The sequence below is a fragment of the Chryseobacterium sp. genome (assembly GCF_008014695.1).
Taxonomy (GTDB): Bacteria; Bacteroidota; Bacteroidia; order Flavobacteriales; family Weeksellaceae; genus Kaistella.
The window spans coordinates 766,627-824,297 of sequence record NZ_VOXE01000001.1; the positions used below are offsets into that span (position 1 = coordinate 766,627).

Here is a 57,671-nt window from a genome sequence, read left to right on the forward strand (position 1 = left end):
TTTAAAGAAAATTACACGTTTACGGAACTCGTTAATGAAAGCATACGAAGAATAAAGGATAATATTTCTTTTTAATTTTAACCGCTTCAAACGAAGCGGTTCTTTTATTTTAAACAATAAAAAAAAGGTCTGGACTCTTCTTGGGGTCTTATTTCCTTTAAAACAGTAGAGTAATATTATACACGACACGATTTGTCGCATGATCGTTTTATATTTGGTTCACAAAGAAACCGCAGATGAAAAAAGATTTTTTCCTTACCCGTTATGCACTCATCATCAAGAAACTGGAGGCTGCCCCTGCAAATTACAGTCAGATATCGGATTACCTTCTGAATACCCATGAATTCCAGGATGCCGGTGTGACCAGTTATTCCGTGCGTACCCTGCAGCGCGACATCCTGGAGATTTCCCGCCTTTTCAATCTTTCTATTCACAATAAGAAGAAAGGCGACAACCGGTATTATATTGAAAGCCGTCCGGTAATGGAAGTGGACGAGTATAACCAAAAGCTGCTGGAATCTTTTCAGATCAGCAACGTCATGAATATGCATCCCGATTTTTCAGAATTCATATTTTTTGAGAGCCGCAAGCCCACCGGTCTTGAGTATTTCTACGACCTTTTTTTCGCGATCCGAAACAAAAGGATCATCACCTTCGATTATATTGTCTATAAAACCAAAGAGCGCACTTCCCGCAAAGTTCATCCGCTCGCGCTGAAGGAGTCTAAAAATCGCTGGTACCTTATTGCCGTTGATACGAACGACAAAAAACTGAAATCCTTCGGTCTGGACCGGATCCAGTATCTGGAGGTGTCAAAAGGCAGGTTTCGCGAGCGTTATCAGTATCAGTTTAAGGAACATTTCAGGCATTCCTTTGGAGTGATGAGCCCAACTGGAGTGAGTCCTGAAAAAGTGGTCCTGAAATGCACGAAACAGCAGGGGGAATACATCCGGTCCTTCCCGATTCACCAGTCGCAGAAGTCTGTAAAAGAAACCCCTGAAGAGTCCTTCTTTGAATTCTTTCTCCATCCAACCTATGATTTTGTACAGGAAATCCTGTCCTACGGCAAAGAGGTGACGGTATTGGAGCCCCGGTCTTTAGTGGATGAAATCTACAGAACGCTTACCGCATCAGTTGAGAATTACCGCGACTTAAACAACACTGGCCCCGGTTCGCATGAGGAGTGATTCCGATTTTCTATTCTATAGTTTAGCATGCTTTCATACCATCAAATATATTTTAACCTACTGGAAGTGAAAATAAATACTGTATGAATAAAAGATAAATATTTATTCGTTTTCTTTTTTAAGGATAAAATTCCATAACACCTTGCTGTTATTAATGCCGAAAACTGAAAATATTTTTGTGCTAACTGGCCTATTCTCATTTACCTTATTCTTAGTAACTATGATTTGGAGTTTACGAAAAAGACATTTATACGCAATTGAATTACTTTATTTTGCTATTTTTACGAAGACCTGTTATAGAAATCACCACCAACTGTAAAATCGGATCGTTAGTAGAACCCTTATTATAGAATGAAATGACAGATAAAAACTGCCTTAACTGCGGAAAAGAACTGACAGACAAATACTGTTCAGGTTGCGGACAAAAAGCCGCTACGCATCGAATTACATTCAAACACTTTATTTCCCACGATGTGCTGCACGGAACACTCCATCTTGAAAAAGGGATGTTTTTTACAGCCAAACAAGCTTTAATTCGCCCTGGTCAAGCTGCTTTGGATTACATTTCAGGAAAACGTGTAAACTACTACAATGTATTTTATTTCATATTGCTTTTAATAGGGTTCAATATTTTACTGACGCATTATTACAATGAAATTGCACTAAAAGTTGACCCGAGCAGGGCCCTAATCCCAACAACCAATGAAGCAGGTAAAACGATCGGCGAAATTTTGTTTAAATACGGCAAACTGTTTATATTTGCTTTAGTACCAGCAACCGCGTTAAACAGCTTTATGATATTCAAAAGAAAAAGCCTTAATTACACGGAGCATTTTATGATCAGTGGCTTATTGCTTTTGGGCATCTTCCTTATCACGACATTGGTTATTGTTTTTTCATTTTTAGAATTCGCAGGATTATCTCCTGACTTTTTCGACTTTATCCATCGCTACATCCCGCATCTGGTTATGATTTACATTATATTCGGTTATTACAATGCTTTTCGGGAAGATTATTCCTTACCAGGATTTGGTTACAGAATGTTACTTTTTATATTAATCTGTTCTGCCGAAATCATCCTGTTCCTCTGCATCATTGCAGGTATTGCGACGGGCTGGAAATCGGATGAAATAGATATTCAATTTGTGTTTTAAACAGTGGCCGGGATGTGCTCCTGATGTTTTCCGGTACAAAGAAAAGCCCCTTGTCATTGACTTCGAATTCTATTTATGAATGGCGCGAAACATCATTGAGTTGGACACGCAGTTTCTAACGAGGAGGATCAGGGTTGAATTGTGGGACGGAAAAGTGCATCAATTCTGTTTTCCGCCGCCGCGAATTACGGGAAAGCGTAAATAAAAAACGGGTTACCGTTTTCACAGTAACCCATTTGGAAGGAGTGGAGGATATCGGGATCGAACCGACCACCTTTAGACTGCCAGTCTAACGCTCTAGCCAGATGAGCTAATCCCCCATTTCTTATTTCGATGTGCAATAATAAGAATTTTTTTTGGGTGTTGGGCCTGATTCAAAAACTTTTTTGGAAATTCTGCTGAAAAAGTATGTTCTTCAGTAAAAAATGGGAAGGTTGCTATCTCCAGCCCCCGCCCAACGCCTGATACAATTCCACACCAGCCTTCATTTTCTCATATTGTGCATTCGAGATATTGAGTTCCGCATTCAGGGAATTGACACTTGCATTGATCACTTCCAGATAATTGGCCATGCCGTAGTTCACGAGTTCCTGAGAATAGGCCACCGATTTCTGATATGCCAGAAGTTCCTGTCTTTTGAAGGCGATAAACCGGTCCTGGGATTCATAGACCTTCAGCGCATCAGATACTTCTTTGCCCGCATTCAGAAGCGTTTTCCGGAAATCCAGATAGGCTTTCTCCTTGTTCGACAGGCTGACTTCGTACTCCGTTCTGATCTGCCGCTGGTTCAGCACCGGCTGCAGCAGTCCGCCCAAGACATTTGCGAAAAGGGAATTAATGCTGAAGAGGTGATCAATATCCAGACTCTGAAAGCCACCGCTACCGGTTATCCTTAAAGTCGGATAAAACTGTGCTTTTGCCGCATTTGTGAGTTCGAAAGCCGACATCAGGCTGTATTCGGAAGCCATGACATCGGCCCTGTTCGAAAGCAGATTCGCCGAGAAGCCGAGCTGGTACTGAGCCGGCATTTTCTGCACGGCCAAGGTGCTGCGTTCTATTTTCTGGGAAGGAATGCCCATCAGCAGACTCATGGAGTTTTCCAGAAGTTCGATCTGGGTATCGATATCAATTAAAAGCGCTTCGGCATTGAAGACGAGTGCCTCGCTCTGCTGAACGGCTACCTCCGTAAGGGTGCCAGCTTCTTTCAAGGCTCTGGTCGTCTCCAGGTTTTTATTACGGAGCGTGATGGTTTCGGTAATGATCCTTTTCTGCTCGTCAAACGTCAGCAACTGATAATATCCTGAAGCGATGGCGGCAACAAGATCGCTCTTCACCGCCTGATGGGCGGCTAAAGTGGCGTAATACTCTGCGAGCTGTGATTTCTCCTGTGCTTTGAGTTTGCCCCAGATATCGGCTTCCCAGGAGACATCAGCGCTCAGATCATAAATATTGTTGTACCTCCTGCCACCGGAAAGCTGACCCAACTGGGTATTCAGGGACTGGGTCTGGAACGTATACGACGGGCCTACAGAAAGCGTAGGGATGTAGGCGGCTTTGCGCTGCTTCAGATACGATTCTGCCGAGATAATATTCTGAAGGGCAATTCTGATATCAAGGTTGTTCTCCAGACCTTTCTGAATATGTTTCTGAAGAATGGGATCTGTAAAAATCTCCCGCCAGGACATGGTAGCAATGCTGGTGGAATCCTTCGGAAGCCTGTCGGTCCGGAAGAGGTTTTCATTTACCACTTCAGCAGGACGCTCATACTGCTGCCTCGTTTTACACGAAGACATGATTAGAAGGGCCGAGACCGACAGGAATACTATTTTTATGGGGAACTGTTTTTTCATTGGTTTGATTGTAGCGGTCATCATTATTCTGCTAAATGGATGTCTTTTGCTTTTATGGGCTTCACTTTCTCCTGCAGCCACTGGAAGATCACGTACAGTACCGGTATGGCGATCAGACCGAAAAATGTTCCGATAAGCAGTCCGGCTGCCGCACCGGTTCCGATGGAGCGGTTTCCGATGGATCCGATACCGGACGCAAATACAAGTGGCAGCATTCCAAAGATAAAGGCGAAAGAAGTCATCAGAATCGGTCTTAATCTTGCTTTGGCAGCGTTGATGGCCGACATGGCCAGACTTTCGCCGTGGTGCCTCCGCTGGATGGCAAATTCCACGATCAGGATGGCGTTCTTCGCCAAAAGTCCCACAAGCATGATCAGGGCAATCTGGAAATAAATATTGTTTTCGAGTCCGGCGATTCTCTGCCCAAAATACGCCCCTACCACTCCCAAAGGAAGCGAAATGATCACGGCCAGTGGCAGAAGGAAACTTTCATATTGCGCTGCAAGGATGAAGTATACGAATACGAGACTCAGCATGAAAATAATGGCGGTCTGGGAGCCGGAACTCAGTTCTTCTTTCGAAAGACCGGTAAATTCCACAATGTAGTCTGCAGGCAGCTTTTCGGCAGCCACTTCCTGAACGGCTTTCAGGGCATCACCTGTTGAATAACCATCGTTGTTGGATCCTGAAATTGAAATAGAGGAAAAGAGGTTGTAGCGCTCCACCGATTTCGGGCCGAAGGTTTTTTCCATCGTTACAAACTGCGATATCGGTGTCATTTGCCCGGAAGCGGTTTTCACGAAAATGCTGCTAAGATCATCAGCCTGGTTACGGGAGTCAGGGAATGCCTGAACGGTTACCCGGAACTGTTTTCCGTACTTCGTGAAATCTGCCGCATACACTCCACCGATATATCCCTGCATCGTGCTTAAAATATCGGAAACGGAAACTCCGGTTTCCTTCGCGCGCGGCACATCAATCACCATTTCGAACTGAGGATAATTGGTATTGAAAGAGGTTGATGCAAACTGAATCTCCGGTCTTTCCATCAAAGCACCCAGGTAATCTCTGGCCACGCCGTCCAGCTGCTTTAAACTACCGCCCGACTTGTCGAGCAACACTGCGGAAAATCCGTCGCTTGTTCCGAATCCGGGGATACTTGGCGGGGAGAAAAACACAATTTTTGCATCAGGAAATTTATTGGTGAGACCGAACAGCCTTTTGGTAATGGCTTCCACCGACTGTTCCGAATCTTTAGCCCTGTCTCCAAACGGTGCAAGCCTGATGAAAGCCTGCCCGGCATTGGAGCCGCTTCCGGACATAAATCCACGGCTGGCCGTAAATGTAACGTTTGCTACGCCGGGAACTTTCAGTACTTCTTTCTGCAAATCCTTCAGCACATTGTAGGTTCTTTCCAGGGAGGCTCCCGGTGGAAGTGCTACATCGGTAAAGATGATTCCACGGTCTTCTTTCGGAACAAATCCTGCAGGCATGGTGGAGTTTGACCACCAGAAAAACAGCACGCCTACTGCAAAAATAATGAGGGTAACCCATTTATGGCGCAGTAAAAAGATGAAGAGTCTTCCGTAACGGTGCGTCGTGGTTTTAAACGCGGCATTGAATTTATAAAAGAACTTCTGGAGGATGTTCATTTCGCGGTATTCCTTATGGTGTGCAGGATTCGGCTTTAAGAATAATGAACACAAAACCGGACTCAATGTTAAAGCGTTAACCGCAGAAATCAGAATCGCGACAATCAGCGTAATTCCGAACTGCTGGTAAAATACCCCCGTTGGCCCTGTAATAAATGTTACGGGAATAAATACCGCCGACATGACCAGTGTGATCGAGATAATCGCCCCAGTGATATCATCCATTGCACTTATCGTGGCTTTTTTGGCATCGCTGAAACCATGCTCCATTTTGGCGTGTACCGCTTCGACGACGACAATGGCATCATCCACCACAATTCCGATCGCGAGAACGAGGGCAAAAAGCGTGAGGAGATTCAGGGAATAGCCGAAAAGATTCAGGAAAAAGAAAGTTCCGACAATGGAAACCGGCACGGCAATCGCCGGAATCAGGGTCGACCGGAAATCCTGAAGGAAAAGATACACCACTAAAAACACGAGTATAAAAGCCTCGAGCAGCGTGGAAACCACTTTTCCGATGGACGCTTCGAGGAAGTCATTCGTGTCGAAATTGATGGTGTAGCCTACATTTTTAGGCAGTGTTTTTTCATTTTCCTTGAGGAAAACCTTGATGTCTTTGATGATCTGCTGCGCGTTAGAGCCGGGAGTCTGGAAAATCCCCATACTCACCGAACGGCGGCCGTTATTCTCACCGATAGAATTATACGACTGTGCATCCAGTTTGATCTCCGCTACATCTTTCAGTTTTAAAAACTGTCCGTTTCCAAGGGATTTCAGGATGATATCGCCGTAGTCATTTGCCTCGTTGAATTTTCCTTTGTAGGTGATGATGTATTCGAAAGCGCTTCCGCTGTTCTGACCGAGTTGCCCTGCAGCTGCTTCGCGCGACTGTTCGTTGATCGCTGCAGTAACATCAGCCGGAACGAGACCATAAGCCGCCATTTTGGAAGGATCGATCCATACCCGCATCGAAAAGTTCTTTCCGCCGAAAGCCTGGGCTTCCCCGACTCCGTTTACCCTTTTCAGTTCCGGAATCACATTGATATTCAGATAATTCTGAAGCCAAACCTCATCAAGATCCTTATTATCGGTATAAAACGAAAGGAACATTAACGCACTCGTCCGCTGTTTCTGTACCGTAACTCCGGATCGCGTCACATCAGCAGGCAAAAGCGGCACTGCACGCTGTACTTTGTTCTGTACTTCTACCGCGGCAATATCAGCATCTACACCCTGTTTGAAAAAGATCTGGATTCTTGCAGAACCGTCGTTGCCGGCGGAGGAAGAAATATAGTCCATCCCTTCTACTCCGTTCACCTGTTCCTCGATCGGAATAACCACACTGTTCATCACGGTTTCCGCACTTGCGCCGGTGTAATTTGCAGAAATACTTACGGTAGGCGGTGCAATGTCAGGATACTGTGTAACGGGAAGTGCCCGCAAACCCAGAACACCGAGAATGACAATCAATATGGAAACTACGCTGGAAAGGACCGGCCTGTTTATGAAATGTTTTACCATTAGAAAATCGGTTTTACAGCGTTAACAATCTCGTCGAAATCTGCAGGCTTGGTTTTTACCGGAGTTCCCGGCTTTAAAGTTCCTACACCCTCCGCCACAATTTTTTCGCCTTTCTTTACGCCGTCTTTGATGACCACCAGGTTGTTGACCCTGTCGGTCACGCCGATCAGTACATTCTGTGCGGAATCTTTTACTACTTTATACACGTATACCAACCCTTGTTGTTCGAAAGTCGCACTTTCAGGAACCACCAAAGCCTGATTGTAGATCTTCGGCACCCTGATGGTTCCGCTATTGCCGTTGCTCAGGAGTTTTTCGGCATTCGGAAATGAGACGCGGAACTGAATGGTTCCGGTCTGCGGATCGATCTGACCAGTAACCGCCTGAATCTTTCCTTTTTCAGGGTAGGTACTGCCGTTTGCGAGTTCCAGTTCCACCATCGGCATGTTTCTAAGTTTTTCAGGCACTGTTGCGCCGTAAGCTTCTTCGAGAAAGTTAAAATATTCTTTTTCGTTCATGGAAAAATAGGCGAAGACTTCGCTCGTATCTGACACCGTTGTTAAAGGTGACTGATCGCTTGGTCCCACCAAACTCCCTACTCTTAAGGGCAGTTTTCCGAGTACGCCGGAAATCGGCGCCCTGATCACGGAATAGTCAATATTGGCCTGAACCCCTTTAAAATTGGCAGAAGCCTGGGAAACACCCGCATTCGCCTGCTGCTGTGCTGCCCGTGCCTGGGAAAGCTGGGCCTGAGAACGGGCGAGATTGGCCTTCGCGGTCTCCAGCTGAACGTTGCTGATGATATTTTTCTGCACCAAAGGCAGTAATTTGTTCACTTCCACCTGAGCAGCATTGACGCTTGCCTGAGCCGCACTTACATTTGCTTTTGCAGCGGCGACTCCTGACTGCGCAGCTCCGATTCCGGCGCGGGCGGCATCTGCCGATTCGTTCAGGATATTGGTTTCCAGACGGAAGAGCGGCTGACCTTTTGTTACATACTGTCCTTCATCCACCAAAACCTGGGTAATATAGCCCTGAATTTTGGCACGCACCTCGTTGTTTACCCGTCCCTGAATGGCTGCAGGAAAACTTGTGTAACCCGTCACGTTTCTGACCTGAACCTCAACGACAGGAACCTCCTTTGGTCCTTCCTTTTTTACTTCTTCCTTTTTACACGACAAAACAGAGAGCGCGGAAAGTGAGATGATAACTATTTTATTCTTCATTTTTAAAGTTTAAGCAGGGTATCCTGAATATTGACAATATTGTTATTTAAGAGTGACTTGTAAATTTCGAAGCGCGGATTGGTGTCGGCACTTTTCGTTTTCCTGAAATCGTTCAGTTTATCCAGAATCTGAATCTCTCGTTTCATTTTTTCGATGATTTCCTCGAACCTCAGCACAATATAATTCTCGTTGATGAGAAAAAACCGTTTTCTTTCATCAATTTTATTAAAGTCGGTTATGAGATTGGCATTTAAAAGCAGGTTGAGGTTAGCGGAGACCGAACTTTTGCTTGCAGAAAGTATTTCTACAAATTCCTCAAAACAGATGCCTTTTTTATCAAAATCAAAAATCAGGTAGGCATAAATTTTCGCAGCAAGTGGCGGCAGATTAAAGGTTTCCCCATAAAATTTAACCAAATCCTGAAAAGTATCCTGATCTATTTCTACAGAACTATTCATTATTTACATTCAGCTGCAAAGATATGTATTAGTTCAGAACCAACCGAACCTTGCTATTGTATTTAACAATCGTTGTGATAGGGATTTTTAACAGTAAGTTTAACCCATGCCTATTTTCTCCTGTTGCAGATCCAAAAGCCTTAAGTGTTTGCGGATAATTTCTTCGTCGAGAAGCAGTTCCTGGCGGTTTTTATTGATGAGCCATTGCCGCTGGGCCTCAAGAATATCCTTATAGATTTTTTCATATTCGCCATAATTGAAGATGATTTCGGAACTGTTCAAACGGGTTTCCCAGGCCTGCAACTGATCTTTCAGCACCGGAAACTTTTCGAGTTTTTCCGGGTACTCTTTACGGATTTTATCAACGGCAATTTTCGCCAGTTCAATTTGGATTTCACTGTCGATCTGTTTCGCCGGTTTTGTAAAATCAGGATCCTGTATTTTAAACCGTTCAATCAGCAAAGGCAACGTGAGTCCCTGAACAACCAAAGTCAATAGGATGACTACAAAAGTGATGAACAAAATTAAATTCCGCTGCGGGAACGGGCTTCCGTCTTCCAAAGTCAGGGGAATTGAAAGTGCGGCAGCCAGGGAAACCACGCCGCGCATTCCGCTCCATCCCATAATCACCGGCGTTTTCCAACTCGGCATTTGCGGGTCGGCCACCGAAATGAAGTTTCTCATAACCACTGTGGTGATAACTGCCATATATGCGGCGAAGAAACGCACCACGATCAGCACGACCGTAACCAGCACTCCATATCCGAAAGCGGTATAAATGCTGGTCTCGCCCATTCCGCCTACAATTTGTGGCAAATTCAGGCCAATCAGCATAAATACGAGACCGTTGAGCAGGAAACAGAAACTTTCCCAGACATTTACGGTGCGGAGCCGCGCAGAACTGGAGAGGAAAGTATGGCTTCGGTTAGAAAGAAACAAGCCTCCGCTAACCACGGCGAGTATTCCGGATGCGTGCAGTTCTTCGGCGGTGATGTACATAATGAAAGGGGTCATCAACGTCAGGATGATATCCATATTCACATCGGTGGGCAAAAGCTTATGCAATTTCATAAAGATGAAAGCAATTAAAGTCCCGATCGCGACTCCACCCAGACACATCCAGACAAAACTTCCTGCAGCATCCTGCCAAATAAATTGTCCTGTTGCCGTTGCGACCATCGCAAAACGGAAGATGATCAGGGATGATGCATCATTCAGCAGACTTTCGCCTTCCAGAATTGAAGAGAAACGTTTCGGGATCTTCACAAATTTCAGAATGGCTCCAGCGCTTACCGCATCGGGAGGGGAAACAATTCCGCCGAGTAAAAAACCCAGAGCCAGAGAAAATCCGGGTATAAAATAATTGGCCACCAAACCTACAGATAAGGCCGTGAAAAATACCACGACAAAAGCAAAACTGAAAATGATCCGGCGCCAGCGCCAAAGTTCTTTCCAGGAGGTATTCCAGGCGGCTTCATACAGCAAAGGCGGCAGAAAAATCAAAAATATCAGTTCCGGCTCCACATGAACCACCGGAATTCCGGGAATAAAACTGATTCCGAGGCCGGCGAAAACCAATAATATGGGATATGCCACTTTAATTTTATTGGCCAGCATGATCAGAAGCACGATGATGCCTACAATCACCAGAAAAAAGATAAAGTTTTGAAGCATAAGTATGAATCTGGATTAAAGTTAAAAAAATCTTTGCTTCATTTGCTTTTTATCACAAACTCAACAAAGATTTTTAAATTATTTAAAAAGGTGAGCGTTTATCAGGCCAGAGACTTCATATCGATCACGAAACGGTATTTCACGTCGCTTTTCAGCATTCTTCCGTAAGCCTCGTTGATGTCCTGCATCTTGATGATTTCAATTTCAGAAGTGATTCCTTTTTCACCACAGAAATCAAGCATTTCCTGGGTTTCTTTGATGCCGCCAATTACAGAGCCGGCTACTGATTTACGTCCCAGAATCATCGGAACCGTATTCAGCATATCTTCCATTTTCCCAAGATAGCCCACCAAAACTAGCGTTCCGCTGATACCGAGTGTTGCAATGTATGGATTGATGTCGTGGTCGTAAGGAACCGTATCAATAATCAGATCGAATTTTCCTTTTACTGCGTTCATTTCGTTTTCGTAAGTGGAAATCACCACTGAATCGGCGCCTAAATCCATGGCATCCTGAATCTTATCAGGACTACGGGAAAATAAAGTCACTTCTGCTCCCATTCCTTTTGCGAGCTTTACAGCCATGTGTCCGAGACCGCCCAATCCAACTACAGCTACCTTGCTGCCTTCCGTAACATTCCAGTGCCTCAAAGGGGAATAGGTGGTAATACCGGCGCACAGAAGCGGCGCTGTTGCTGCCAAATCCAGGTTTTCAGGGATTTTCAAAACAAAATCCTCATCCACAACCACGGTTTGGGAATATCCGCCGTACGTTCTCTGGTTCGCCATATAGCGGTCGGGACTGTTATACGTTCCTGTGAATCCGTTCATGCAGTATTGCTCCAGATCTTTTTTACAGCTTTCGCATTCTCTGCATGAATCTACCATACATCCTACACCTGCCAGATCGCCGACTTTAAATTTGGTGACTTCCGGACCTACTTTCGTAATTTTTCCTATGATTTCATGGCCGGGAACTGCAGGATAAACCGATCCGCCCCAGTCGTTTCTGGCGGTGTGCAGGTCACTGTGACATACGCCACAATACAGAATATCAATTTCAACATCGTTGGGCTGAACTTCGCGACGCATAATCGTCATTTCCTGTAAATCTTTATCTTTAGCTTCGGTTCCGAAGGCTTTTACGTGTGTTAGACTCATACTGTTTCTCTAATTTTTAATGAATGTCAAATTTAAGATAAAGGAAATAGAACACGCCAGAAACTGTCTTTTATTTTGATAGACATTCTATATCCTTTTCATTCATGAAGTCATCACCGGCAGTTATTTTGTAAGAATTTTTTCAAAAGCCATTCTTTCTCCGCCACTTACGTACACTTTTCCGCAATAGGTATAATGAAGCTTTTCGAGAATGGCAAGCATGGGATTATTATCGAAATTGGTATCCACTTTAATGCTGAAGACCTCATTCTTTACAGCATAATCTTCAAATAGCCGGAACATTTCCTTGATCACTCCCTTTCCGCGGAAATCCTCGGACACTGCGACCCGGTGAATCACCAAAAAGTTTCCGTCTGAAAGCCATTTTCCGTCGATGCTGCTGTACGCAGGTTCATCATTAAAAATTAAGGCGGAATATGCAACAGTCTCCTCTCCGTTTTCAAGCACAAAGCCTGCTCCTTTTGCGATATCATTCTCTATCGTTTCCGGATTCGGGTAACCGTTCTGCCATTGAAGACTGCCGTCGATTCTGCGTTTTTCTATGGCCTGTTGCAGGATCTCCCAGATTTTTGGCGCATCAGTTGGGTTTGCTTTTCTTAATGTAAATTTCAGGTCTTGTGCCATTATTTCTGTATTTGATCAAAACTAATAATAAATAATAAAATGGGATTACGTACCGAAATAAGTTATTATTAAATCATCATTAAAAAAAGCCGGATCCAATTGAATTGGATCCGGCTTCTGTAAAACGAAAATTTAAATTATGCTCAATTATTTAAACTGTTGTGAAGATCTAAATCGGTTTCCTTTAAATAGGCATCAATCACTTCAAAAGCTTTCTGTTCGTCCGGCAAGTTTACCATCAGTTTCACCGTATTTGCGGTGGGCGTGGTGGTAAAAGACATGTACTTATCATTTAAAAAACTTACAATATTCTGGGCATCCAGTTTTGATTTGATCAATTGAATTTCTGACGGTTTGTCGCTTTCAAAAACAGCGACTCTAGTTTCTCTTTCCATATTCATTTCTATTTTGATTCCTAAATGTACAAAAAAAATACGAATTTCAATGTGAACTTTTCTTAAAACTGGTTCAGTTTGCAAGAAAAAACTTCCGTAAAAGCTGATTAATGCAGTGAATTTTAAATCTTTGCAATATTGGCAGTAATTTTATCGAGCGCCATCTGAATTTCTTCTTTCGTCACATTCAAATGCGGACGGAAACGGATCGCACGGTCGCCACACGCCAAAATAATCAATCCATCGTCATAGAGGATTTCCCGCAGTCGGTCGCGTTCTGCACCAGTTGGCAAATCGATCGCGCACATTAAGCCGCGCCCTCTCGCATTGGAAATTTTCTCCGGGAACTGCTGTTCCACATTTTTCAGACCTTCCAACAGATAATCACCAACGATTCTGGCGTTCTCTACCAGATCTTCCTTCTCAATCACCTCTAAAATCATCTGAAGGCGCAGCATATCCACAAAATTCCCGCCGAAAGTGGAATTGATCCTGGAACTTTCTCTGAATACATTATGTGGAACTTCGTCGAATTTTTCTTTATTGGCCAAAATTCCGCAGACCTGGGTTTTTTTACCGAATGAAATAACATCGGGAACTACACTGAAATGTTGGAAAGCCCACATTTTGCCTGTGAGGCCGATTCCGGTCTGTACTTCATCAAAGATGAGCAATACTTCATTCTCATCACAAATTTTTCTAAGACCAACGAAAAATTCATCGCGGAAGTGGTGATCCCCTCCTTCAGCCTGAATCGGTTCAATAATGATACAAGCAACCTGATCAGGATTCGTTAAAATCGCTTCCTGAATATGCAGAAGTGCAAGATTTTCATTTTTTATGGTTTCTTCCAGATTCTCCTCTGTCACCGGGAAATTCAGATGAGGATTGATGATTCTAGGCCAGTCGAATTTCGGGAAATACTGATATTTTCTCGGATCAGATGTATTGGTTAAACTTAAAGTATAACCGCTTCTGCCGTGGAAAGCCTGCTTGAAATGAATGCAGATTCCGGCTTCCAGATTGAGTCCTTTTTCAAAATTCTTACGTGTTTTCCAGTCGAAACATGCCTTCATCGCATTTTCTACGGCCATAGTTCCACCTTCAATAAAGAACGCATACTGCAGTTCTGCCGGAATCGCAACTCTAGCAAAAACGTCTGTAAAGTCGGCAAATTCCTGAGAATACACATCAGCCAAAGTCGGCTTGTTGACGGCCATTCTTCCAAGCCAGGCCGATTTTTCCATTAAATACGGATGATTATAGCCGATTGATGCGGAAGCAAACATCGAAAACATGTCGAGAAAATCCCGTCCGGAATTCCGGTCATGAATCCAGCTTCCATGGGATTTTTCGAAATCCATGACGAAATCGAATCCGTCGGCAAGAAGATGTTTTGAAAGGGTTTCTTTTACTTTATTGGTAGTTTGTGGGTGAGAAGCAATTGCGTCGTTCATATTGTGAAGGGTTAAGTGTTAGAATCAGATTTCAAACATGATAAAATCTGATTTATTTTATTTTTTTATGGATATTACAGATCGAATTTAATTCCCTGCGCCAATGGCAGACTCGTGGTGTAGTTGATTGTATTGGTCTGTCGGCGCATATAATATTTCCATACATCCGATCCCGATTCGCGGCCGCCGCCTGTTTCTTTTTCGCCGCCGAAAGCACCGCCGATTTCCGCACCGGAAGTTCCGATATTTACGTTCGCAATCCCGCAGTCTGATCCTGATTGGGAAAGAAAAAGTTCCGCCTCACGTAGATTCTGGGTCATAATTGCAGAACTCAATCCTTGCGGAACATCGTTCTGCAATGCGATGGCTTCGTCTAAAGTACTGTATTTAATCAGATATAAAATCGGGGCGAAAGTTTCGTGCTGAACGATTTCATAAGAATTTTCAACTTCGGCGATACACGGTTTCACATAACAACCTGATTCGTAGTTGGCGCCTTCTAAAAGTCCGCCTTCAACAGCGAATTTTCCGCCTTCTTTTTTGCATTTTTTAATGGAATCGAGATACTGTTTTACTGCATCCTGATCGATTAACGGTCCAACATGGTTGTTTTCATCCAGAGGATTTCCTATTTTCAGCTGTCCGTACGCTTTTACAAGACGGTTTTTCACTTCATCGTAAACAGAATCGTGAATGATCAGACGCCTTGTGGAAGTACATCTTTGTCCGGCTGTTCCCACTGCGCCGAAGACCGCACCGATAATGGACATGTCGAGATCTGCATTTTCGGTAATGATAATGGCGTTGTTCCCGCCCAACTCGAGAATTGATTTCCCGAACCGTTCTGCCACATTTTTCCCGACAATTCTGCCGACTCTGGTTGACCCTGTAAAGGAAATCAGTGCGACATTTTTATCATTCACGAGCAATTCCCCAATTCTATGGTCGCCCACGATCATTGTAGAAATTCCTTCGGGGAGATTATTTTCTTTTAAGACTTCATTAATGATGTTCTGGCAGGCAATAGCGCAAAGCGGTGTTTTCTCTGATGGTTTCCAAACCGTTACATTTCCGCAGATCCACGAAAGAGCAGTATTCCAGGCCCAAACTGCTACCGGAAAATTAAAGGCCGAAATAATCCCAACAATTCCAAGCGGATGGTACTGTTCGTACATCCGGTGACCCGGTCTTTCAGAATGCATGGTGTAACCGTGCAACTGGCGTGAAAGACCTACGGCATAATCACAGATATCGATCATTTCCTGAACTTCGCCCAGACCTTCCTGGAGCGATTTTCCCATTTCGTAGGACACCAGTTTTCCCAGATCATCTTTATATTCCCGAAGCTTCAGCCCGAACTGGCGAACCATTTCGCCGCGTTTTGGAGAAGGAATCATGCGGAATTCCTTAAATGCTGCTTTAGCAGTCTCAATGACTTTGCTGTAATCATCAGCATCAGCTGTTTTTATCTTTGCAATGAGTTTACCGTCGGTAGGCGAATAACTTTCCAGAAGGTCGCCTCCGGCAAAATATTTCCCTCCTGAAGAGACTCCTTTGTTTTCTTTTGAAATTCCTAAATTTTTAAGCGATTTTTCGATACCGTAATCGTTGTTTTTTTTGGACATACATCTAAATTTGAGTGTGCTTAAAGGTAAGAATTTCGTACAGATCTGACGGGCTGTTCAAGCACTTTTACCAAAAATTTAACATTTTATTATTGTCAGGACAGCAAAACCCATCCATTCACTGAGGATCTTATATTCTGCCAAAAGTATTTTCGAATTCAGGATATATAATTATATTTGAAAAAAGTTTAAAATGACCCCACAACATCCCGAAACCGACCGGAATTCGAAATTCAAGAAGTGGTTTAAACGTGTAGGAATCGGCGGACTGATTTTTTTTACGCTGAAAGGAATTGCCTGGCTATTTGTTTTTTATTTCGGCGCTGAAATGTTCAATGACTGCTCGGGACACCAATAAAAAAGGCAGAGATCACTCTTTGCCTTTGCTGTTTTTTTTAAGATCTGGTTTTTCCTCACTTTCGCCTTTCTTTTTCCTCCCGGAGTTTATCAGGCTTTCGTGAAGCAGGAATTCGATCTGACCATTCACGGAGCGGAATTCATCATTGGCCCATTTTTCCAGAAGTTTATACGTGGATTCCTCCATTCTTAGGACAAAACTTTTTTTACTCATTTACATTTTACTTTTTAGGAATTTCCTCTGCTGCATTTAGTTGTAAAGGGTTCCGGCATTTAAAATCGGCTGTGCTGCTTTTTCTCCGCACAATACCACCATCAGGTTGGAAACCATTGCGGCCTTTCTTTCATCATCCAGTTCCACAATATTTTCTGCAGAAAGTTTTTTCAGTGCCAAATCAACCATTCCCACGGCACCCTCCACAATCTTCGTCCTAGCTGCAACAATAGCCGTTGCCTGCTGTCTCTGCAGCATAGCGCCGGCAATTTCTGAGGCGTAAGCCAGATGCGAAATGCGGGCTTCCTGAATTACAATTCCCGCTTTCATGAGGCGTTCAGTTAGTTCCTGCTCCAGTATTGCGTTGATTTTTTCTCCTCCTTCCCGTAAAGTGATGGCAGCGTGTTCATCTTCCAGATTATCATACGGAAAACTCATGGCTAAATGCCTTACTGCGGCTTCACTCTGCATTTTTACAAAATCCATATACCTTTCTACATCAAAAGCTGCTTTGTAAGTATCGCCTACTTTCCACACAATCACTACTCCTATTTCAATGGGATTACCCATTTTATCGTTTACCTTCAGCGTTTGCCCCTGAAGGTTTTCGGAGCGCAGAGAGATTTTCTGCGACGAATACAAAGGGTTGATGAAAAACAGACCATTTTCCTTTACCGAACCTACATATTTTCCAAAAAAATTGAGGACGCGGGAATGATTCGGTTGAATGATCATCAGACCTTTTATGAAAAACGCAAAGGCGATGAAACAGATAATTCCCAGGATTACATAGGTCATATTTTCATCGATTCCGTTAATAAACAGGTACAAACCCGCTACAAACAACAGGAGACAAATTACCAGAGCAATATATCCGGACATTGGTTTCAGAATTTTTTCCATAGTATTGATTTTTAAAATTGATATTAATTTGATATCATAAAGTTATAAATTATTTTAATTATTCTAAAATAATTTTTGAAATAATTTCATCAATTTTTCAATACATAGGAACAACGAAACAGCCAAAAAAACACCCCGAAAGCAATTACTTTCGGGGTGTTTGGATATTTGAAAACCTACTAAGAAGGAATTTCGAGTGATTTCTTTAAAATCTTAAATTTGAAGAACGAAACAACAGATAAAGTCAGCATTGTTGCCAAACCGATGTATACCCAGGCCGGAACCGGAACCGGATCACCAGCTGCATAAGAGTGAAGTCCACTCAGATAATAGTTCACTCCAAAATAAGTCATGACCATGGAGCAGAAGGCAAACATTGCCGCTACGTGGAAAGACCATCTGCTGCGAAGACCGGGAACGAGACGCATGTGCAGCACGAATGCATACACCATGATTGAAATAAAGGCCCAGGTTTCCTTCGGATCCCAGCTCCAGTATCTTCCCCACGATTCATTCGCCCAGATTCCGCCGAGAAAATTTCCGACTGTTAAAGCAAAGAGTCCAATCGTTAATGACATTTCAGAAACAATCGTCAGTTCCTTGATCGTTGTATCATGATGAATTCTATACATTCTTTTACCTGAAATGATAAAGAACACCAGTGTAATAACTGCGATGATCATGGAGAGGGCAAAAAAGCCATAACTGGAAGTGATAATTGCTACGTGAATGATGAGCCAGTACGATTTCAGAACCGGAACAAGCGGCGTAATCTGCGGATCCAGAGCAGAACCGCCATGTGCAAAACCCATCATAATTACGGCTACCATAAAACCGGCGGCAGGGATCAATGCATTTGAATTCCTGTACAGGATTAATCCGGCCGTAATTCCGACCCAGGAAATGAAGATAATGGCTTCGTAGCCGTTACTCCACGGTGCGTGTCCGGAAATGTACCATCTTGCGACCAATCCGAGAAAATGGGCAAAATATCCCACCGCACCAATTGCGATAATGGCTTTAATAACGGTGTTTAAGATTCTGTGGGGTTTAAAAAGTTCTATAAAACCCAATACCAGAAGTAAACCTCCGATTAACGTATAAAAAATCAGCAGTTTGAAGTTCAGATTTACTTTGTTCATGAATACCTCCAGATTTACTTTTGATTCAGACGGAACTACATTTTTGCCCCATGTCTGCTGATAATCTGAAAGTTTTTTGAGTTCTTGATCGGCTGTACTCCAGTTTCCTGTCTGCTGCGCTTCCAGAACACTTGAGAAATACGGACCCATCACTTTTTGTGAAACCTCGTCCGGCTCAAAATTCTGGTCGAGCCAGGAGTGCCAGGTTTGGTTGGGGTCGTTCTGTACCGGAACGATCCGCATAAACTGTCCGCTGAAGAATTCATTGAAAACCTGGACCCTGTCATTTACTGCAATTACTTCTTTATCATAATTCGACTGGTCTGCCGGTTTTTTCCGGAATGCCGCCTGGTAATCCTGTTCAAGAACATAATGAAGCTGACCGTTGGCATCCGCAGGGAACATGGACATTAATGTTGTGTATCCCTCTTCGTTGGCCTTGGTTTTTTTCATGAGTTCGTCACCACCTTTTGTTCCTACTTTGATAATCGGAACCATCGTCCAGCTGGCGGTATCGGTATTCACGGAGAGGAACCACTGGTTGGCTGTAAGTGATTTGCCGTCAGAGCCTCTGAATGCGTCTTTTTTATACAGTTTTCTCAAGACATCCAGAGCCTGAGTGTTCATCGGAACAATACGTCCTTCGTAATTCTGGACGAGCAGATAGCCAAATTTATCGGCGTGTTCTTCTGAGATTTTATTTCTTGCAATAATCTCGTCGGCGGTGATGGGTTTAGGAGATTTTAATGCTAAAGAATTCTGCTGCGGTTTTGTCGGAGCCGGTTCTGCCATCATCACATCAGCATTTCCATGATTATGGCCGTCGCTTTCAGAATGAGATTGCTGCACCGAACCGTCCGTTCCATGAGTATCAATTGTCTGCGCGCTGAAATTCAAACTCAAAAGCAGCAATAAAACCATTACGGCTCTTTTCTGGTTCACCGATTTTAAATTTTTATTCAGTTTCCAGAAATGGGATCCTTTCCAGAAGAAGGTCACGAACATTCCTAAAAACAAAAAGAAGTATCCGATATAGGTCACTATAGTTCCCCAGAAATCGTGGTTGACGGAAAGCACCGTTCCTTTTCTGTCTGGATCAAAACTTGCCTGGAAAAAGCGGTAGCCGCCGTGATTGAGCACATGATTCATATAAATTTTATACGGGGTCTGTTTTCCCTGATCAATGATCTGAACGTGGCTTTCATAAGCACTTGGCGAAGAACTTCCGGGATAGGTTTCCATTACAAATTTTTCAAGTTTTAATGCAAAAGGCGTATTGTAAATTTTAGGTCCGAAACCGAGCATCAAATTCATACCGTCGAGCGAAATCTGTTTGTATGCATTCGGGTTCCCTTTTTCAACAGACAGGTCAACCAGCTGTTTTGTTTTCGGCCCCTGAACTTCTACCGTCAACTGGTCCGGCAGATCTTTGTCTTTTTTTCTGTCGCCTTCAAATGCGATGAGTTTTCCTTTTTTCAAACCTTCGGGAACCACCAGTTTCAGATCATTGATGGTGTATAAACTCCTCAAAACCAATGGCTGAATTTGGTCTTTTTTGGCAGTTCCGGTCGCCTGGGTGGCCATGGTCATGAAATTGGCGTCCACCGGTGTTTTGATCATAAGTTTTCCTCCTTCATTCCAGAATTCCACTGCACCTTCAATCGCCCGGTTAAAGGAAACCAGCGTTCCGTTGACGGATTTGGCTTCTCCCGGTTTAATGTAAATATTTTCTCTCCCGGTCTGCCCGGCAGAAACCACATGAAGGTATTCAGTACCCGAATTGCCCACGACCAGACTGTCTTTTTTGCGCTGAATATAATCGGTCGCTTTTACAGAAATCTGTTTGCCGTGATAGTCATAACCAGCTTTGAAATCTTTGTGAAGCGGAGACATCAGGTAAGGTACGTCCTGATAATTGAGAATGTCTCCCTTTTCTTCGATCTGGATTTTAAAGAAATTTTTATCCGTAATCACTTCATTCGATGTTTCGCCTTCGCGGATGTGCATGGTTCCTTCATAACTGATGTAACGCGTAATTGCTCCTCCGATAAAAATAAGGATAAAAGCCAGGTGGAAAACCAAAACCGGCCACTTTTCGCGTCTCCAGAGACGGTATCGGGAAATATTGCCGACGAAGTTGAAAATCAGCAGCAACATTACTGCCTCAAACCATTTCGCTTCATAAATCAAAGCTTTCGCCGTGGGAGTTCCGTAATCATTTTCCAGAAAAGTGGCATAGGCCATTGAAAATGCAAAAATAATCAGCAAAACAGCCATTGTTCGCGTAGAAATAAAAATACTCTGGATTTTCTTCATCAGAATTTAATTTTTTTAGTGATAAATTTTTACCACATTTTTATGACGTTTAGGGGCAGTTTCCTACCCGTAACTCAGGTTGGGCAAAAATACAACCTATAATTCTAAAAGACGAATTAAAAAACGATTTATTGCTTTTATTTGACTTTTTAAATATGATATTTTGCATAAAAAATATTAAATTTGCCCTCATTCACATTATGGAAAAGAACACCAAAATCCCAAAAGCTGCACAACCTGAAAACGGTAAAACCCTTTCGAAACCACGCATTTTTTTCGGCGTTTTATTCGTACTGACTTCAGTGGTCCTTACCTTCTCCTTCATTTCGTATCTCATGAACTGGAAAGGCGACCAGAGTCAGGCCGGAACCATGCTCGACAAAACGGTAAAATCTTCCAACTTTTTCGGTAAGATCGGAGACTGGCTCGGAAACATCTTTATTTTTGAAAGCATTGGGATCGCGGCATTTATAGTGGCATTTCTTTTTTTTGTGTTCGGAATGCTGATTCTGAAAAAAAACTACTTCAAAACCTGGAAAACTGTAGGTCATTCCCTGTTCTTCATTTGCTGGCTTCCTATTTTCATGGGTGCAGTGACTAACGGCGAAGGCGTTCTGAGCGGTGTTTACGGTTTTCAGATTTCAGATTTTTTGAATGCGGTGATCGGAACTGTGGGTCTTTGGCTGGTCCTTTTTGTAAGTATAGCCCTCTACTTTGTCCTTGAATTTAATCTGAATCCCAATAATGTAAAATCGAAACTAAATGATTTGAACGACAATACTTTGGGAAGAGTTAAGGCCATGATGCCGAGCTCTGAAAATTTTGAAGCAGATGAAGAACTGGAGGAAATGGCAAACGACGTTTCCGGAACAGAAACTGCGACTGTTCAGAAAACGGCCTCGATTCCCGCTGAAATTCCGGTCAAAGGCTTTCCGGAAGTTGAAATTTCCAATGATTTCGAAACCATTTCCACTCCCAATCAAACCTCTTTTGATGACGCTGAAGCAGCCAATTCAGTAACGTTAAATCCGGAATCCGTATCCCCGAATGTGATGGTTACCGATCATATTGATTTTAAAGTGGAAGTGGCGAAAACGGTGGATGTTTTGGATGCGTCTGACCAGAAATCACAGGAGCTGGTGGAAAAACACGGACTTTATGACCATAAACTGGATCTTGCAAAATTCCAAATGCCTACGATTGATCTTTTAAGGGATTATGGCAACGAAGAAATCTCCATCAACAAAGAAGAACTCGAAGAAAATAAGAATAAAATTGTCGGCCTGCTCAAAAATTTCAATGTCGGAATTGCAGAAATCAAAGCAACGATTGGGCCCACCGTAACTTTATATGAAATTGTACCGGAAGCCGGAATCCGTGTAGCTTCGATTAAAAAACTTCAGGATGATATTGCGCTGAATCTTTCTGCTTTGGGGATCCGGATCATCGCGCCAATGCCCGGAAAAGGAACCATCGGGATTGAAGTTCCACGCAAAAACCCTTCCATGGTTTCGATGCGGAGTGTGATTGCATCGCATAAATTTCAGAATACCGACATGGATCTGCCTGTGGTTTTCGGGAAAACCATTTCGAATGAAATCTTCATGGCCGATCTGGCGAAAATGCCCCACCTTTTAATGGCCGGAGCAACCGGGCAGGGAAAATCAGTTGGCATCAATGCCATCCTGACTTCTCTACTTTATAAAAAACATCCGAGCGAACTGAAATTCGTGATGGTGGATCCCAAAAAAGTGGAACTTTCGCTATATTCTAAAATTGAAAGACATTATCTCGCAAAACTGCCGGATGGTGAAGACGCGATCATTACCGATACGCATAAAGTGATCAACACGCTGAATTCACTCTGTATCGAGATGGATAACCGCTATGATCTGCTTAAAAATGCATTTTGTAAAAATATTAAAGAATACAACAAGAAATTTTCGGAAAGAAAACTGAATCCTGATAACGGCCACCGGTATCTGCCGTATATCGTTTTGGTCGTGGATGAATTTGCCGACCTTATTATGACGGCCGGTAAAGAAGTTGAACTGCCGATTGCCCGCCTCGCGCAGTTGGCAAGGGCAGTGGGAATTCATTTAATTGTAGCTACCCAAAGGCCTTCCGTAAACGTAATTACCGGAATGATTAAAGCGAATTTCCCTGCGAGAGCAGCTTTCCGTGTGATTTCGAGTGTGGATTCGCGAACGATTCTGGATTCCCCGGGAGCCGATCAGCTGATCGGAAAAGGAGATATGCTTTATTTCAACGGAAATGAAATCATGCGTCTGCAGTGTGCATTTGTGGATACCCCGGAAGTTGAAAAAATTGCGGAATTTATCGGCGAACAGAAAGGTTATGCGACGGCGTTCATGCTTCCGGAATATTCAAGTGAAGAAACGACTTCAACGGTTGGTGCCTTTGACCCGAATGAAAAAGACCAGCTTTTTGAAGATGCGGCGAGAATCATCGTTTCTACCCAACAGGGCTCTACTTCCATGCTTCAGCGGCAGCTGAAACTCGGTTACAACCGTGCGGGAAGGATTATGGATCAGCTGGAAGCGAGCGGAATTGTGGGTGGATTCAACGGGGCAAAAGCGAGAGAAGTCATGATCAGCGATTTAAATTCACTGGAAAACTTCCTGAATGATCTTAAAAAGCTTTAGATAGAGTTTTAACATCCTTTATCTTTTCTTGGAACGCTTTTTGAAATTACTGGTTCGGAAAACATTCAATTTTAAACAGAAGTTTAACTTTAAGTGTTAATCGAATCTAAAAACAAAAGAAAATGAAATTAATCAGCAAGAAATTTTTATCAAAAATTATATTAGGTAGTTTAATTACAGGAACCTTTGGATTTGCTTCAGCTCAAAAAATCGATGCAAAATCCAAAACAATTCTTGATGCGGTGACTTCCAATTACAATTCAAAAGACAATACGTATTTCAAGTTTACATTCGGTTCGGGAACGAACGGACAGGTCAGCAAAACCGAAACCGGTATTTTTTATGCGGCCGGCCCAAAATATAAGCTGAAGATCATGGAAACTGAACAGATCTTCGACGGAAATAAAATCTACAACATCAATGTTGAAGATCAGGAAGTGACGGTTGCAAAGCCTAATGGCACGGATGTAATGTTTTCACCTATCAATTATTTAACGACCTACCGAAAAGACTATAACGTAACTTACTACGGTAAAAAAACGGTGAACGGCGTGCAGACGGATTTCATCAAACTGACACCTGTAAAATCCAACGGACTGAAATACGTGTATCTTTTCGTGGATTCTGCAAAAAAACAAATGGTAAAACTCGAGCAGCATGGCAGCAATAAAGATGTGTCGGTAATCGCAATCAAAGAGTACAAGGAAAACCAACCGTTGAGTTCGGACATGTTCGTTTTCGATAAAAGCAAATACAAAAACTTTCTTGTCACTGAACTTTAATCAAATAATATTTAAATTGAAGCCACAAAGCACAACTTTGTGGCTTTTTCATTAATTTTGGCAGATGTTAAAAAAACTCGACCAGTATATTATCAAAACTTTTTTCGGTCCTTTTTTCTTCATATTCAGTGTGCTGTTCTTTATTTTTATTGTCAACATCATCTGGATTCAGCTCGGGCAGTTTATGGGAAAGGGTTTGAGTTACTGGGAAATCCTAAAACTTTTATTTTACCTCGGAGTCAGCGTTGTGAGTATGGTTCTGCCGCTTACGATCCTGCTTTCTTCAATTATGACCTTTGGCGAATTTGGAGAACGGTATGAACTGGCAGCCATGAAGGCCGCGGGAATATCGCTTACCCGTGTCATGATGCCACTTTTTGTAGTGGTGGCGATTCTTTCGGCTATGCTTTTCTTCTTTTCCAACAATATCATTCCCGATTTTCAGAAAAAAGCGAGAAATATGCTCTATAATATTGCGGCAACGAAACCCGCACTGAATTTCACACCCGGACAGTTTATTGATCAGATTCCGAATTACCTTGTGAAATTTGATAAAATATACGGAGAAAACGGAGAAAATATTGAAGGTGTTTTTGTCCACAAAAAAGCCAGTGCTTTCGAAAACCAACAGTCGATTGTGGCACAGAAAGGCAAATTTGTACAGGCCGACAACAAAAATTATCTGAAACTGGTTCTGTATAACGGCTATATTTTCGATGAAAATGTCGCTAATATGGATTACAACGCGCGGCTGAAACAACCGGATCAGGCCATTAAATTTGATACGCTTACCTCGCATTTCGACATCAGCGAAGTAATCAATAAAGCGATTGAAAAGGAACAGATTACGGATGATTATCGTTTTCAGACCTTCAATCAACTCAATAAAACCATCGTTAAAACGAAAAAAGAAAATACCCAAACATTCAGCAACATGAATGATGAAATGCTGATACAGGGTAACAGTTACATCGGTTATATTGACAAAGCAAAATTTATCGGCACACCCAAGGAGCAGTTTAAATTGGATACGCTGAAGAAAGACAAGAGAATGGATATCCTGTATTCTGCTTTCAGCAAACTGGAAACCCAGAGAAAGGTTGCTGAAAATAAGGAAACGGAGCTTACCCCCGTAATCAAAAATTACAGTAAAATCGTCATTTATCAGCAGAGAATTATTTCCTATTCGTTCACCTGTATGATCTTTTTCATGATTGGCGCCAGTTTGGGTTCTATTATCAGAAAAGGAGGAATGGGACTTCCGGTGGTGATTGCCATTGTAATTTTTATTATTTTCTATGTCATGAACCTTTCCATTGAAAATTTTGCATGGACCGGAAAAATAAATCCAAAACTTGCGGCCTGGCTTCCCAATCTCATCCTGCTTCCTTTCGGAGTCTGGATGACATACAAGGCGCTCACCGATTCACAGCTGTTTGATATTGAAAAATACAGGACGTTTTTTAAACCCCTGATTAATAGGTTTTCAAAAAAGAAAGAACATCAGCGGTATCAGTAAAATACTGAGCAAAAAAAAACTTCAGATATTTTCTGAAGTTTTTTATTTTTTATCCGATTTTCATGATGTCTGCTTCTTTCTGTTTAAAGTGTTCGTCGCAGATTTTTACGTATTTGTCGGTCATTTCCTGAATATCCGCTTCCACACCTTTGATCAGGTCTTCGGATACGCCTTCGAGCTTTCTCAGTTCCTTCATGCCGTCCTGACGGGCGTTTCTGATGGTTACTTTGGTTGCTTCACTTTCTGTTTTGGCCTGTTTTGCGAGGTCTCTTCTTCTTTCCTCGGTTAATGGGGGTACATTCAGGATGATGCTGTCTCCGTTATTCGACGGCGCAAATCCTAGATTTGAATTGATGATGGCTTTTTCGATGGCACCAATTGCCGTTCTGTCCCATGGTTGAATGGAAATCGTCATCGCATCGGGAACCATAACATTCGCTACCTGATTCAGCGGAGTCGGCGCACCGTAATACTCTACCATCACATCCTGAACCATTGATGTAGAGGCTCTACCGGCACGAATTTTCTGAAATGCATGCTCCAAATGTTTGATTGCAGCATCCATTTCCTGCTGCACCATATTTACAATCAGTTCTAATTCTTCCATTGTATATTTAAAATTTGATAGTTGACACATTATTTTAACGGAACAAACACCTTATCCATTAGATATTGACTAAAGTTCCGATGTTTTCACCTTCTACGATTTTGAGGAGGTTTCCTTCCTTATTCATATCGAAGACAATTATAGGAAGGCTGTTTTCGTGACTTAATGTAAATGCGGTCATGTCCATTACTTTCAGACCTTTTTCAAAAACCTCAGTAAAAGTCAGGGAATTGTATTTAACAGCATTTTCATTTTTTTCAGGGTCCATATCATAGATCCCGTCAACGCGTGTTCCCTTTAAGATCACATCGGCGCCGATCTCAATGGCTCTCAAGGTTGCAGCCGTATCGGTCGTGAAATAAGGATTCCCTGTTCCAGCTCCGAAAATTACGACTCTTCCTTTTTCAAGATGTCTTACTGCCCTTCTTTTAATGAAAGGTTCAGCGACTTTATCCATTTCTATGGCGGACTGTAGCCTTGTTTTAATGCCTGCATCTTCCAAAGCGCCCTGCAATGCCATCCCGTTGATCACCGTTGCAAGCATTCCCATGTAATCTCCCTGAACGCGGTCCATTCCTTTTGCAGCACCGGCCAATCCTCTGAAAATATTTCCTCCTCCAATGACGATGGCAATCTCGCAGCCTTTTTCGACCACCTTTTTTATTTCTGCGGCATACTCAACGAGTCTGTCATTGTCGATTCCATAGGATCTGTTACCCATCAATGCTTCGCCGCTCAGTTTCAGAAGGATTCTTTTATATTTCATTTTGAATTTTAGCTCTAATTTTATTTTTTGTGTACTATTTTAATCGATGCAAATATAATGATTCAGGCATAATTTCGTTAATGATTTATATTTATCTGCAAATAAATTAAGAAAAACTTTGATAAGTATTAAAAAGAATTATTTTTGCATTAACTATATATCTCACATTGAAGAAAGTTTTGTTTTTCTCCCTCCTTCTTTCAGAATTCGTTTGCTATGCGCAGAGCGGAACTAGGGTTTATCCTTTCCTGAATATTCCGGTTTCGGCAAGACAGGCTGCTTTGGGTGGCGATGCGATTTCGATACGGGATTATGACGTCAGTTTTTCTGCCGTAAACCCAGCCTTGATGAATGCAGAAATGCACCATAAAATAGCGCTGAATGCAGCATCTTACTTAGCAGGTTCTAATTACGGAACCATCAGTTATGCAAGGGATCTGGAAAACGGAAATCTTGTGTCTGCAAATATCCGGTATATGGATTACGGCAAAATGCCGCGAACCGATGAAGCCGGTTTTGAAAACGGAGAATTTGGAGCACTTGATGCTTCTGTGGGTGTAGGTTATGCGCTGCAGTTTGAAGATGAATGGACGATTGGTGCGAATGTAAATTATATCACCTCAAAAATAGACTCTTATTCTTCCATGGCCATTTCAGGAAATGCGGGGGTGAGTTATCATTTTTCAAAAACAAATGAGACGGTTTCGCTGGTCGCCAGAAATTTCGGCTATCAGATCAAGCCCTTCAACGGTGAAAGAGAAAAAATGCCTTTCCGGGTAGATCTCGGTTATACAAGAATCCTGAAGGAATTTCCTGTGGCAATTACTGTTACTGCGCATGATCTGCAGCAGATTAATATTTCTTCAGAATTTAACAACAATGGTCAGGAAGTGAAGCTGCCGAGAAAAGTTCTGGATCATCTCTCGTTGGGTGCAGAACTTTTCCCCGAAAGAAACTTCAATATCAGATTGGGTTATAATGTGAAACGCGGGAACGAACTTGCAGTCCTCGACCAAAGGAGTTTTGCAGGTTTATCTGCAGGATTTGGATTTAAAATCTCCACTTTCCGAATCGACTTTGCACATGTGAGGTATCATAATGCTTCAAACTCAAACCAAATCGGTATTTCTCTGGATCTCACCGGCAACCGCTATTAAAAATTCTGTTTTCAGTTTCAGAAATTGAAAAAATCCTTTAAATGAAAAAACCTGTTATTGCTGTCGATGGATACTCCTCTACCGGGAAAAGTTCCATTTCAAAACTTATCGCCAAAGAACTGGGGCTCATCCATATGGATACCGGTGCATTATATCGCGCTGTCACTTTTTATGCCATACAAAACTGCCTAAATGACAGAAATGAGATTGACCTCGCCAAACTTTTAAAAAATTTAGATCAGATTCATCTGGATTTCCGCTCAGAGAACGGAGAACTCGTACTTTATCTCAATAACGAGAATATTACTGATAAGATAAGAACTTCGGATATTTCAGAGAACGTGAGTTTTGTAGCAAAACAGCCTGAAATAAGAGATTTCCTTCTCCATATCCAACGATCCAGAGCTCAGCAAGGGGGAATTATTATGGATGGAAGAGATATAGGCACCGTAGTGTTACCGGACGCCGATTACAAATTCTTCTTAACTGCCAGTGCTGATGAAAGAACGAAAAGACGTTTTCTCGAAATGCAGTCATTGGGTTTGACCACAGATGAAAAATCGGTAAAAGAAAACCTCATCAAGAGAGATAAAATTGACAGCGAAAGAACTGTAGCACCATTAAAAAAAGCAGATGACGCAATCCTTATCGACAATACAAATCTAAATAAAAATGAGACTCTGGCTTTGATTTTGTCCTATATCACAAACATTTAACATATTTTTAAGAACAGTAAAACTTTTTTGGTATGCTTGTTGTTGAAATTGGGATATAAAAGATTCGTTCTTTTTCTCAAGAATCATTAACTATTAAAAATATATACGATGTCAAAAAAAGGTAATAACGCAGCAGGAGTTTTAGCAGGATTGTTAGCAGGTGCTGCAGCAGGAGTTATTTTAGGAATGCTTTATGCTCCTGAAGAAGGAAAAGAAACAAGAAAAAAAATCAAAACCAAAGCGAATGACCTGAAAGATCAGGCTGTAGATCAGTACGGTAAAGTAACTGAAATCGCAAAAGAAAAATTCGAAGATGTTTCAGGTAAGGTAAAAGATAAATATGGCAACATTTCATCTACTTTCAAAGAAACAGCTCAAAACCTGTCTTCTTCAGTAAAAGAAGGATACGACAAGTATAAAGACAGAGCGGTTGATACAGCTGCAAACGTTGCGAAAGACGTAGAGGAAAAATTAGACGGATTACAATCTTAATAGTTTCCGTTATTTGATATAAAAAAGGAACTTAAAAACATTTAAGTTCCTTTTTTTGTAACTTTATAAAAATTTAAGCCATGTTAGATATTCTTAAAGACTACGCCTACAAAAGAGCCGACCTGCTGAAAATGGAAGTCACTGAAAAATCCGTTACGATTATCGGAATGATTACTTTTCTGCTTCTGGCTTCGTTAACAGCCTTGTTTTTTATCATTCTGCTCTTGTTTGGATTAGGCTTTTTAATCGGAACCTACCTTAACAATTATGGCTACGGACTGCTGATTGTGGCAGGATTTTACCTATTGGTACTTATTGTACTTTTCGTAAAAAGAAACGCCATTAAGAATATGGTGGCCAATAAAATTCTTGAGTCATTAAACGACTGAAATTATGGGAAATAAATATGAAAGTTTAGAGGAACTTCGCAGAAAGAAAGCACTGTTAAAAGCCGATATTTCAGGTCTTGAAGACTTGCTTTCCTTTGAAAATACTAAAGAAAGCCTGAGTGCATTTACGAACGGATTTACTGATAAATATCTTAAACAAGTGCCTACTGAAGACGGCGGGACAAAAACCACGCTTAAGACAGATGCTATTTTCGACGAAGTGAAGAATGAAGTTAAAGAAAATATCGTTGGCAAAAGTGCGGTTCTCGGTTTTGCGAGCTCTGCTGTAAAAACCGGGCTTATTGAAGACGCGATCCGTCTTGGAGCTACTGCATTCGTCACCAATTTAGCCGTGAAACATGTGAATGGCACCAGCTGGAAGAAAAAAATCATCGGTTTGGCCTTAATTTATCTGGCTCCCATGCTCCTCAGAGTGATCCGCAAAAAACTGGAAAATTACCAGAAAAACAGAAGTGTTTCCAGTATGGAACAACTTATTTAAAATATCAAACCGCTTTTCAGCGGTTTTTTTATGATCTTTTAGAATAAATCTGACCCAGAATAATTCCTGCGGCCATTGAAACATTCAGGCTTTCAGTGGCCTTGCTATTTCCGAACCGGGGTATCGTGATTTTACGGTGAAGAAGCTCCTCTGTTTCCGGACGGATTCCGTTGCCCTCGTTTCCTAAAATAAGGTTGATTTTTTCGGGGAAATCAATATTATACAGATTCTCCCCTTCCATGTCGGTACCGATGTTGACATTCTCAGAATTTTCAAGAATATCATTCAGATTTCTATAAACAATATTTACCCTTGTAAAAGAACCCATGCTCGCCTGAATCACTTTCGGATTATAAAAATCGACAGTGTCTTCGCTGCAGATAATCTGCTCAATCCCAAACCAATCGGCCAGTCGGATCAGCGTTCCTAAATTGCCCGGATCCTGAATTCCGTCTAAGATCAGCTGAACCGGGCAGTTTTCCAGAAATATTTCTGAATTTATTTCGCAAACCGCGACTGAATCCTTCGGATGCTGTAAAAAACTGATCTTTTTTAATTCATTTTCGGAAATCGGAGTAATTTCACTCAATCCCGATGGCAAACTGTCAGGCTGACAGGAAAATATTTCCTGGATGATGTATGGAGAAGCCTGCAGTTCCGCTATATTTTTATTACCCTCAACCAAAAACAATTTGTATTTTTGTCTGAATTTCTTTTTATCCAAGGACTGTAATATCTTAATTTTATGAGTGGTAAGCATTTTAATAAATATCTTCAAAAATATCGATTATTCATTAGTTTCGCAATCATTTCTGTGTTTCTTTATGCGTGCAGCACCACCAAAAAAGTCCCTGACGGCGAATTTCTGCTTACAAAGAATAAATTCAAATACGAAGACGGTAAAATCTTCGATGATGAACTCCCTAATTACGTTAGCCAGAAACCCAATAAAAAACAGCTTTTTCTCCTGCCGGTCGGTTTATGGATGTATAATTTCGCAAATCCTAAATACGATTCCATCCTTAACGAATACATGACCTATCCAGGCGAAATGCGGAACCAGAACCTTAGAGATTCGCTTTTCATCAAATATGAACATCCTGAATATGTGGGGAAAGGTCTTTTCTGGGACCGTTTTTTTCATACCGTAGGCAAAGCACCGGTAATCCTGGAACAGGGACGCACAGAAACCAGCGCAAATTCCATCAGGAAAAGACTTGTATACCGTGGGTATTGGGATTCAGAAGTTAAATTCAATCATGATCTTGATTCTGCCGCAAAAAAAGCACAAGTAACTTATTTGATTACCCATAAAGACCCGACTTACATTCAGGATTATTATTACAATATTCCCGATCCCAATATCAAAAGAATTTATGAGGAAGATTTGCGTAAAAGTCTCGTGAAATCAAAAGAAATTCTGGATCAAACCAATTTGGAAAAAGAAATTAAGCGGTTGAGCGATCTGATGAAAGAAAGAGGTTATTACCGTTTCAATAATGCGGGTGATGAAATATTTTATACTGCAGATACGTTAACGAGTCGTAAGCAGGTTCCGTTGATCATGGACATTCACAAAGATTCTGCTGATACCCCCTATAAAGTTGCCACAATTGGTAATATTGATGTTGCCATCGTGGAAAACGCCAGTGATTTTCCAAAAAATACTGAAAAAGATTCCCTTCGCGGGATCCGTTTCCATAAAATTGACAATCAGTTTAAGACACGTGCCATGTGGAGGGCACTGACCATTACGCCCAAAGATGTATTTAACCAAAAAGATCTGGACCTTACGAAAAGGAATATTCTGGCCATGAATAATTTCAGTATTCTGAAATCCCGGGATTCCCTTAGACGGGACGGTTTAGGCTCACCCAACGACAGTATTGTTGACGTTCTCTACTTACTGAAACCGCTCCCGAAATTTGAACTGAAACTTGCCACAGACATTAATTATTCCCAAATCCTGAATTTTGGTATTTCACCTTCAGCCGATTTAACAACAAGAAATGTTTTTGGCGGAGCAGAAAATTTATCGACGAGCGTTTCCGGAATTTTCGGTTCAGTACGGGATCCAAAAAACACCGACAAAAGGCTTTTCGCCTACGAAATTTCAGCACAGGCCAATTTAAGTTTCCCGAGGTTGCTTCTGCCGTTTACTTATTACAAACTCATCCCGAAAAGGTATTCTCCTACTTCTTCCATTAGTTTGGGGGTTTCTAAACAGAATAATGTAGGAATGGACAGGATGAATTTCAACACCGGACTTAACTATTTTGCTAACGTAAATGATATTGTTTCGCACAAGCTTACGCTGTTCAACACGCAGTTGAGTTTAACAAAAAACAAGGACCGTTATTTCGAGTTTTTTCCGGCCGAAGGCGAAATTAAAGACAGGATGTTCAAACTCTATTTTGAAAATAATCCTGCTGTTGCAGCGCAATACAACAGTCAGCAGATCTCCTCGGATCAGGTTTCAGGCCTTATTCTAAATGACGTTGGTTTTCAGACCGCTTTAAATACTGTTGAAATGAATGATTTCAATGCTTTCAGTCAGTCGGTGATCAATAAAAACAGACAGACACAGGATGTCTTGATTTCATCAATCGTATACAATTTTATTTATAACGAAATCGGTAAAAAAAATTATCAAAACCCCTTTTATTTCAGTGGAAAAATAGAGAGCGCAGGAAATATTTTCAGCCTTTTCAATTCTAAAAACAGACAGGAAAACCTTCTTTCTGAACAGCAGAAAACCATTTTTAACATTCCCTATTCACAGTTTGTAAAATTTGATTTTGATGTGAGAAAGTATTATACGTTTGCAAACGGAAAACATACGCTCGCTTTAAGACAGTTTATCGGATTGGGAATTCCTTACGGAAATTCTTCGCAAATGCCGTTCGTACGATCTTATTTTAACGGAGGTTCGAATGACATCCGGGCATGGACTGCGTTTGGCGGTCTCGGTCCTGCAGATTCTCAGCTGGATGAAAGAGTCCGTTCTTATGTGATGGATAATGTAAAACTCACTACCAACATTGAATACAGGATTCCGTTTACCGACATGTACGAAGGAGCTGTTTTTACAGATATGGGAAATATCTGGAGTCTTAAAGATTCAGGGTTCGGCGATCAGTTTAAATTCAATAAATTCCTGAGCCAGATGGGAGTCGGAAGCGGTTTTGGACTGCGGATTAATGTTGCCTATATTACCTTACGACTCGATCTTGCCTATAAAATCTATGATCCTAACAAACCGGACGGTGAAAGATGGCGATTCAGCAAGATCCAGCCATTGAAACCCACGCTGAACTTTGCCTTTGGTTATCCGTTCTAATAGTAAAAATAAATTCTGCCTTGAAAAAGCAGAATTTTTTGTGTCCTCAATAATGATCTGAAAAATCATTAATCGCTGTCAATGCCCAAAAGATAATAAACTACCGCCATCACTCTGGCCAGAAACTCTCTGGATTGGTTTCGGTAATAACTCTGGTTGCTCAGTACATCGTGGGCATCAAAACCCAGTGCATTCATGTCATTATTTCGCGCATAAAAAAGTGCCCTGAGATTATGGAATCCCTGAGAAACAATAATGACATTGTTCTGCTCGAAAACTTTTTTACAGTTGCTGATGCTCGTCTGCGTTTTGAAACCTTTGGGATCTTCTATAATGATATTTTCCGGCACGCCTTCCTGATAAACCAGATAGTTTTTCATAGCCAAAGGCTCATCATAACCCGGGCTCTTCTCCCCGCTTACAATAATTTTTTTAATTTTTCCGTGATGATAAAGCAGTGCAGTGGCATCCATTCTTGAAGTAAAATAAGGGTTTGACAGTCCGGACCTCATTCTGGGAGAGGTTCCCAGGACCAAAGCGGTTTCTCTTGGCGGAATTTTTGAAATTTTGGTGTAAGTGCGTCCGTTGGTCAGTGCAAAAACCCAGATATTTGCCAAAATCATCAGCAAAATCCCGATTTCAACAAGGTTGAAAAATGATTTCAGAAAATCCAGTATTTTTTTCAAATGTTATTCATTTACATTTATCGGGCAATTAGATCAGATCAAAGTTAACCTTTATTTTTTTGCTTAAAACCACCGACATGCAGGCCAGGATATGGCCTTTCTTTTCTTCTTTTTCCGTTAAATATTCATTTTCCAGTAGTTCCACTTTACCTTCTTCCAGAATACATTCACAACTGCCGCAGATTCCGGATTTGCAGGAGTAAGGCACCGGAAATTTCTGTACCAGCAGCTGATGAAGAAGCCGTGACCTGTTATCTGGAAGTTCTGTAGCATAATTCCTTCCGAAAAGTTTAAAATCCACCTCAATGTCCTCTATCAGTGGAAACTCTTTTTCCTGAGGATAAATATCTTCATTATATTCTTCAAAAAGTTCGAAATGGATATTTCTTTTCGGAATTCCATTGCTATAACATGCATTGGCTAGCGATTTGATCATCTCCCCTTTTCCGCAGATCAGCACTTCATCCACCGCATCCCAAATGGTACTCTCTTCATCGGTGTCATCCAAATGAAGGATTTGGTTGATGATTAATTTCAGTTTTCTTTCATCAAGACGGCCGTGAAACAAATTATCCGATCCGGTTTCCTGTGAAAAAAAATAGAAAATCTGAAGGCGGTTTCCATATTTTTTAGCCAATGCATCAAGTTCATTTTTAAACGCAATTTCCTCCGATTTTCGGTTTCCGTAAAAAAGGAAAAGCCGCGTTCTCGGTTCATTGTACAAAATGTTTTTGAAATGACTGATCAACGGCGTAATGCCAATTCCGCCCGCGAAACCGATGATAGTCCTGAATTCATGCGGCTTCGATACCAAAGTAAAGCGGCCTTTCGGCTCAGAAATTTCCACTTCATCGCCGATTTCGAAATCATTGTATAAATCCTTTGTGGAACTGTTTTCGTCGTTGATCTTGATCCCCAAAGAAATTTTATGTTCAAATGGAGCTGAAGTCATGGAAAAATCATTCTGAAAAACCCTTCCTTTGGACGGATATTTTACGGTCACATACTGCCCGGCTTCAAACTTGAAATTCGGTTTCAGCACCTCGGGAATCTCAAATTCCATTTCAAAAGTGTTTTTGGTCAGTTGTCGCTTTTTCGTTAATTTTAGGCGGTGAAATTCTGCCTGCTTCGCTCTGGGTAAAAGATTTTCCATATCAATATTGTTCCAAAAATAATAAAAATAAAATGAAAAAAATACTCCTGAGTGTACTTCTAATAGCATCACTTTCTTCATGTAAAAAAGAAACCAAGGTTGCCGAAAGCTCCGAAAATTACCAAACGGATTCGGTTACAGTTCCTGAATCCAACGAACCTGCGGAAAGCATCGTTCCTTTCAAACAAACCGAATTGACGAGGGAACAGACTTCGAAAATGCTGGGAAAACAAAACAACGACACCCTTTATATCACGAACTTTTTTGCGACCTGGTGCGGACCGTGTATGAGGGAAATCCCTCATTTCAAAGAAAAAATGCAGGAACTGAAATCGCAACCGGTAAAATTTACTTTTGTAAGTCTTGATGCCAAAGAAGACTGGAAAACCAAAGTGAAAAAGTTTGCTGAAGACAATAATCTTTCAGAAAACATCGTTCTGGTGGACGGAGAAAAACTCTCGCCCGAATTTTTCCCTGCAAATTTCAAAAAGTGGGACGGCGGCTCGATTCCGTTTACCATGATGCGGAAAGGCGACAAAACCGATGAAACCGTTGGGATGATGAGCAAAGAAATGCTTTCTGAAAAAATAAACGCGTTTAAATAAATTAAAGCCCTCAAGGTTATAAAATCCTGAAGGTTTATTATTATGAGCAAAAACTTCAAAATCATTTGCCTGCTCATTATGATCGGGATTATTTTATCAGTCGCCGTCAATCTGAATATCGGATTTCTGAAACTCACTTTTTCTGATTATATCGCTTCCGATTCAGTAAACTCCCAAATCGCGCAATTGCGCATGAACCGCGTTTTGGCGATGCTTTTGGCCGGGATTTCGATTCCAACCTCGGGGTTTCTGCTGCAGGAATATTTCCAGAATCCTTTAGCAGGTCCGTCGGTTTTGGGAATTACTTCAGTGGCGAGTTTAAGTGTAGCCTTTTATATCTTTTTCGCTCAGGATTTTGTGCTTCCGGAATTTCTGCAGAACAGTTTCCTGAGCATTTCGGCCATTGCCGGAAGCTTGATGCTGATGTTTATTCTGCTTGCATTTTCCGGCAGATTTCAGGATAAATCTTTTCTGATCATTTTCGGGTTTCTGATTTCCGCACTGGCGGGAGCGGTGGTTTCTATCCTCCAGTTTTATGCGGAAAACCAGAGTCTGAAAAACTATATTTTATGGAGTTTCGGGGCGAATAACCAAGTATCAACCAATCAGATTTGGGTGTTAACGCTTATCGTGATCGTTGGTTTATTGATCAGTTTCAAAGCGATAAAACCGCTGATCGGAAATTCTTTGGGAACGTCTTATGCCCAAAGTCTCGGCGTGAATCTTAACCGGCTGAAACTTTTTGTAATTGTAGCATCATCACTTCTTTCGGCTTCTGTGACGGCATTCTTAGGGCCCATTCTGTTTATAGGAATTGTGGTTCCACATTTTTCAAGAATGATTTTCAATCCCGCAAAACTTTGGCAGCAGTGGATTCTGAATATGCTCCTCGGAATATTCATCATGGAGTTTTTCTCTATCGTTTCCGAGACAAGTCAGTTTCCTTTGAATGTCATTACATCGCTGTTCGGAATTCCGGTGATTTTAATGATGATGTTGCACAAAAGAACGGTATAGAATGTTTTTAGAACTAAAAAATACAACAATTGGTTACAAAACTCCTTTAATCGAAGGCGTCCAAACTTCTTTGGATCAAGGTGACATCGGTCTGCTGATCGGAAATAATGGAGTCGGAAAAACGACGTTAATCAAAAGTATTCTGCATCAGCTTCAGGTTTTGGACGGTGAAGTTTTGATGAATCGAAAAAATGTTAAAAACCTCTCCAATAAAGAGATTGCAGAACAGGTTGCTGTGGTTTTTTCGAAATCCCATATTCCGGCCAATTATACGCTGACTGATCTAGTCTGTTTGGGCAAATATATTCATTATCCGTACTATTTCGAACTCACAAAATCAGACAAACTGGAAATTGAGGAAATTATTGAAAGTCTTAATTTAAGTCAGTACCGTGATTTTCCGCTGCAGAAACTCTCCGACGGAAACCTTCAGAAAGCATTTATAGGAAGAGCTTTAGCACAGAATTCCCCGATGATCATCCTGGATGAGCCCACCACTCATCTGGATGAGGAAAATAAAATCATCATTCTGAAATTACTTCGGGAACTGGCAAAAAATCAAAACAAAATCATTCTTTTTTCTTCCCACGACTGGAGACTTTCAAAGGAGTTCGCAGATAAAATCTGGTTAATCAACGACAAAAAACTGGATGCGGGAATTACAGAAGATATTCTGCTGCGGCATGATGAATTGCTGAATCCAAAAATCTTTCATTTCAGCGATGAATTTGTTCCGCCACAGATTTTTGCACCGGATTTAGAGAAAGAAATGCTCTACTCTTTTCTCCAGAAAAACTGCAGGAAAAACCTCTCTGATCTTAAATTTGTGTTTAAAACACCTTTTTGGGAGATTTCAGATGAAAATTTTCATGAAAAATGCACATCTTTTAAAGAAATGTTAAGTTTAATTGATAACTTTCATTAAATCGCTACTCACGTATTCTGTTTAATTTTTTTAAGGCGGTTTTATTATGCTTCTCATATGAGTTAGCACCCACACAATCAACACTTTATAATTTACAAGAAAAATACTATGCATGCATAGTATTTTTTGCTATATTTGTGATACACCCAATGGAAAAATATGGAAAAGAAAAAAATTGAGAAGGTTGAAAATATTGATTTGCTGCTGAAATCCACTTGGTTGTCGGTTTCTAAAATGTACTCCGACCTTGCGCACGACCACGATGCAACTGCAGTACAGGCATTGACACTTTTGAAAATTGATCCTAAAGAAGGGACGAGAAGTACGAACCTGGGACCTAAAATGGCGATCGAACCTACTTCTCTCACCAGAATCATTAAACTTCTTGAAGACAACGGATATATCTACAAAGAGAAAACCACAAGCGACAAACGCGAAGTCATTATAAAATTAACGGATAAAGGTTTGAACAGCAGAAATTTATCGAAAGAAGTGGTGGTAAATTTCAATAAAACAGTGGTGGACAGTATTTCTCAGGAAAAAATGGACGTTTTCAAGGAAGTAATGTCTGAAATTATGAAAATTGCCAACAATCTGAACAACAAAAAATAAAAAATATGAAAAGAAGAATCAAACACGTTACGGTTCTCGGTTCGGGGATTATGGGTTCCGGAATTGCGGCGCACTTCGCCAATATCGGTGTTGAAGTGCTTCTGCTCGACATTGTCCCGTTTGAACTGTCCGAAACCGAACAGAAAAAAGGACTGACAAAAGACGATAAATCAGTGCGGAACAGAATCGCTTCTGAAAATTTTGAAAAACTTAAAAAGGCAAGTCCGGCTCTTTTATATACTCCAAAATTTGCGGAAAGAATTAAGGTTGGAAACTTTGATGATGACCTTCCGAAAATAAAAAACACCGACTGGATCATTGAAGTGGTAGTTGAAAGACTCGACATCAAGAAATCGGTATATGAAAAGATCGAGCAGTTCAGAAAGCCCGGAACGTTGGTTTCCTCAAATACCTCCGGAATTCCGATCCACTTCCTGATTGAAGGACGGAGTGATGATTTCAAGAAACATTTCGCCGGCACACACTTCTTTAATCCGGTAAGGTATTTACCGCTGCTCGAAGTCATTCCGACTCCGGAAACCGATCCTGAAATCGCCAGATTTTATATGGAATACGGCGCGAAGTTTTTAGGGAAAACTACGGTTCTTGCAAAAGATACTCCTGCATTTATCGCCAACCGGATCGGCGTGTTCTCCATGATGAACCTGCTGCATGAAGTAAAAGATTTGGGACTGAATGTAACGGATATTGATAAACTGACCGGCCCGGTGATCGGCCGGCCCAAATCGGCCACATTCAGAACAGCTGACGTAGTTGGGTTGGATACGTTGGTCATGGTTGCCAATGGCGTTAACCAAAGCGGTGTTGAAGCCAATGATTTCAACAATGTCTTCTCGCTTCCGGATTACATCCAGAAAATGGTCGATAACAAATGGCTCGGTTCTAAAACTGAGCAGGGTTTCTACAAAAAAATCAAAAACGCGGAAGGCAAATCGGAGATTCACGGACTTAACCTGGACACGATGGAGTATGAACTCCAGGGAAAATCAAACTTCCCTACTCTGGAACTTACAAAGAATATCGACAAACCGATTGACCGTTTCAAAGTGCTCATCGGCGGAAAAGATAAAGCCGGAGAACTCTACCGGAAATCTTTGGGTGCCCTCTTCGCTTACGTTTCGCATAAAGTTCCTGAAATTTCGGATGAAGTGTATAAAATAGATGATGCGATGCGTGCCGGTTTCGGCTGGGAGAACGGGCCTTTTGAAATCTGGGACGCTGTTGGCGTTCAGAAAGGAATTGAACTCGCAAAAGAAGCCGGCTACGAAGTATCGGACTGGGTGAAGAATGTGGAAACTTTTTATAAAGTGAATGACGAAGGTCAGAGCATCTTCTACGATAAAAATTCAGGAAACTACAGTAATATTCCTGGAAAGGAATCTTTCATCATTCTCGATAATATCCGGAAAAACAAAACGCTTTGGAGGAATTCAGGTTCTGCGATTCAGGATCTGGGCGATGGAATCATCAATTTCGAGATCCGCTCCAAAATGAATTCTCTGGGCGGCGAAGTTCTGGATGGCCTGAACAGAGCCATCGACCTCGCAGAAAAAGAGTACGACGGGTTGGTTATTGGAAATCAGGGTTCAAATTTCTCTGTTGGAGCCAATTTGGCAATGATTCTCATGATGGCGATCGAACAGGACTGGGATGATCTGAATATGGCGATTGCCTATTTCCAGAAATCCATGATGAGAGTCCGTTATTCATCAATTCCTGTCGTAGTTGCTCCTCACGGAATGACTTTGGGCGGCGGCTGCGAAATGACCATGCACGCCGACCGCGTTGTTGCGGCGGCAGAAACGTATATCGGACTTGTTGAAACAGGAGTTGGCGTAATTCCTGGCGGCGGTGGAACAAAAGAACTGGCCATCAGAACTTCGCGTGAATTCCACAGCGATGATGTGAAAAACAACCGTCTCCGTGATGCATTTATGAATATCGCGATGGGAAAAGTGGCTACTTCAGCGTATGAAGCATACGATATGGGAATTCTGGAAGAACATAAAGACATTGTTGTTATTGACAAAAACCGTCAGATCATGACTGCTAAAATGCTGGCAAAAAGCTTGGCTGAACACGGTTATACGCAGCCAATCGAACAGAAAGTCAAAGTTTTAGGTAAAGACGCGCTTGGAATGTTTTATGTTGGAACAGACCAGATGCTGACCGGAAAATACATTTCGGCACACGACAAACTCATTGCGGATAAACTTGCCAACGTTTTGGTCGGCGGAAATCTTTCGGAACCTACGATTGTAACAGAACAGTATCTGCTGAACCTTGAAAGAGAAACCTTCCTTCAGCTTTGCGGCGAAAGAAAAACCCTGGAAAGAATTCAGTACATGCTGCAGAACGGGAAACCGCTGAGAAACTAATTTTCTCTGTAAAATGTAAAAAGTATTCATGTATTTACGATGCATAATTTTAGAGATTTAGAAGTTTGGAGCAAATCAATGAAGCTTTGTAAAATATTTTACTTGGCATCCTTAAATTTTCCAAAAGATGAATTGTTCGGACTTACCTCTCAGGCCAGGAGAAGTCTTTATTCGATTCCTTCAAATATTGCTGAAGGTGCAGGCAGAGATACAAATGCTCAGTTCTCCCATTTTTTGAACATCGCTTTGGGTTCCTCATTTGAATTTGAAACTCAGATTTTAATTGCTAGGGACTTGAACTTTTTCACAAATGATAATTTTGAGACCATTTATTCTGAAATCAAACATATTCAGAATATGCTGGTAAAGCTGAAGCAAAAATTTAATACTTAAACATTTAAAATCATTAATACATTTTACTTTAATACTTTAATACAACAAAATGAGACAAGCATATATAATAAAGGGATACAGAACTGCGGTGGGTAAAGCTCCGAAAGGATCACTCCGTTTTACACGTCCCGACGTGTTAGCAGCAACCGTCATCGAAAAATTAATGGCTGCCGTTCCTCAACTCGACAAAAACCGGGTTGACGATCTGATCGTTGGTAACGCAATGCCTGAAGCAGAACAGGGCTTGAATGTCGCGCGTTTAATTTCATTGATGGGACTGAACACCGACAAAGTTCCCGGCGTAACAGTAAACAGATACTGTGCGTCAGGTTCTGAGGCCATCGCGATTGCTTCGGCAAAAATTCAGGCAGGCATGGCCGACTGCATTATTGCCGGTGGAACGGAATCCATGAGTTACATTCCGATGGGCGGTTACAAGCCGGTTCCGGAAACAGAAATCGCAAAGACCAATCCCGATTATTACTGGGGAATGGGTTATACTGCAGAAGAAGTCGCGAATCAGTACAAAATTACCCGCGAAGAGCAGGATCTGTTTTCATTTGAGTCGCACATGAAAGCTCTGAAAGCGAATGAAGAAGGCCGGTTTGCAAACCAGATTGTTTCCATTCCGGTAGAATACAATTTCCTGGATGAAAACCAGAAGATGCAGACCAAGAAATTCGATTTCTCGGTTGATGAAGGTCCAAGAAAGGATACGAGCCTGGAAGGATTGGCGAAACTCCGTCCCGTTTTTGCAAACGGTGGAAGCGTAACGGCTGGAAACTCCTCACAGATGAGCGACGGTGCTGCTTTCGTTATCGTCATGTCCGAAGAAATGGTAAAAGAATTGGGACTGGAACCAGAAGCCAGACTGGTGGCATACGCTGCAGCAGGTTTAGAGCCGAGAATCATGGGAATGGGACCTATTTATGCCATTCCAAAGGCTTTGGAGCAGGCAGGTCTCGAACTCAAAGACATTGAACTGATTGAATTGAACGAAGCTTTCGCTTCCCAATCGGTTGCAATTAAAAAAGAACTGGATCTGAATCCCGAAATCCTGAACGTAAACGGGGGCGCGATCGCGCTCGGGCATCCGCTTGGCTGTACCGGAACGAAGCTGACGGTTCAGCTTCTGGACGAGATGCGGAAACGTGGCAACAAATACGGAATGGTGACCATGTGCGTAGGAACCGGACAGGGAGCTGCTTCTATATTTGAACTTCTTTAATTGATTGTGGATTCTGAATTATAAATGTTGAATTATGCAAAAAAATAATTTAATAAAAGACAAGACCTTCAGTTTTGCGCTGATGATTATTGAGTTATATAAAACATGCAGACTTCAGAATGAATATGTTCTATCAAAACAGTTGTTACGAAGCGGTACCTCAATCGGCGCTAATGTTCAGGAAGCTATTGCGGGTTTTTCTCAAAAGGACTTCCTGTACAAAATGTCGGTTGCCAGCAAAGAAGCAAGAGAAACACAGTACTGGGTCGAACTTTTATCAAGATCCGGAATTGTGAAATTCGATGAGCAGCAGTACAAAAACGAAATTGACAGCATTGTAAAGATCTTAACCTCAATTGTCAAAACTCTTCAGGAAAAACAGAATACAGCAATTCAAAATCCATCATCTAAAATCTAAAATTAAAAAAATACGACCCATGAGCGATACAAAAACAACCCTGATAGGCGGCGATTTCCTGATTACAGAAACGCCGGCCAAAGACATCTTCACGCTTGAAGACCTGTCTGATGAACAAAAAATGATGCGCGACTCTGCGAAAGAATTTATTGAAAGAGAAGTCATTCCGCACCGCGAAAGATTTGAGCAGAAAGACTATGCCTTAACCGAAGAAAAAATGCGTCAGCTCGGGGAAATGGGCTTTCTGGGTGTAACCGTACCGGAAGAATATGGCGGTCTCGGAATGGGATTCGTAACTACCATGCTGACCTGCGATTATATTTCAGGAGCCAACGGTTCGCTGGCAACAGCATACGGCGCGCACACGGGAATTGGCACTCTTCCAATCCTTCTTTACGGAACGGAAGAGCAAAAGAAAAAATATTTGCCGGATTTAGCTACAGGAAAAAAATTCGGAGCGTACTGTCTGACGGAACCGGATGCCGGATCAGATGCCAATTCCGGGAAAACGAGAGCCAAACTCTCGGAAGACGGAGAACATTATATCATCAACGGACAGAAAATGTGGATCTCGAATGCAGGTTTTGCTGAGATTTTCATTGTCTTTGCGAAAATTGATGACGACAAGAACATCACCGCCTTTATTGTCGAAAGGACTGGGACTGAAGGGCTTTCTTTTGGCGCTGAAGAGCACAAACTCGGCATCCGCTCCTCTTCTACCCGTCAGGTTTTCTTCAATGACATGAAGGTTCCAGTGGAAAATCTTCTGGGCGAAAGAAATAACGGTTTCAAAATCGCTTTAAATTCCCTGAATGTGGGAAGAATTAAACTCGCAGCCGCGAATCTGGACGGACAGAGAAGGATTCTGGGTCTTGCTACCAAATATGCCAACGAAAGAAAACAGTTTGGCGTGGCAATTTCCACTTTCGGTGCGGTTCGGAAGAAAATCGCAGAGATGGCGACAGGCATTTTCGTTGCTGAAGCCGGATCTTACCGCGCAGCAAAAGATGTACAGGATAAAATCGATGAACTCATTGCAGGAGGCATGAACCATCAGCAAGCCGAACTGAAAGGTGTAGAAGAATTTGCTGTTGAAGCTTCTATTTTAAAAGTTTTTGTATCTGATTTAACGCAGCATACTGCCGACGAAGGAATCCAGATTTATGGAGGAATGGGCTTCTCTGAAGACGCACCGATGGAATCAGCGTGGAGGGATTCGCGTATTTCCAGGATTTATGAAGGAACCAACGAAATCAACCGTTTGTTGGCCGTAGGAATGCTGATCAAACGAGCCATGAAAGGCGAAATCGATTTAATGAGTCCTGCCATGGCCATCGGGAAAGAACTGATGGGCATCCCGTCCTTCGAAGTTCCCGATTATTCAGAACTCTTAAGCGAGGAAAAAGCGGTGATCGTAAACCTGAAAAAAGTCTTTTTAATGGTTTCCGGCGCGGCGCTTCAGAAATACATGATGGAAATGGAGAAGCAGCAACACCTGTTGCTGAACGCTTCCGAAATCCTGAACCAGATTTATATGGCTGAATCGGGAATTTTAAGAGCCGAAAAACATTTCAGTGCAGATTCTGTAGAAGTGGCGATGGCCCAGCTGAACCTGTACAAGGCGGTTGAAAAGATCATTGCTGCGGCTAAAGAAGGAATTGTTTCTTTTGCAGAAGGAGACGAGCAGAGAATGATGCTTTCAGGCTTAAGAAGATTCACGAAATACACCAACCAACCCAATGTGATTGCGCTTACTGAGAAGGTAGCTGCACATTTTGTGGAGAAAGGATCGTACTGATACTATTAAGGGGAACGGAGCAATCCATCTCCTAAAAAGCAAAACGCCTCAGTTTCCTGAGGCGTTTTTTTACGTCCTGCGGCATCCGGCGAAACGCCCTTCAGCACACCATTTCACCACAGCAAGGCTGATGGCAAAAAATGACAGGCTTGTCGTGACCCCATGACAGGCTTGTCGTGACCTCGTGACAGGCCTGTCATCACTCCGTCCCAAGCCTGTGATCGTTTGACGACAGGCCTGTCGTATAGCAATTATAAGTCTTGCCCTCCTATTTAGGAACGTATCAATTTATTGAAAGAAATCCTTTGCACAGTTCCTGCATTTCCCTATTTTTGAGACAGGCATCGCACCGAAAGGCTAAGAACACGGATGCCGCTGAAAAACATCGAGATACCGAAATCAAATGACCAAAGAAGAACTGCTGAACAAAGCCATTAAAATCGCGAATAAGGCCCACCGGGGGCAGACAGATAAATTCGGTGCGCCTTATATCGGCCACGTGATCCGGGTCATGAATTCCGGCAACACTTACGATGAAAAGATGGTAGGCGTACTGCATGATACGGTGGAAGACTGCCCTGAAATTACGTACGAATACCTTTTGGCAGAGGGATTCCCGAATGATGTCGTCTTCGCCATCGAATGTCTCACCAAGGATCCGCCGGATCAGGACTACACTGAATTCATCAGACAGACCGAGCGGTCTGCACTGGCAGTTGCCGTGAAGATGAATGACCTGCAGGACAATATGGACCTGACCCGCTTTACGAAACCACTTACCGAAAAGGATATGAAAAGGCTCAACAAATATCTGACGGCCTATCTGTACCTGAAAGAAAAGTATTAATCTGCCCCCGGAAACTCGTAATGTTTCTCTTCGGCACCGTCAATGGTGATGTTCAGGGCCAGATAAAGAAAGTGCAGGTTTTTGTTCCCCGACTGTGCAAACTCTCTCTGCCAAAGGTAGCCTGAGGCGATCCCAAAGGTGTGGTCGATTTGATAGCCGAATCCGCCATACACCCTGTTTCTGGCAAACAGTGGGTTTTCAGTCGTTATAAAAAATACTTCATCATATGCATTCGCGAAAAGAGTTCCCGGCTTTACCGATTCGGCATTCAGCGGAACAGAGATGTTCATGCGGTATCTTAAGCGGATCCTGTCGGAATGGCGGTCCTTTTGCGGTTCGTAGAACCAGCTTTTCTCGGCCCGGAAACGGTTTTCGAATTTGAATTTTCCCGCTTTCACATCAATCACATCCTGCAGCCAAACGCGGAATTCTTCCTTGTCCATAAGCTGGTTTTTGTAATTGCCATAGCGCCCGAGTCCGATGAAAGGCTTGTGGTTTTTGGTCAGGTTATAACCGATTCCGCCTTTAATCTCGTAGTAATCCGGATACGAATAGTCTTCGATCCCCCGAAGCTGGCCTTCACCGTACAGAAAGAATTTCGGGTGAAACTTATACGTAACGGTAAGCGTACTGAAACTGGAAATGTGATTTTCCTGAGCTGAAACCTTAAAAAAGAAAAAAAGAATGAGGACAAAGGCGACGCGTTTTTTCATGCCGCGAAAATAATGCTTTTTACGAATATGAACAGAATTTAATATACATGATATTATATTTTATACTTTTACAGAGGGATCTCATAGGTAAAACCTACATGAAACCAACGTTTCGGCATCGGAACACCGTAGGTTTCTGTGTACCCGGCATTCGTGATGTTGTTGATGAGCACATACAGATTCAGCTTACGGAAGTCGTAACTTAATTTCTCGTCCAGGATCTGGTAGCTTCCGGTAGAGACCCTTTCCTGATAGCGGTAAATCAGCTGGTTGGTTAGCTTCCCGAAGAGCTGGTTCTCCAGTTTCGCCACGAACTGATGCTTAAGGTTTTCCATCACATAGCGCGAAAGCAGATTGGCGGGCTGCTGAGAATGGTTCTCTAAAAAGGTATATCCCACCGAATAGGACTTTACAAACGAATTGAAATGCTGCCCCAGCTCAACTTCGATCCCTTTCGTATCAAGATTACCGATGTTTCCGGCACGCCAGATGTCGGCTTGGTTCTGCTTCACCCAGTCGATGGAACTCTCCGAATTGCGTAGGAATCCGCTTACTTTCAGAAGCATATTGTTTTTCTGATAACGGTAACCCACCTCCGCTGAAATGGCATGTTCCGGTTTTAAGCCTGGGTTTCCGGCTTCAGTGTTACTCACGTAATACAGATCAGTAAAGGTTGGAATTCTGCTGACTTTGGAGACATTCCCGTAGATTTTATGGTTGTTATTGAAGTCATAGCCGGCTTCGAGACCGGGATAGAAAAAATTCCCTTCTTCGCTGTAATTGGCCCATGAAACTCCGGGAACGATATTCAGTTTATTCTGGAAAAACGAAAAGTGGTGTATAAAAAACACCTGAGTGACGAATCTTTCGCGGTGTCCCAGGTTGTTGCTGGCCAGAAACTCCTTGCGCAGTTCCACACCAAGTCCCGTTGTTCCCCATGTTGAGGAGTAACTCCCGTTGATCTCTCCGCCGATGTTATTGCCGATGTGCATGTTCCGGTAGACTTCCGGCTTGTTGCGAATGTACTCGTACATATCCTGCCCTCTCCGCCAGTATACATTCGAATTGAGGCTCCATCTTCCTGTTCTTTTGTCGATTCCGAGACTCACTACGGAAGCCTGTGTTTCCTCGTACTGGTCTTTGGCTGCAGGCGTTGCGTAAAACCCATTTGCTCCGAACTTTTTCTCCTGAATCCCCGCCTGAAACCGGATATTTCCGTTCTCCAGCCGGTATTGGTTCTGATAATAAATATTGTTGATTTTGTAATCGGTATTGTAGCGGTAACCTTCCGAACCGGAAGAACTGATCTGCATGAAATTCGACAGTCTTTCATTTCCGAAATTCAGGCCCAGACCTAAGGAGTACGTATCAAAATCTCCACCGCTCGCGGAAACGGTCGCCTTCTCATCGGCACTGGGTTTGGTAATGATGTTGATGACGCCTGCAAAGGCATTGTTCCCGTAACGTCTTGCAGCCGGTCCTTTGATGATTTCAATTTTCTCGACAGAAACCAGATCAAACGGAATGCTCATGGAATTGTGTCCGGTTTGCGAATCACTCATCCGGATTCCGTTGACGAGGATCAGAACCTGCTCGAAACTGCTTCCGCGGAGCGTAATATCTGCCTGAACACCGTTTCCGCCCCTCCTTCTGATATCGAGACCGGTAAACTGCGCCAGAACTTCCTCGATGCTTTTTGCAGGAGAATTTTCGATTTCTTTTCTGGAAATAACGGTGATGTTTTCATTCACGCTTTCGAGCGGGAGCGTAACAAATTTCCCCTGAATGGTAATTTCCGGGATTTTACTTTCGTTTTCCTGTGCCGAAATCCCGGCTGCACTTCCTAAACAAAACAAAGAGAGAAGAATATTTTTCATTGCAAAAAGATATCATGAACCGCCATCTTTTCAGCGGTAAAGTTTTCATTAAAAAGAAGCGGCAAATATAAATAAGAAATCTGCAGAAGAAAAGTTATTATGAAGAAGAGTAAAAGAAATATTAAAATTCCCGGTCTGCATTTTCGGTTAAAAACCGTAATTTTGTAGGTCTTAATTTACCCATGGCTACTATGACCGATATAGATATCAAGAAACAGATTTTCGTAAAAAATGCACACCTCAATAACCTCAAACATATTGATGTATTGCTCCCGAAGAATAAACTGATCGTTATTACCGGAGTTTCCGGCAGCGGCAAATCTTCTCTGGCTTTCGACACCATTTATGCTGAAGGACAGCGCAGGTATGTGGAAAGTTTAAGTTCCTATGCGCGGCAGTTTCTTGGAAAACTGGAAAAACCCAAAGTCGATGACATCAAAGGTCTGGCGCCATCTATCGCGATTCAGCAGAAGGTGATTTCCTCCAATCCGCGTTCTACAGTCGGGACTTCTACTGAAGTTTACGATTATCTGAAACTGTTTTTTGCACGGGTCGGAAGAACTTATTCGCCTGTATCCGGAAATGAGGTGAGAAAAGATTCGGTAACAGATGTCATCAATTTCATCAAAGCTTCCGAAAAGGAGACTTTCCTGTTGAGAAGTCCGCTGAATTTTGAAGTTTCGCATTTTTCGGAAATGATCAAAACCTTGAAGGTTTCAGGTTTTACACGTCTGGAAGTCAACGGAAATGTAGCCGGGATTGAAGATCTCGAAAGTTTTGGTTTCGTTCCGGAAAAAGATATGGAAATTCATCTGGTCATCGACCGTTTCAGTTATGAAGAGGATGAAAGTTTCCTTCAGCGGCTTGCCGATTCCATTCAGATGGCGTTTTATGAAGGACACGGTTACTGCTCGCTGAAGAATATTGAAAGCGGAAAAATCACCGATTTCTCGAATAAATTTGAACTCGACGGCATGGAGTTCATGGAACCGAATGTACACTTTTTCAGTTTCAACAATCCGTATGGCGCCTGTCCGGAATGTGAAGGTTACGGAAAAGTTATCGGGATCGATGAAGATCTCGTGATTCCGAATAAAAATCTTTCCGTTTTCGAGGAAGCCGTTGCGAGCTGGAAAGGCGAAAGCATGAGTGCCTGGAGAAAAGATTTTATTAAAAAAGCAAATGACTTCCCTATTCACAAACCTTATCATCAGCTTACAAAAGAGCAGAAGAATTTTTTATGGAAAGGTGATAATACCCGGAACTTCCCTTCCATCAGCAGTTTTTTCAAGATGCTGGAAGAAAATTTATATAAAATCCAGTACCGTGTGATGCTTTCACGATACCGCGGAAAAACTACGTGTTCCACTTGTGAAGGCCTTCGTTTGCGTGAGGAGACCAAATGGGTGAAAATCGGCGGACATAACATTCAGTCGATGATCGAACTGCCGCTGGACGAACTTCTGCCCCTTATCAAATCGCTCAAACTCAATAAACACGACGCCGAAATTGCGAAAAGGCTGCTCTACGAAATCACGACGCGTCTGGAGTTCCTGGAGAAAGTCGGTTTGGGATATCTAACGATCAACAGAACTTCCAACACCCTTTCCGGAGGCGAATCGCAGCGGATCAACCTGGCGACCAGTCTTGGAAGTTCACTCGTCGGTTCCATTTATATTCTGGACGAACCGTCTATTGGTTTGCACTCCCGCGATACCGAAAATCTGATTGAGGTCTTAAAAAACCTCCGTGACTTGGGAAATACCGTAATTGTGGTGGAGCATGATGAAGATGTCATGAAAGCCGCAGATTATATCATCGATATTGGCCCGGAAGCCGGCTATTTGGGAGGCGAACTGGTGTTTGCGGGCGATTTCAAAGCTCTGAAACATTCCGAATCCCTGACTGCGAAATACCTGACCGGCAAACTGGAGATAAAAGTCCCTTCATCCAGAAGAAAAGCAAAAGAATGGATCAAGATCAAAGGCGCGCGGCAAAATAACCTGAAAAATATCGATGTGGATATTCCTTTGGAAAGCCTTGTCGTAATTTCCGGCGTTTCCGGAAGCGGAAAATCAACTTTGATGAAGGAAATCCTGACCAATGAACTCCAGATTCAGTTAGGAATGGGCGGCAAGAAGGGCGATTACGATTCAGTGGAATTCCCGAAAAAACTCATTAAAAACATTGAACTCATCGACCAGAATCCGATCGGGAAATCGTCGCGTTCCAATCCGGTTACCTATCTAAAAGCGTATGACGACATCCGTGACCTGTTTTCAAAACAGAAAATGGCGACCGTTCAGGGCCTGAAACCGAAACATTTTTCATTTAACGTGGATGGCGGGAGATGCGATGATTGTAAAGGCGAAGGGGTGATCAACGTCTCCATGCAGTTTATGGCCGACATTGAACTGGAATGTGAAACGTGTAAAGGAACCCGTTTTAAAAACGAAATTCTCGAGATTAAATTTGACGAAAAAAACATCTCCGACATCCTTCACATGACCGTGGATGAAGCGCTGGACTTTTTTAAGGAAAATCTTCAGGAAAAAATTGTGACCAAACTGAAACCGCTGCAGGAAGTTGGTTTGGGTTATCTGCAACTTGGGCAAAGTTCCTCAACGCTCTCCGGCGGTGAGGCGCAGCGCGTAAAATTGGCTTCGTTTCTGGTGAAAGGAGCCACAACCGACAAAACGCTGTTTATTTTTGACGAACCTTCCACAGGACTGCATTTTCACGACATCAACAAGCTGCTGACTTCTTTGCAGGCGCTTATTGAACTGGGGCATTCCGTGATTGTGATTGAACATCAGCCCGACATTATCAAATCCGCGGATTACATCATTGATATTGGTCCTGAAGCCGGAAAACACGGTGGTGAGGTGGTTTTTGCCGGAACGCCGGAAGATCTGATTAAGAATAAAAAAAGCCATACGGCGAAATTTCTGAAGGAAAAATTATAAATTAAGTCTATGAAAATTTTCTTTCAAATCTTGCTCATGACTTTAATAATTACTTCTTGTAAAGGAGATGATAAGAAAAGTAGTGAAAAGAAAGTATTCATCGTTTCTAAATTTAATAATGATCTTGAAAAACATTCTCAGGACACAAAATATAAAAATCCAGATTTATCTTCTGTAAAAGAAGTAAAACAATTTGATTATCCAAAAGGAGCTATAAATTTTATAATTTTGAAAGACAACTCGGTTTATTATTACAATGAAAAATTAATATCGAATTGGTGCGGTTGGGGCTCAAATAAAATTCAACCTATGAAAAGATTATTGCAGAAGGACAGTTTACATCTAATAAGTTTTAACCAAATCTATCCTTTATTACAATCGAAATCTTTAGATAAAAACATGAGGGATTATTCGGATAGATTATATCATGTGTCCTTCTCTTTTGATAATGATACTATTAAAAATTCCAATATCTACAAATTATTGCATGACATTGAAAGTTTGGGTTACCATTCTTACAACGTAAGACGAATAGCGCAATTCGAAATTGAAGCTTTGAAATAAAAAATAAGTAAATCACTTATCCACAAAAAAATGTGGATAAAGTGTGAATTTTAACATTTGGTTTACATTTCGTATTGAAATATTATTTACATTTACAGTGAAATAAGACTGAAGTGAAGATCAAACTCTTTTCTGAAACCTATAGAATTACTTTTAAATTTAGTATAAAAATTTAAGCACAGCACCGTCGGCTGTGCTTTTTTAGTGGTGTTTAACTAAAAAATGAGATGTATTTATCTACTGGATCCGCTGCTAAACAGCGGATTCTTTTTATTGAGTATTGGTCCGGCGATAAATTACAAACACCTCCTCTTTCGTTAAGGATTTCTTCTTATTTTTGTAATGCATTTCAGCTTCATAGTTCAACGGATAGAATGGGAGTTTCCTAAACTTTTGATCCGGGTTCGATTCCCGGTGAAGCTACTGTTCCACAAAAAAGCCGGGCAAATTTTGCCCGGCTTTCATATTTATGAAATTCTTTATTTTTTATCGACCATAATTCGGTCTTTTCTGTTGGCCAGTTCCCAGGCTGTAGCGAAGACCAGCTGCGCACGTTTCTGAAGCGCTGCATAATCAATCTTATTGGGATCATCGGTTGGTTTGTGATAGTCTTCATGAATTCCGTCGAAGAAAAAAACAACCGGCACGCCGTTTTTGGCAAAATTATAATGATCCGAGCGGTAATACAGTCTTTGCGGATCGCTTGGATCGTCGTATTTGTAATTAAGTTCAAGTTTTGCGGTTTTGTTGTTGGCTTCCACATTGATCTTTTTCAGATCTGAACTCAGCATTTCCGACCCGATGACATACACATAATCTTTTCCACAGTTTCCGGCATCACATCTCCCGATCATGTCGATATTTAAATCCACAACCGTATTTGCCAAAGGGAAAACGGGATTTTCAGCATAATATTCCGACCCAAAAAGCCCATGCTCCTCGCCTGTTACATGTAAAAACAAAACCGAACGTTTCGGGCCATGACCGGCTTTTTTGGCTTTCTGGAATGCTTCTGCAATTTCCATCACCGCCACCGTTCCGCTTCCGTCATCGTCGGCACCGTTGTACACCACGCCGTTTTTGGTTCCCACATGATCATAATGTGCGGATATGACGATAATTTCATTCGGCTTTTCGCTTCCGGGAATATAGGCCATGATATTTTCAGAATCCGGCAGGGTCTCGCCTCTGCTTTTTGCGTTCATAAAAGATGCAGGCACTTTCTGGTAGTAGGAATTCATGGGTGTTGGATAAGAAACTCCCATATTCTGGTACTGTTTCACCATGTATGCTCCGGCTCTTTTCTGTCCTGCACTTCCGGTGTCGCGGCCCTCCATATCATCGGCAGCGATTACAAAAAGGTTCCTCTTCAGGTCATCCTGCGAAATGGAATTGTAGGATTCTTTGAAGGCGTTTCCTTCGTAGGAATAGTTTACAGATGCACAGCTTGTAAGGATTACAGCAGAAAACAGCGGTATAAGGATTTTTTTCATAGATCTAATTTTGGAATTTTAAAAGTACAATTATTTTTCAAAATCTGCCCATCATTTTGTTGCAGCCATATTATAACCGTACAATGGTTCTAACATCTTGCGAAGCCATCGGAGAAACCTCCAATGTCCCAAACATTCTGCGGGAGCCATCGGAGAAACCTCCAACGCCTCAAACATTTTGCGGGAGCCATCGGAGAAACCTCCAATGTCCCAAACATTCTGCGGGAGCCATCGGAGAGACCTCCAACGCCTCAAACATTTTGCGGGAGCCATCGGAGAAACCTCCAATGTCCCAAACATTCTGCGGGAGCCATCGGAGAAACCTCCAATGCCTCGAACAACTTGCGTGAGCCATCGGATAAATGCCCAACGCCTCAAACATCCTGCGGGAGCAATCGGGTAAATGCCCAACGCCTCAAACATCTTGCGGGACGGAGTGACCCGCATGAAAAAAGCCGGAGAACATCTCCGGCTTTAATTCTAATTTTTGGCTGACTTCTTAAAAGTTCAGAACTCGAACATCAATCCTTCTGTTCTGAGCCATACACTCATCGGTATCATTCGCGGCACAAACCGGGAACTGCGATCCGTAACCTTCGGCCTCAATCCGGTCGCCGGCGATTCCGAGTTCCAGGAGTTTCAGTTTGGCCGTCTGTGCCCTTAAGCTTGAAAGTTTCAGGTTGGTGTCCTCATTTCCGGTATTGTCGGTATAACCTCCGAGTTTTATTCTCATTGTCGGATAAGCAGTCATCATTTCTGCAAGATTGTTCAGCGGCGTCTCGGAACCCATTTTCAGGTCGCTGCTTCCGCTTCTGAAATAAAGATTTTCAAGCGTGTACCACGAATTTGTATCCAATACTGTTTTATCCTGAAGTTGAACTCCCTGATAAAGATGATAAAGTTGGCTTCCTTTGCCCAGTGCAATCGATTTGTTGTTGAGTTTCACTTCCTGCATTTCTCCGGTTTCGTAAACAAAATCACCATCTTCATTCAGATGTCCTTTTACTGCAGTGTTTGCAATGGAATCTGAAGTTCCGAGGTTCATTCCTGTTACAGCATTTACATCAGTTCCATAACCCGCAGCTGAGGAGGAGTGTTTCAACAGACTTTCGATTTTAGCCGCTCTGTTGGCTTCAATCTGATCTTTATGCATGATGGCCAAAGTTGGTGCAATCACCAAAGAAACAATGGACATCAGTTTGATGAGGATATTCATCGACGGTCCGGAAGTATCCTTGAAAGGATCTCCCACCGTATCTCCTGTTACTGAAGCTTTGTGAGGTTCGGAACCTTTGTAATAGGTTTCTCCGTTGATTTCGGCGCCTTTTTCGAAGGATTTTTTAGCGTTATCCCACGCACCGCCGGCATTGTTCTGAAACATTCCCATCAGAACACCACAAACCGTAGCTCCAGCCAGGAATCCTCCCAATACTTCAGGTCCGAAAATAAATCCTACCAAAAGCGGTGAAACAATAGCGATGGCTCCCGGCAAAAGCATTTTTTTAATGGAAGCATCCGTGGAGATGGCTACACATTTTTCATATTCAGGAACGGCTTTTCCTTCCAGAATTCCAGGGATTTCGCGGAACTGACGTCTCACTTCTTCCACCATGGCCATAGCAGCCTGTCCCACTGCGGTAATCGCCAGCGATGAGAAGATGAAAGGAATCATTCCTCCCACAAAAAGTCCGGCCAGAACATCGGCGCGGTAAATATCAATTCCGTCGATTCCTGCGATTCCTACGAAAGCCGCAAACAACGCCAATGCAGTTAAAGCTGCGGAAGCGATGGCAAAACCTTTTCCGGAAGCAGCAGTAGTATTTCCAACAGCATCCAGAATATCCGTTCTTTCGCGCACTTCTTTCGGAAGTTCGCTCATTTCAGCAATTCCGCCTGCATTATCTGCAATCGGGCCAAAAGCATCAATCGCCAACTGCATGGCAGTAGTGGCCATCATTCCGGCAGCTGCAATCGCAACTCCGTAAAGACCGGCGCAGAGATACGATCCGTAAATCCCGCCTGCTAAAACCAAAATCGGGAGTAAAGTGGATTCCATACCTACTGCAAGTCCGCCGATGATATTGGTGGCGTGACCGGTAGAAGACTGTTTGATGATACTTTTTACGGGTCTCTTACCCATTGCGGTATAATATTCTGTAATGATACTCATGAGTGTTCCCACGACAAGACCCACCATGATCGCACCGAATACACCCATTTTGGTGAATTCAAAATCCCGCAGAACCATTGTGTCCGGCAAAAGATAATTTACCAAGAAGTAAGAAGAAATAGCAGTAAGGACAATACTTCCCCAGTTTCCTAAATTCAAGGCATTCTGTACTCTAGAAGTATCCAGATCTGAATCTTCACTGATTTTCACGAAAAATGTGGCGATGATCGAGTAAATAATTCCAGTTCCAGCAATAAGCATCGGGAGTAGAATCGGTGCAAAACCACCGAAAGCATCGTTTGAAAAAGTTTCTCGTCCCAAAACCATTGTGGCGAGAACCGTTGCGACATAAGAACCGAATAAATCCGCTCCCATTCCGGCAACATCACCCACATTGTCTCCTACGTTGTCAGCAATCGTGGCTGGATTTCTTGGATCGTCTTCCGGAATTCCGGCTTCCACTTTTCCAACGAGATCAGCGCCTACGTCGGCAGCTTTGGTATAAATTCCGCCGCCTACTCTTGCAAAAAGGGCAATGGATTCGGCACCCAGTGAAAATCCGGTAAGGATTTCGATGGCTTTTTCCATTTCATGGGTATCCACCCCTGAATGCGGTGCAAAAACCTGTTTGATGATGAGATACACCGATCCCAAACCGAGGACCGCCAGACCTGCAACACCCATTCCCATTACGGAACCTCCGGTAAAAGAGACTTTAAGGGCTTTTGATAGCGATGTTTTGGCGGCTTCTGCGGTTCTGACATTGGATTTTGTAGCGATTTTCATCCCGATAAATCCGGCTAAAGCGGAGAGGAAAGCTCCCACAACAAATGACAAACCGATTGACCAGTGGGAATTGGCGTTTGAGGCGCCCATAATACCCAGCAACACAGCAACAATTACCACGAAATACATCATGATTTTGTATTCCGCCTTCAGGAATGCCATTGCGCCGTCAGCAATATGTCCGCTGATTTCTTTCATCCGGTCACTGCCTGCATTCTGCTTGCTCACCCACGCGCTTTGCACGAAAGTATAGATCAATGCAATAACCCCAAAAACCGGCACTAAATAAAATAAGTCCATAGATCATTTAAGTTTTAATAGTTAATAATGTGTTAAATATAGTAAAATTCACACGTACTTTTACCTATTTTTAAAAAATCGTTATCAATGGGCTTAAAAAACAAAAAAGCAGGTAAAAATATTTTACCTGCTTTTTGTTTTTGTTAAATATGTTATTTAGCCGCCGAACTTGCTGGCATAATCTTCCTGAGAAGCCAATATCACTTTCTTGGCGTGTTCGGAACCGTACACTTCCTCAATTCTGCATTTTGCAGGCTCGTCCGGAAGATTTTTGTAGGTTAAGAAGTAATGCATTAATCGTTTTACTTCCGCCTGCGGCAGTTCTGTAATATCTCTAAAATGCCCGAATGCGTGATCGCCTTTCATTACGGCAACAATTTTGTCATCGGCTTCACCTTTGTCGATCATTTTAAAACCACCAATTGGGATGGCTTCCATGAGCATTCCTCCTGAGTGGATGTTATGCGAACTCAGTACACAAATATCAAGTGGATCCAAATCTCCCGTCATTACATCGGTTGCACCTCTTTCAATTGCTAGTTTCAGGACTTCATCATGACAGTAGGTTCTCGGGATAAATCCGTAAAGCGCAGGAATAATATTTGAAAACTGCTGCGGACGATCAACTTTAAGATAACCACTTTGTTTATCGATTTCATATTTGATCGTATCACTCGGCACAATTTCCACAAAAACATTTACAACATCCGGAGCCTCCTCACCTGCTGAAATTCCGTGCCATGGGTGGGCTTTAAAATTTGGTATCATTTATCTATTCTAATTTTTTTAATTACTATTATTTTGCGGTCAGGAACAAAGCATCCTTTTTCAGCAGTTGAAGACTGTCTG

Annotated in this window: 48 protein-coding genes and 2 tRNA genes (1 of these 50 running past the window's edge); 25 read left to right on the top strand and 25 right to left on the bottom strand. The window is 42.3% G+C overall.

What is annotated here, in order from left to right; all coding sequences use genetic code 11:
- Nucleotides 1-236 precede the first annotated feature (236 nt).
- Together FUA25_RS03705 and FUA25_RS03710 are read left to right on the top strand one after the other, a co-directional pair.
- Nucleotides 237-1,187 carry a helix-turn-helix transcriptional regulator gene (locus FUA25_RS03705; protein ID WP_147755533.1) on the top strand — a complete coding sequence of 317 codons (951 nt, stop codon included), beginning with the start codon at nt 237-239 and terminating at the stop codon, nt 1,185-1,187.
- A gap of 356 nt (nt 1,188-1,543) precedes the next feature.
- Nucleotides 1,544-2,341, top strand: coding sequence for a DUF3667 domain-containing protein (locus FUA25_RS03710; RefSeq protein ID WP_147755534.1), 798 nt, complete (start codon nt 1,544-1,546; stop codon nt 2,339-2,341).
- Nucleotides 2,342-2,587: 246 nt separating this feature from the next.
- Here the strand turns inward: FUA25_RS03710 and FUA25_RS03715 are convergent.
- The 11 genes from FUA25_RS03715 to FUA25_RS03765 all read right to left on the bottom strand — a co-directional run bounded on the left by FUA25_RS03715 (nt 2,588) and on the right by FUA25_RS03765 (nt 16,004).
- Nucleotides 2,588-2,661: transfer RNA gene (locus FUA25_RS03715), tRNA-Ala, on the bottom strand.
- Nucleotides 2,662-2,778: 117 nt separating this feature from the next.
- Nucleotides 2,779-4,191, bottom strand: a complete 1,413-nt coding sequence (locus tag FUA25_RS03720; protein ID WP_147755535.1) for an efflux transporter outer membrane subunit — start codon at nt 4,189-4,191, stop codon at nt 2,779-2,781.
- Between the two features lie 23 nt (nt 4,192-4,214).
- Nucleotides 4,215-7,364 carry an efflux RND transporter permease subunit gene (locus FUA25_RS03725; protein WP_147755536.1) on the bottom strand — a complete coding sequence of 1,050 codons (3,150 nt, stop codon included), beginning with the start codon at nt 7,362-7,364 and terminating at the stop codon, nt 4,215-4,217.
- Complete coding sequence (locus tag FUA25_RS03730; protein ID WP_147755537.1) at nt 7,364-8,590, bottom strand: efflux RND transporter periplasmic adaptor subunit; 1,227 nt, start codon at nt 8,588-8,590, stop codon at nt 7,364-7,366. Before FUA25_RS03730 ends, FUA25_RS03725 begins: the two co-directional genes overlap by 1 nt.
- Nucleotides 8,591-8,592: 2 nt before the next feature.
- Nucleotides 8,593-9,048 carry a transcriptional regulator gene (locus tag FUA25_RS03735; RefSeq protein ID WP_147755538.1) on the bottom strand — a complete coding sequence of 152 codons (456 nt, stop codon included), beginning with the start codon at nt 9,046-9,048 and terminating at the stop codon, nt 8,593-8,595.
- 99 nt (nt 9,049-9,147) lie between these two features.
- A complete protein-coding gene (locus FUA25_RS03740) occupies nt 9,148-10,722 on the bottom strand; it encodes a Na+/H+ antiporter (RefSeq protein WP_147755539.1) in 1,575 nt (524 codons plus the stop codon).
- A gap of 101 nt (nt 10,723-10,823) precedes the next feature.
- Nucleotides 10,824-11,882 carry an NAD(P)-dependent alcohol dehydrogenase gene (locus tag FUA25_RS03745; protein ID WP_147755540.1) on the bottom strand — a complete coding sequence of 353 codons (1,059 nt, stop codon included), beginning with the start codon at nt 11,880-11,882 and terminating at the stop codon, nt 10,824-10,826.
- Nucleotides 11,883-12,005: 123 nt separating this feature from the next.
- Nucleotides 12,006-12,527, bottom strand: coding sequence for a GNAT family N-acetyltransferase (locus FUA25_RS03750; RefSeq protein WP_147755541.1), 522 nt, complete (start codon nt 12,525-12,527; stop codon nt 12,006-12,008).
- A 143-nt stretch (nt 12,528-12,670) separates the two neighbouring features.
- On the bottom strand, nt 12,671-12,922 hold the full coding sequence (locus tag FUA25_RS03755) for a DUF2007 domain-containing protein (protein ID WP_147755542.1): 252 nt from the start codon (nt 12,920-12,922) through the stop codon (nt 12,671-12,673).
- 122 nt (nt 12,923-13,044) lie between these two features.
- Nucleotides 13,045-14,379 (bottom strand): L-lysine 6-transaminase, encoded by a 1,335-nt coding sequence (gene lat, locus FUA25_RS03760; protein ID WP_147755543.1) that lies wholly within the window; start codon nt 14,377-14,379, stop codon nt 13,045-13,047.
- Nucleotides 14,380-14,453: 74 nt separating this feature from the next.
- The gene (locus FUA25_RS03765) at nt 14,454-16,004 is read right to left on the bottom strand and encodes an aldehyde dehydrogenase family protein (protein ID WP_147755544.1); all 1,551 of its coding nucleotides are present in this window, start codon (nt 16,002-16,004) and stop codon (nt 14,454-14,456) included.
- 193 nt (nt 16,005-16,197) lie between these two features.
- Between FUA25_RS03765 and FUA25_RS13215 the strand changes: the two genes are divergently transcribed.
- Nucleotides 16,198-16,362: a hypothetical protein gene (locus FUA25_RS13215; RefSeq protein WP_185146649.1), complete on the top strand. Its 165-nt coding sequence runs from the start codon at nt 16,198-16,200 to the stop codon at nt 16,360-16,362.
- A 12-nt stretch (nt 16,363-16,374) separates the two neighbouring features.
- On the opposite strand, the gene FUA25_RS03770 is transcribed toward FUA25_RS13215, so the two are convergent.
- The 3 genes from FUA25_RS03770 to ccsA form a co-directional block, all read right to left on the bottom strand.
- Nucleotides 16,375-16,575 (bottom strand): Arc family DNA binding domain-containing protein, encoded by a 201-nt coding sequence (locus FUA25_RS03770; RefSeq protein WP_147755545.1) that lies wholly within the window; start codon nt 16,573-16,575, stop codon nt 16,375-16,377.
- Nucleotides 16,576-16,611: 36 nt separating this feature from the next.
- A complete protein-coding gene (locus tag FUA25_RS03775; RefSeq protein ID WP_147755546.1) occupies nt 16,612-17,478 on the bottom strand; it encodes an SPFH domain-containing protein in 867 nt (288 codons plus the stop codon).
- A 179-nt stretch (nt 17,479-17,657) separates the two neighbouring features.
- Complete coding sequence (gene ccsA / locus FUA25_RS03780) at nt 17,658-20,936, bottom strand: cytochrome c biogenesis protein CcsA (RefSeq protein WP_147755547.1); 3,279 nt, start codon at nt 20,934-20,936, stop codon at nt 17,658-17,660.
- 200 nt (nt 20,937-21,136) lie between these two features.
- Between ccsA and FUA25_RS03785 the strand changes: the two genes are divergently transcribed.
- From FUA25_RS03785 to FUA25_RS03795, 3 genes are all read left to right on the top strand, one after another.
- Nucleotides 21,137-23,602 (top strand): FtsK/SpoIIIE family DNA translocase, encoded by a 2,466-nt coding sequence (locus tag FUA25_RS03785; RefSeq protein WP_147755548.1) that lies wholly within the window; start codon nt 21,137-21,139, stop codon nt 23,600-23,602.
- Nucleotides 23,603-23,724: 122 nt separating this feature from the next.
- Nucleotides 23,725-24,384, top strand: coding sequence for a LolA family protein (locus FUA25_RS03790; protein ID WP_147755549.1), 660 nt, complete (start codon nt 23,725-23,727; stop codon nt 24,382-24,384).
- Nucleotides 24,385-24,448: 64 nt separating this feature from the next.
- Complete coding sequence (locus tag FUA25_RS03795) at nt 24,449-25,903, top strand: LptF/LptG family permease (protein WP_147755550.1); 1,455 nt, start codon at nt 24,449-24,451, stop codon at nt 25,901-25,903.
- Nucleotides 25,904-25,952: 49 nt separating this feature from the next.
- On the opposite strand, the gene frr is transcribed toward FUA25_RS03795, so the two are convergent.
- Together frr and pyrH are read right to left on the bottom strand one after the other, a co-directional pair.
- Nucleotides 25,953-26,510 (bottom strand): ribosome recycling factor, encoded by a 558-nt coding sequence (gene frr / locus FUA25_RS03800; protein ID WP_147755551.1) that lies wholly within the window; start codon nt 26,508-26,510, stop codon nt 25,953-25,955.
- Between the two features lie 58 nt (nt 26,511-26,568).
- Nucleotides 26,569-27,276: a UMP kinase gene (gene pyrH, locus FUA25_RS03805; RefSeq protein ID WP_147755552.1), complete on the bottom strand. Its 708-nt coding sequence runs from the start codon at nt 27,274-27,276 to the stop codon at nt 26,569-26,571.
- A 167-nt stretch (nt 27,277-27,443) separates the two neighbouring features.
- Here pyrH and porQ point away from each other — a divergent pair, with 167 nt between their 5' ends.
- The 5 genes from porQ to FUA25_RS03830 all read left to right on the top strand — a co-directional run bounded on the left by porQ (nt 27,444) and on the right by FUA25_RS03830 (nt 30,532).
- The gene (gene porQ, locus FUA25_RS03810; protein WP_147755553.1) at nt 27,444-28,433 is read left to right on the top strand and encodes a type IX secretion system protein PorQ; all 990 of its coding nucleotides are present in this window, start codon (nt 27,444-27,446) and stop codon (nt 28,431-28,433) included.
- 41 nt (nt 28,434-28,474) lie between these two features.
- Complete coding sequence (gene cmk, locus FUA25_RS03815; RefSeq protein WP_147755554.1) at nt 28,475-29,149, top strand: (d)CMP kinase; 675 nt, start codon at nt 28,475-28,477, stop codon at nt 29,147-29,149.
- Between the two features lie 108 nt (nt 29,150-29,257).
- Complete coding sequence (locus FUA25_RS03820; RefSeq protein WP_147755555.1) at nt 29,258-29,641, top strand: YtxH domain-containing protein; 384 nt, start codon at nt 29,258-29,260, stop codon at nt 29,639-29,641.
- Between the two features lie 80 nt (nt 29,642-29,721).
- Entirely contained in the window at nt 29,722-30,030 is a 309-nt protein-coding gene (locus tag FUA25_RS03825; protein WP_147755556.1) for a phage holin family protein, read from the top strand.
- Between the two features lie 4 nt (nt 30,031-30,034).
- Nucleotides 30,035-30,532, top strand: coding sequence for a phosphoribosyl-ATP pyrophosphatase (locus FUA25_RS03830; protein ID WP_147755557.1), 498 nt, complete (start codon nt 30,035-30,037; stop codon nt 30,530-30,532).
- A gap of 28 nt (nt 30,533-30,560) precedes the next feature.
- Here FUA25_RS03830 and FUA25_RS03835 read toward each other — a convergent pair whose 3' ends face one another.
- Nucleotides 30,561-31,292, bottom strand: a complete 732-nt coding sequence (locus tag FUA25_RS03835) for a TrmH family RNA methyltransferase (RefSeq protein ID WP_147755558.1) — start codon at nt 31,290-31,292, stop codon at nt 30,561-30,563.
- Between FUA25_RS03835 and FUA25_RS03840 the strand changes: the two genes are divergently transcribed.
- The gene (locus FUA25_RS03840) at nt 31,278-33,872 is read left to right on the top strand and encodes a BamA/TamA family outer membrane protein (protein WP_147755559.1); all 2,595 of its coding nucleotides are present in this window, start codon (nt 31,278-31,280) and stop codon (nt 33,870-33,872) included. The genes FUA25_RS03835 and FUA25_RS03840 overlap by 15 nt on opposite strands.
- 68 nt (nt 33,873-33,940) lie before the next feature.
- Here the strand turns inward: FUA25_RS03840 and FUA25_RS03845 are convergent, their stop codons facing one another.
- Both FUA25_RS03845 and FUA25_RS03850 read right to left on the bottom strand, forming a co-directional pair.
- The gene (locus FUA25_RS03845) at nt 33,941-34,495 is read right to left on the bottom strand and encodes a vancomycin high temperature exclusion protein (RefSeq protein WP_147755698.1); all 555 of its coding nucleotides are present in this window, start codon (nt 34,493-34,495) and stop codon (nt 33,941-33,943) included.
- A 91-nt stretch (nt 34,496-34,586) separates the two neighbouring features.
- Nucleotides 34,587-35,711, bottom strand: a complete 1,125-nt coding sequence (locus FUA25_RS03850; protein ID WP_147755560.1) for a 2Fe-2S iron-sulfur cluster-binding protein — start codon at nt 35,709-35,711, stop codon at nt 34,587-34,589.
- A 32-nt stretch (nt 35,712-35,743) separates the two neighbouring features.
- Between FUA25_RS03850 and FUA25_RS03855 the strand changes: the two genes are divergently transcribed.
- The 10 genes from FUA25_RS03855 to FUA25_RS03900 all read left to right on the top strand — a co-directional run bounded on the left by FUA25_RS03855 (nt 35,744) and on the right by FUA25_RS03900 (nt 45,953).
- The gene (locus FUA25_RS03855; protein ID WP_147755561.1) at nt 35,744-36,316 is read left to right on the top strand and encodes a TlpA family protein disulfide reductase; all 573 of its coding nucleotides are present in this window, start codon (nt 35,744-35,746) and stop codon (nt 36,314-36,316) included.
- A 42-nt stretch (nt 36,317-36,358) separates the two neighbouring features.
- Nucleotides 36,359-37,333 carry a FecCD family ABC transporter permease gene (locus tag FUA25_RS03860; RefSeq protein WP_185146650.1) on the top strand — a complete coding sequence of 325 codons (975 nt, stop codon included), beginning with the start codon at nt 36,359-36,361 and terminating at the stop codon, nt 37,331-37,333.
- Nucleotide 37,334: 1 nt separating this feature from the next.
- Nucleotides 37,335-38,258: an ABC transporter ATP-binding protein gene (locus FUA25_RS03865; protein WP_147755563.1), complete on the top strand. Its 924-nt coding sequence runs from the start codon at nt 37,335-37,337 to the stop codon at nt 38,256-38,258.
- A gap of 159 nt (nt 38,259-38,417) precedes the next feature.
- Nucleotides 38,418-38,870, top strand: coding sequence for a MarR family winged helix-turn-helix transcriptional regulator (locus tag FUA25_RS03870; RefSeq protein WP_147755564.1), 453 nt, complete (start codon nt 38,418-38,420; stop codon nt 38,868-38,870).
- 5 nt (nt 38,871-38,875) lie between these two features.
- Nucleotides 38,876-41,269, top strand: coding sequence for a 3-hydroxyacyl-CoA dehydrogenase/enoyl-CoA hydratase family protein (locus FUA25_RS03875; protein ID WP_147755565.1), 2,394 nt, complete (start codon nt 38,876-38,878; stop codon nt 41,267-41,269).
- A 39-nt stretch (nt 41,270-41,308) separates the two neighbouring features.
- On the top strand, nt 41,309-41,662 hold the full coding sequence (locus FUA25_RS03880) for a four helix bundle protein (RefSeq protein ID WP_147755566.1): 354 nt from the start codon (nt 41,309-41,311) through the stop codon (nt 41,660-41,662).
- Nucleotides 41,663-41,711: 49 nt separating this feature from the next.
- On the top strand, nt 41,712-42,890 hold the full coding sequence (locus FUA25_RS03885) for a thiolase family protein (protein ID WP_147755567.1): 1,179 nt from the start codon (nt 41,712-41,714) through the stop codon (nt 42,888-42,890).
- Nucleotides 42,891-42,924: 34 nt separating this feature from the next.
- Entirely contained in the window at nt 42,925-43,308 is a 384-nt protein-coding gene (locus tag FUA25_RS03890) for a four helix bundle protein (protein WP_147755568.1), read from the top strand.
- Between the two features lie 19 nt (nt 43,309-43,327).
- The gene (locus tag FUA25_RS03895; protein ID WP_147755569.1) at nt 43,328-45,106 is read left to right on the top strand and encodes an acyl-CoA dehydrogenase family protein; all 1,779 of its coding nucleotides are present in this window, start codon (nt 43,328-43,330) and stop codon (nt 45,104-45,106) included.
- A 403-nt stretch (nt 45,107-45,509) separates the two neighbouring features.
- Nucleotides 45,510-45,953, top strand: coding sequence for a phosphohydrolase (locus tag FUA25_RS03900; RefSeq protein ID WP_147755570.1), 444 nt, complete (start codon nt 45,510-45,512; stop codon nt 45,951-45,953).
- On the opposite strand, the gene FUA25_RS03905 is transcribed toward FUA25_RS03900, so the two are convergent.
- Entirely contained in the window at nt 45,950-46,666 is a 717-nt protein-coding gene (locus FUA25_RS03905; RefSeq protein ID WP_147755571.1) for a DUF2490 domain-containing protein, read from the bottom strand. The genes FUA25_RS03900 and FUA25_RS03905 overlap by 4 nt on opposite strands.
- A gap of 68 nt (nt 46,667-46,734) precedes the next feature.
- Complete coding sequence (locus FUA25_RS03910; RefSeq protein WP_147755572.1) at nt 46,735-48,543, bottom strand: TonB-dependent receptor; 1,809 nt, start codon at nt 48,541-48,543, stop codon at nt 46,735-46,737.
- Between the two features lie 182 nt (nt 48,544-48,725).
- On the opposite strand from FUA25_RS03910, the gene uvrA reads away from it, so the two are divergent.
- From uvrA to FUA25_RS03925, 3 genes are all read left to right on the top strand, one after another.
- Nucleotides 48,726-51,509, top strand: coding sequence for an excinuclease ABC subunit UvrA (gene uvrA / locus FUA25_RS03915; protein WP_147755573.1), 2,784 nt, complete (start codon nt 48,726-48,728; stop codon nt 51,507-51,509).
- Nucleotides 51,510-51,518: 9 nt separating this feature from the next.
- Nucleotides 51,519-52,073 (top strand): hypothetical protein, encoded by a 555-nt coding sequence (locus tag FUA25_RS03920; RefSeq protein WP_185146651.1) that lies wholly within the window; start codon nt 51,519-51,521, stop codon nt 52,071-52,073.
- Between the two features lie 351 nt (nt 52,074-52,424).
- Nucleotides 52,425-52,496, top strand: a tRNA-Arg gene (locus FUA25_RS03925).
- Nucleotides 52,497-52,552: 56 nt separating this feature from the next.
- Here FUA25_RS03925 and FUA25_RS03930 read toward each other — a convergent pair.
- The 4 genes from FUA25_RS03930 to FUA25_RS03945 all read right to left on the bottom strand — a co-directional run.
- On the bottom strand, nt 52,553-53,566 hold the full coding sequence (locus FUA25_RS03930) for a M28 family metallopeptidase (RefSeq protein WP_147755575.1): 1,014 nt from the start codon (nt 53,564-53,566) through the stop codon (nt 52,553-52,555).
- Nucleotides 53,567-54,065: 499 nt separating this feature from the next.
- Nucleotides 54,066-56,822: a sodium-translocating pyrophosphatase gene (locus FUA25_RS03935; RefSeq protein WP_147755576.1), complete on the bottom strand. Its 2,757-nt coding sequence runs from the start codon at nt 56,820-56,822 to the stop codon at nt 54,066-54,068.
- A 156-nt stretch (nt 56,823-56,978) separates the two neighbouring features.
- Entirely contained in the window at nt 56,979-57,590 is a 612-nt protein-coding gene (locus FUA25_RS03940; RefSeq protein WP_147755577.1) for an inorganic pyrophosphatase, read from the bottom strand.
- 28 nt (nt 57,591-57,618) lie between these two features.
- Nucleotides 57,619-57,671 carry the end of a hypothetical protein gene (locus FUA25_RS03945; RefSeq protein ID WP_147755578.1) on the bottom strand. The gene runs 463 nt beyond the window's last position, so the window shows 53 of its 516 coding nt (coding positions 464-516); the start codon falls outside the window, past its right edge — the gene reads right to left on this strand; its stop codon occupies nt 57,619-57,621.

Bases quoted from the DNA above. Each gene is read 5' to 3' on its own strand.
- FUA25_RS03735 (WP_147755538.1), bottom strand. From the start codon at position 9,048: ATGAATAGTTCTGTAGAAATAGATCAGGATACTTTTCAGGATTTGGTT.
- FUA25_RS03855 (WP_147755561.1), top strand. From the start codon at position 35,744: ATGAAAAAAATACTCCTGAGTGTACTTCTAATAGCATCACTTTCTTCA.
- FUA25_RS03770 (WP_147755545.1), bottom strand. From the start codon at position 16,575: ATGAGTAAAAAAAGTTTTGTCCTAAGAATGGAGGAATCCACGTATAAA.
- FUA25_RS03830 (WP_147755557.1), top strand. From the start codon at position 30,035: ATGGGAAATAAATATGAAAGTTTAGAGGAACTTCGCAGAAAGAAAGCA.
- FUA25_RS03905 (WP_147755571.1), bottom strand. From the start codon at position 46,666: ATGAAAAAACGCGTCGCCTTTGTCCTCATTCTTTTTTTCTTTTTTAAG.
- FUA25_RS03860 (WP_185146650.1), top strand. From the start codon at position 36,359: ATGAGCAAAAACTTCAAAATCATTTGCCTGCTCATTATGATCGGGATT.
- FUA25_RS03930 (WP_147755575.1), bottom strand. From the start codon at position 53,566: ATGAAAAAAATCCTTATACCGCTGTTTTCTGCTGTAATCCTTACAAGC.
- FUA25_RS03765 (WP_147755544.1), bottom strand. From the start codon at position 16,004: ATGTCCAAAAAAAACAACGATTACGGTATCGAAAAATCGCTTAAAAAT.
- FUA25_RS03865 (WP_147755563.1), top strand. From the start codon at position 37,335: ATGTTTTTAGAACTAAAAAATACAACAATTGGTTACAAAACTCCTTTA.
- FUA25_RS03845 (WP_147755698.1), bottom strand. From the start codon at position 34,495: ATGATTTTGGCAAATATCTGGGTTTTTGCACTGACCAACGGACGCACT.
- FUA25_RS13215 (WP_185146649.1), top strand. From the start codon at position 16,198: ATGACCCCACAACATCCCGAAACCGACCGGAATTCGAAATTCAAGAAG.
- FUA25_RS03730 (WP_147755537.1), bottom strand. From the start codon at position 8,590: ATGAAGAATAAAATAGTTATCATCTCACTTTCCGCGCTCTCTGTTTTG.
- FUA25_RS03790 (WP_147755549.1), top strand. From the start codon at position 23,725: ATGAAATTAATCAGCAAGAAATTTTTATCAAAAATTATATTAGGTAGT.
- FUA25_RS03840 (WP_147755559.1), top strand. From the start codon at position 31,278: ATGAGTGGTAAGCATTTTAATAAATATCTTCAAAAATATCGATTATTC.
- FUA25_RS03835 (WP_147755558.1), bottom strand. From the start codon at position 31,292: ATGCTTACCACTCATAAAATTAAGATATTACAGTCCTTGGATAAAAAG.
- FUA25_RS03885 (WP_147755567.1), top strand. From the start codon at position 41,712: ATGAGACAAGCATATATAATAAAGGGATACAGAACTGCGGTGGGTAAA.
- FUA25_RS03795 (WP_147755550.1), top strand. From the start codon at position 24,449: ATGTTAAAAAAACTCGACCAGTATATTATCAAAACTTTTTTCGGTCCT.
- FUA25_RS03745 (WP_147755540.1), bottom strand. From the start codon at position 11,882: ATGAGTCTAACACACGTAAAAGCCTTCGGAACCGAAGCTAAAGATAAA.
- FUA25_RS03850 (WP_147755560.1), bottom strand. From the start codon at position 35,711: ATGGAAAATCTTTTACCCAGAGCGAAGCAGGCAGAATTTCACCGCCTA.
- FUA25_RS03740 (WP_147755539.1), bottom strand. From the start codon at position 10,722: ATGCTTCAAAACTTTATCTTTTTTCTGGTGATTGTAGGCATCATCGTG.
- uvrA (WP_147755573.1), top strand. From the start codon at position 48,726: ATGGCTACTATGACCGATATAGATATCAAGAAACAGATTTTCGTAAAA.
- FUA25_RS03880 (WP_147755566.1), top strand. From the start codon at position 41,309: ATGCATAATTTTAGAGATTTAGAAGTTTGGAGCAAATCAATGAAGCTT.
- FUA25_RS03910 (WP_147755572.1), bottom strand. From the start codon at position 48,543: ATGAAAAATATTCTTCTCTCTTTGTTTTGTTTAGGAAGTGCAGCCGGG.
- FUA25_RS03890 (WP_147755568.1), top strand. From the start codon at position 42,925: ATGCAAAAAAATAATTTAATAAAAGACAAGACCTTCAGTTTTGCGCTG.
- FUA25_RS03940 (WP_147755577.1), bottom strand. From the start codon at position 57,590: ATGATACCAAATTTTAAAGCCCACCCATGGCACGGAATTTCAGCAGGT.
- frr (WP_147755551.1), bottom strand. From the start codon at position 26,510: ATGGAAGAATTAGAACTGATTGTAAATATGGTGCAGCAGGAAATGGAT.
- FUA25_RS03775 (WP_147755546.1), bottom strand. From the start codon at position 17,478: ATGGAAAAAATTCTGAAACCAATGTCCGGATATATTGCTCTGGTAATT.
- FUA25_RS03720 (WP_147755535.1), bottom strand. From the start codon at position 4,191: ATGAAAAAACAGTTCCCCATAAAAATAGTATTCCTGTCGGTCTCGGCC.
- FUA25_RS03785 (WP_147755548.1), top strand. From the start codon at position 21,137: ATGGAAAAGAACACCAAAATCCCAAAAGCTGCACAACCTGAAAACGGT.
- FUA25_RS03725 (WP_147755536.1), bottom strand. From the start codon at position 7,364: ATGGTAAAACATTTCATAAACAGGCCGGTCCTTTCCAGCGTAGTTTCC.
- FUA25_RS03875 (WP_147755565.1), top strand. From the start codon at position 38,876: ATGAAAAGAAGAATCAAACACGTTACGGTTCTCGGTTCGGGGATTATG.
- FUA25_RS03900 (WP_147755570.1), top strand. From the start codon at position 45,510: ATGACCAAAGAAGAACTGCTGAACAAAGCCATTAAAATCGCGAATAAG.
- FUA25_RS03820 (WP_147755555.1), top strand. From the start codon at position 29,258: ATGTCAAAAAAAGGTAATAACGCAGCAGGAGTTTTAGCAGGATTGTTA.
- FUA25_RS03935 (WP_147755576.1), bottom strand. From the start codon at position 56,822: ATGGACTTATTTTATTTAGTGCCGGTTTTTGGGGTTATTGCATTGATC.
- lat (WP_147755543.1), bottom strand. From the start codon at position 14,379: ATGAACGACGCAATTGCTTCTCACCCACAAACTACCAATAAAGTAAAA.
- FUA25_RS03750 (WP_147755541.1), bottom strand. From the start codon at position 12,527: ATGGCACAAGACCTGAAATTTACATTAAGAAAAGCAAACCCAACTGAT.
- FUA25_RS03920 (WP_185146651.1), top strand. From the start codon at position 51,519: ATGAAAATTTTCTTTCAAATCTTGCTCATGACTTTAATAATTACTTCT.
- FUA25_RS03895 (WP_147755569.1), top strand. From the start codon at position 43,328: ATGAGCGATACAAAAACAACCCTGATAGGCGGCGATTTCCTGATTACA.
- pyrH (WP_147755552.1), bottom strand. From the start codon at position 27,276: ATGAAATATAAAAGAATCCTTCTGAAACTGAGCGGCGAAGCATTGATG.
- cmk (WP_147755554.1), top strand. From the start codon at position 28,475: ATGAAAAAACCTGTTATTGCTGTCGATGGATACTCCTCTACCGGGAAA.
- FUA25_RS03755 (WP_147755542.1), bottom strand. From the start codon at position 12,922: ATGGAAAGAGAAACTAGAGTCGCTGTTTTTGAAAGCGACAAACCGTCA.
- FUA25_RS03705 (WP_147755533.1), top strand. From the start codon at position 237: ATGAAAAAAGATTTTTTCCTTACCCGTTATGCACTCATCATCAAGAAA.
- ccsA (WP_147755547.1), bottom strand. From the start codon at position 20,936: ATGAAGAAAATCCAGAGTATTTTTATTTCTACGCGAACAATGGCTGTT.
- FUA25_RS03710 (WP_147755534.1), top strand. From the start codon at position 1,544: ATGACAGATAAAAACTGCCTTAACTGCGGAAAAGAACTGACAGACAAA.
- FUA25_RS03825 (WP_147755556.1), top strand. From the start codon at position 29,722: ATGTTAGATATTCTTAAAGACTACGCCTACAAAAGAGCCGACCTGCTG.
- FUA25_RS03870 (WP_147755564.1), top strand. From the start codon at position 38,418: ATGGAAAAGAAAAAAATTGAGAAGGTTGAAAATATTGATTTGCTGCTG.